Below are 54,973 nucleotides of genomic sequence, written 5' to 3'. Positions count from 1 at the left end.
GCTCGGCAACGCCTTCTTCGTCGGCAGCGAGTTCGCACTCATCGCGTCCCGGCGGACCGTGATCGAGCCGCTCGCGGCGACGTCGAAGCGGGCCCGGTGGGCGCTGTCGGCGATGAACCAGATTCCGCTGATGATCGCCGGGGCGCAGCTCGGCATCACGGTCTGCTCCCTGGGCCTCGGCGCGATCGCCGAGCCGGCGCTGGCGCACCTGCTGGAGACACCGTTCCACGCGTTGGGGCTGCCGGCCGGGGCGGTGCACCCGGTGGCCTTCCTGATCGCCCTCGGCGTGGTGGTCTTCCTGCACACCGTCGTCGGCGAGATGGTGCCGAAGAACATCACGCTCGCCGGGCCGGAGCCGGCGGCGCTCTGGCTGGGCCCGGCGATGCTCGCGTTCTGCACGGCGACCAAGCCGCTGCTGCTGGCGATGAAGTGGGCGGCGCGGCGGGTGCTGGGGCTGTGGCGGGTCGAGGCGACGGACTCGGTCAAGACGGTCTTCACCGCCGAGGAACTGGCGGGGCTGGTGGCGCAGGCCCGCACGGAGGGGCTGCTCGACGCGGAGGAGCACGCCCGGATCACCGGCGCGCTCGCCCTGCACACCCGCACCGCGGCGGACGCCCTGCAACCCTGGTCGACGGTGACCACGGTGGCCGAGGACGTCTCGCCGGCCTCCCTGGAGGTGCTGGCCACCCGCACGGGCCGGTCCCGGTTCCCGGTGGTGCAGCGGGCCACCCGCAAGGTGCTCGGCTTCGTGCACGTCAAGGACGTCCTCGGGTACGCCGGGGCGGACCGCCGCGCCCCGGTGCCCCCCGAGGTGTACCACCCGCTGGCGGTGGTCCCGCCGGACCGTACGCTGGCCGACCTGCTGCTGGCGATGCGCCGCGAGCGGCGGCACATGGTCCTGGTCAGCGACGGTCGCCTGCCGCTGGGCGTGGTGACCCTCGACGATGTATTGACGGCCATCGTCGGCTGAGCCTCGCCCCGCCGGACCACACCCGTTGCGTGCGAACGGTTGTCGGTGCGTGACGGTAGGCGACCCACCTTGATTACCCGAGTGGGCCTCGCCTAATGTGGGGCGCTGACCGCTGTGGGTCGTCTGCCTCGATCTTCCCTCTTGCGAGGCGCCCGGCGGTCGGTTGCGAAGGAGTCGGTGCCGGTGGCAACCATGCCCCCTCATCGCCATGTTCCGGGCCGGTCACCTGCTCGTCCGGGTGGCGCCCGCCGATTTGTACGACGCCTGCTCACCCTGGTCGCGGCGGTCGCCGTGGGCGCCGGAACCCTGACCGCGCCCGCGTACGCCGAGCCCTCGATCGACGAGATCGAGGCGCAGATCGACAAGCAGTGGGAGCAGCTCGAACCCACCATCGAGCAGTACAACAAGGTGCGCGCCCAGCTCAAGGTGAACAAGGAGAAGTCGGCGGACCTGGAGAAGAAGATCGAGCCGCTCGCGCTCGAAACCGAGCTGGCGATGAACCGGGTCGGTGACCTCGCCGCCCGCTACTACATCTCCGGCCCGTCACAGGACCTCGGCGCGCTGCTGGTCAGCACCAAGCCGGGGACGCTCGCCGAGCAGCTCACCATGCTGGACCGGGTAGCCGCGGAGGAGCGCCGTCAGTTGCAGGGCGTGCTCGCCGTCCGGGCCAAGTACGACGGACAGAAGCTGAAGCTGGACACGCTGATCGCCACCCAGGAGAAGCAGAGCAAGGAACTCGCGGCCAAGAAGGCGCAGATCGACGCCGAGATCAAGCGGCTGAAGGCGTCGATGCCGAAGACCGTGGTGTCCGTCGAGGGCTGCCCGACGGTCACCGGCGTGATCACCACGGCGGCTCGGATCGCCATCAGGACCGCCTGCGCGCAGGTCGGCGACCCGTATGTCTTCAACACCGCCGGCCCGAACACGTTCGACTGTTCCGGCCTGACCCAGTACGCCTACAAGGCGGCCGGGATCTCGCTGACCCACTTCACCGGGGCCCAGTGGAAACAGGGCAAGGCGATCCCGCGCTCGCAGGCACTCCCGGGCGACCTGGTGTTCTTCTTCGCCGATCTGCACCATGTCGGCCTCTATCTGGGCAACGACAAGATGGTGCACGCCGCCCGGGTCGGCAAGCCGGTCAACGTGAGCAGCATCAACACCATGCCGGTCGCCGGCTTCCGCCGACCCGGCTGACGCCCCCGCGCGGCTCCGGTGCGGGCGCGCGCAGCCAGGAGTCCCCGGCCCCCGCGAAGGCCGCCCGGACCTGATGCCACGCGAGGCCCCGCACCCGAGCACCGTCCACGACGAAGGCCCCCGGTCACCCGACCGGGGGCCTTCGTCGTGCCGAGGGGCGACCGTCAGCGGGGCGCGCCCAGCGGGGACGGCACCAGGTTCACGTCGGCGCGGTCGACGTACATGATCCGGTGGCCGAACTGGATCTGCACGTACTGCTTCTCACCCCGGATCACCGTCCGGTCACCGGGGGCCGAGCCGTCGAACGTGGTGGCCCGGTAGTACTCGCCGGGCAGCACGTTGCCGACGGAGTACCGCTGGCCGGCGGAGAGGGTGTACTGCAACGGCGAGATCGGCTGGTACGGCACGCCGGCCGGGTATGCCGCCTCCTCCGGGTACGCCCGCCCGTACACCGGGATCGTCGCCTTCCCGGCCTTCGGGGTGGCCACCAGGCCGACGGTCCAGGCCGCCGTGGGCGCGGACGCCGGGTTGTGGAACCACGCCTTCTGCCCGAGGTACCAGATCGCCGTCCAGTCACCATCACGGCCGGCCAGGGCGTACGTCTGCCCGGTCGACGCGCGGGCGCCGTGGTCCGAGACGGCCATCGTGGCCGGCGAGCCGTTCGGACGCAGGGCGATGTCGTTGACCAGCGGCGCGTCGGCGCTCGGCGCGCTGCGCAGCACCACCGCCGAGGAGCCGCGCGAGGGGCAGGGCACGCCCGCCGTCACGCAGCCGGTGAATGCCGGCCGGTTGGTGGCGAAGTCGGGGTCGATCCGCACCATGCCGGTCAGCGGGGTGCCGGTGTTGAGCTCCGGCGCGCGCAGCAGGTCGAAGTAGTGCGACCAGTCCCAGTACGGGCCCGGGTCCCAGTGCATGCCCCGCACGTTCGCCGCGACGGTGCCGGGGACGTTGTCGTGGCCGATGATGTGTTGCCGGTCCAGCGGGACGCCGTGCCGCAGCGCGAGGTACCGGACCAGTTTCGACGAGGTGCGGTACATCGCCTCGGTGTACCAGGTGCCCTGGGCGGCGAAGCCCTCGTGCTCCAGCCCGATCGACTTGGCGTTGACGTACCAGTTGCCGGCGTGCCAGGCGACGTCCTTGGTCTTCACGTGCTGGGCGATGTGCCCGTCGGCCGAGCGCAGCGTGTAGTGCCAGCTCACGTAGGTCGGGTCCTGGACCATGTTGACCGTGCCCGCGTAGCTGCCCTCGGTGTCGTGGATGAGGATGTACTCGACCTTCTGCCGCTTGGGCCGGTCGGACAGGTCGTGGTTGCCGTAGTCGCCGGGGTCGGCACCGAGCGACTGGTAGGGGGCGGGGATCCACTCGCAGGAGATGGTCGACGGGCACTCCAGGCCGTCGGGGCGCGCCGGCAGGCGCAGGCCGAGCCGGTCCAGCCAGGACTTCTGCGGGGTCACCGCCCGGGCGGCGAGGGTCACCCGCTGCCCGTCGTCGGTCACCCGGCTCTCGCCGCCGGCGATGGTGCCGAAGACCTCGTCGGCGAAGGCAGCCGCCGCGTCGGCGCCGTCCGCGCCGGCGTACCGGGCCACCGCGCCGTACCAGGCCGCCGGGTCGGTGCCGGCCCCGACCGGGGCGCCGATCTGCCGCTGGTACGACGCGAGCAGCGCCGCCCCGCCCCGGATGTTCGTCGGCGCGTCGGCGCGCAGGGCAGCCTCGTCGGCCCCGGTCAGGGTGGCGGCGGTGTCCAGGGTCTGCAACGACGCCGCGGTCGGGGCCTCGTCGGCCGAGGGCTGGGCGGCGGCGGGGGCCGGGCGGGAGTCGTCCCCGCGCGGGTCCTCGTCGCCGGAGTCGTGGTGGGTGCCGGTGGGCAGGCCGGTCACGTATTCGGCGTCGGTGAGGTGCATCGGCCCGTACCCACCGCTGGTGCTGGGGGTGCCGGCGTTGGTGTCCCAGCGGGACTGGAGGTAGGAGACGCCGAGCAGGACGCTCTCCGGCACGCCGTACTCGGCGGCGGCGTCAGCGTACTGCTGCTGGCGGTTGGGGGTCTGGCCGGCCGCGGCCGGGGAGGCGGTGGTACCGAGGGGCACAAGGGCCGTGGTGGCGGCCACGGCGGCGGCGAGCAGGATCCGTCTGCTCGACGACACGACAGAACGGGGCATCGAACCTCCTGGTTGGGCGTCGGATGAGGTCACCCTTCCGCCGTCGTCCTCCCACGTCAATAGCTTTCCACCAGGTGTCGCGATGTGAAGGAATCTTCCGCACGGTGGCGTGGTATGGCGTGTCATCGCCCGGCGGGTTGCGGATCGATAACGGGCGTCTCTACTCTGGTCAATCGTCGGCCGGTAGCTGTATCGCCCAGCCGGGCGGTGACGGTCCGACACCGCCGAGTCGCCTCCGGGCGAGCCGGGGACCCAGGTACGCCGGGGTGAATCCGCAGCGCCGCTGCGGTAGGGCGCTCTCCCTTCCCGCCCGAACCCGTCAGCTAACCCGGTAGGCGGTCAAGGAAGAAGGAGAACGGAGCCAGGTGGCACTCCCTGCCCTGCGGCGCCCGTCACGCCGGTCGGCGCACGCCGACCGGATGCCGGTTACGCCGCGCCCACGCTGGTCACGCTTCACCACCGCCCTCGCCGCACTGGCCGGCGCCGCCGTCGTCCTGACCGGCGCCCCGACCTCGGCCCAGGCCGATCCCTCGATCGCCGAGATCGAGCGGCAGATCGACCAGGACTGGAACAAGCTCGAACCGCTCATCGAGCGGCACAACGCCACCCGTCAGGACCTCGCCCTCAAGCGTCGGCAGGCCGACGCCGTCGCCAAGCAGATCGGGCCGCTGCAACGCCGGGTCGACGAGGCGATGGACAAGGTCAGCGGCCTCGCCGTCGAGGCGTATAAGAGTGAGAACCTGTCGGCGGTGAACGCGCTGCTCGGCAGTCGCTCGCCCGGTCAGATGATGGGACAGTTGGAACTGCTCGACCAGTTCGCCGAGCGCCAGCAGCGCGACATCCGGGCGGTCATCGACCTCCGCGACGAGCTCGATGCGAAGAAGAAGCCGTTGGACGAGATGGTCACCCAGCTCGCCCGCACCGAGGCGCAGCTCGCCGCCAAGCGGAAGCAGATCAACGCAGAGATCGACCGGCTCCAGAAGCTGCGGCTCAAGGTGTACGGCACCGGCGGTGGCGGCGCGCTGCGTCCCGCTCCCTGCCCGGCTGCCTACCCCGGCGGCGGTGCGGGGGTCGCGGTGAAGTTCGCGTGTGCCCAGATCGGCAAGCCCTACGTCTGGGGCGCCGAGGGCCCCAACTCGTACGACTGCTCGGGCCTGATGCTCGCGGCCTGGGCCAAGGCCGGCGTGTCGCTGCCGCACAACGCGGCCCAGCAGCGGTCGGTGACCGCGCGGGTGAGCCGCGCCGACCTGCGCCCCGGCGACCTCGTCTTCTACTACGCCGACCTGCACCACGTCGGCATGTACGTCGGCGGCGGCTGGGTGGTGCACGCCTCCCAGGCCGGCCAGCCCGTCAAGATGAAGCGCATCGACGACGGCCAGATCCACAGCTACGGCCGCCCCGACTGAGCGGCGAGGGGCCCGTTCCGCGGGACGGGCCCCTCGACCACGCCCGCGCCGTCAGCGGGTGGGCCAGGTGCGCCAGTTCTGCCAGGAGCGGCTCGGCGTCGGGCCGCGCTGGCCCTGGTACCGCGAGCCGTACACCTTCGACCCGTACGGGTGCTCGGCCGGCGAGGAGAGCCGGAAGATGCAGAGCTGGCCGATCTTCATGCCCGGCCAGAGCGTGATCGGCAGGTTCGCCACGTTGGACAGCTCCAGCGTGACGTGACCGGAGAAGCCCGGGTCGATGAACCCGGCGGTCGAGTGGGTGAGCAGCCCGAGTCGGCCCAGCGAGCTCTTGCCCTCCAGCCGGCCCGCGAGCTGGTCGCCGAGCGAGATCACCTCCAGCGTGGAGGCGAGCACGAACTCGCCCGGGTGCAGCACGTACGGCTCGCCGTCGGGCACCTCGACCGCCGAGGTCAGGTCGTCCTGCTGCACCGACGGGTCGATGTGCGTGTAGAGGTGGTTGTTGAAGACCCGGAAGAGCTTGTCGAGGCGCACGTCGATGCTCGACGGCTGCACCAGGGTGGGCTCGAACGGCTCCAGCGCGAGCGTGCCAGCCTTCAGCTCGCTGACGAGATCGCGGTCGGAGAGCAGCATCGGCACACCATAGCGACCCTGGTCGGCGGGCCTGTCATCGCCTACGGCGACCGGCGCGCCGCGCTCGCCTGTCGAACACGTGTTCGATAGAATGCCCACATGGCTTCCTGGTCCGAATTCGCCGCTGACGAGCCACGACTCGCCGGCGGGATCCGCCTCCTCATGCAGCAGTACGGGCCGGGCTTCGGCTACCTGGCCACCGTCCGCGCCGACGGTGGGCCCCGGGTGCACCCGGTCTCCCCGGTGATCACCGACGACGGGCTCTTCTGCTTCATCGTCGACTCGCCGAAGCGGCGCGACCTCGAACGCGACGGCCGCTACGCGCTGCACTCCTTCCCGCCGGAGGACAGCGACGACGAGGCGTACGTGGCGGGGCACGCGTGGCCGGTGACCGACCAGGCCCGGGTGGCCCGGCTCGCCGAGCTGGGGCGGGCCGCCCCGCAGGTGGACTGGCGGCTGTTCGAGTTCACCGTCGACGTGGCGATGCTCGCCCGCCGCTACCAGGGCGGCGCCGTCTTCCCGGGCGGCGGGCCGGGGCAGCCGGCCGTGCAGGTGTGGCTCGACCCCCGGTCCGCCGGTGACCCGGGTGGCGCCCCGGTGGGCGTACCGGATCAGGGGCCGACCCGGCACGCCTGCGGCGCCCACCGCGCGGCGGCCTGACCCCCGACGACGCCGGTGCCGGCCCCGTCGGAGGACGGGGCCGGCACCGGAGGGTCAGGAACAGGGGTGCGTCAGGCCGCGCGGTACGCGTTCCACGCGGTCAGCATCCGGCTCGCCTGCCCGGCGGTGAACTGGTGCATGCACGAGTCGTAGGTGTAGTCCATGAAGTTGGTGATCGGGTCCTTGCCGGTGGCGGTGCAGGTGTCCCGCCCGGTCGGGCACTCGTACGCCGGCGACGCCTCCGCCGGGGTGTCGCTCACGCTGTCGCCCGAGCCGGAGCAGCCGCCCTGGAAGGTGTGGTACAGGTTCAGCCAGTGGCCGACCTCGTGGGTGCCGGTGTCGCCCTGGTTGTAGTTGGTGGCGGTGCCACCCGGCAGCGACTCGTTCAGGGCGACGACGCCGTCCATCTTGTCGAGGGTGCGCTTCGGGAAGGTCGCCCAGCCGAGCAGGTTGTCGCTCAGCTCGCCGAGGTAGATGTTCAGGGTGTTCTTGCCGCCCTCACGCAGCGAGGTCTTCATCGAGCGCTCGGCCGACGAGCCCGACACGATCGGGTACCACGCCGGGTTGGTGACCCGGTTGATCTTCTGGAGCTGGAAGCCGAAGGCGGTCGCCGCGCCGCCGGTGGCGCCGCTGTAGGCCTGGTTCAGCACGGCGATCTGCGAGGTGATCAGCGAGTCCGGGATGTTGCCGCCGGCCCGGGTGCTGTTCTCCTGGATGACGTGCACGACGACCGGGATGGTCACGGTCGCGAGCGTGCCGGCGCCGGCCCCGGCCCGGAAGTTGGCCCGCTCGCGCAGGGCACCCGCCAGGTCGGCCTCGCGCTCGCGGACCTGGGCGGCGGTCAGCTCGTTGGGTTCGTGCTTGGTCTGCGCGCCCGCCTTGACCCGGGCGTCGGAGTGCACGTCGGCCGGCTCGGCGCACGTCTGACCCGGGGCGGCGGAGAAGGCCGATGCGGCGGGAACGACGCCCACGGCGGCGGTGCTGAGCAGGAGTGCGAGGGTCGTCGACGCGACGCCGGCGGTACGCCGGGTCAGCAGGTTGGCACGGAGTCCCATGGGCCCACCTCTTTCTGGCGGCGCGGCAGGGGGTGTGTCGCGCCGTGGCTGAAACTTGTGGCAGACGTTACAACCGATCGAAGGATTTGAGAACGGCTATATGTTGCCGGTATGAAACTTCTACGGTTCATCGATGGCTCGGGTCATCGCGGGGAGGCGGTGAGGTGGCCATGGACCGGGTTGGGCGGAGTGCGGGCAGCGGCGTCGGCCCGGTGCGGCTGCCGGTCGGCGGCGCGCGACGGGTGCCTGGATGCACCCGGCGCAGCCGTCGGGTACAGTGGTGCCGCCTGCGGGTGTAGTTCAATGGCAGAACATCAGCTTCCCAAGCTGACAGTGCGGGTTCGATTCCCGTCACCCGCTCCACCACGAAGGCCCTGGTCAGGACGCGAGTCCCGGCCAGGGCCTTCGACGTTGCTGACGCTTACCGCGCTTGCCGTGCCCGATTCCGGGTCAGCTGAGCGCGGGGTGGGCTCGGGCATGCGGTGCCCCGCTGCGGTAGGTAGAGCCAGGTATACCGCTCGGGTACCGGCGCCTCGACCGGGGGCGCGGGCTCGTGCACCATCGCGCCCCGAACGGGTGGTTCCTAGGGTTGACCTGTGCGAATTCGAAGAATCACCGCGATTGTCGCCGCCGGTGCACTGACCCTCGGCGGAGTACTGACCACGACTGTCGCGTCGGCCGGGGTTGCCCAACGGCAGTCGGTGAACTGGCACGGCTGCCTTACCGGTCCGGCCGACGAGCTGGGCGCCGCTCTCGACGACGCGGGTGCCCAGTGCGGCGAGGTGACCGTTCCGGTCGACTACAGCCGCCCGCACGGCCCTACGACCACGGTCGCGATGGCGCGGATCAAGGCGACCGATCCGGCCCATCGCCGTGGCGTCCTGATGCTCAACCCGGGAGGCCCTGGAGACAGTGGGATGGGGATGGTGCTTGCCGGCGAGCAGATGCCGGACGTCGCGGCCCGGTACGACCTGATCGGGATGGACCCGCGGTTCGTGGGCCGGAGCAGCCCGATCGAGTGCCGATGGGAGACCAACACGTTCCTGCGTTCCGCCGGCCCGAGCCAGCGCACGTTCAACGAGAGCGCGGCACTGGCCAAGGAGCTCGCCGCCGGGTGTGCGCAGGGCAACCTCGATCTCCTGCCGCACGCGTCCACGCGGAACACCGCCCGGGACATGGATCTCATCCGAGGCGTCCTGGGGGAACGGAAACTGTCCTACCTCGGCTACTCGTACGGCACCTACCTGGGTGCGGTCTACCTGCAGATGTTCGGCTCCCGCGCCGACCGGGTGGTGCTGGACAGCGCCGTGGATCCGGCCATCTTCGGCCCGGCCCTGTTCTCCCGCAACGCGGCGGCGATCCAGGCCGCACTCGAACACTGGGCCGCGTGGGCGGCCGATCACAACGGCGAGTACGGCCTGGGCGCCACCGCCAGCGAGGTGTTGGCCGTGGTCGACCGCATCAACAGCGCCAGCGCTCGCCGTCCGCTCAAGATCGGCACGTACGCGGTGGACTCGCACGTGTTGCCGTACTTCCTCTTCGCCCACCTCTACGACGACCTCGTCGAGGGCTACGCGGATCTCGCCGAGCAACTGCGGGTGCTCGACGCTGCCGCACACGGCGAAGCGACGACGCCCACACCGTCGCTGGAGGCGTTTCTCGCCGGTCTGCTCACCGGCGACGGCTACGCCGCCGATCGAGCAGGGACCCCCGTCCTCTGCGCCGACCGCGCCGCTTCCCGGGATCCGGGCACGTATTTCCGCGACATTCAGGCCCACCGCGCCGACGAGCCCCTGTTCGGGCCGTTGACCCGCAACATCACGCCGTGCGCGTTCTGGCCGGTCCGGCCGGCGGAGGCGGCCACGACGATCCGCAACAACGCGCCGGCGCTGATCGTCGGGGCTGACGGCGACGCGGCCACCCCGTACCCGGGACAGCAGGCGATGCACCAGGCGCTGGCGGGCTCGCGGATGGTGACGCTGCGCGGCCGTTTCGCGCATGCCCAGTATCTCGCCGCGGGGAATGAATGTGTGGACAGCACCGTGAACCGCTACCTGGTCGACGGCGTTCTGCCGACCCGTGACACAGACTGTGTCGCAGGGGCGTGAACGTGGCTGCGAGCGTGTGGCGGGCGATAGCGGGCAATCCGCTCCGCTTTCTCCGGTCGTCGTGGCCGTGGCGGAGCCTGGCCTACGTCGCCAGCACGGTGCCGGTCGCCGGAGCCGCGTGGGTCGCCGTACTGGTGCTGTTGTTGTTCCCGCCGTTGCTTCTGCTCATCGGTATGCCGGTCGGGGCGCTGGAGCGTCACCGGCTCCGCCTCCTGACGTCGGCCCAGGTCCGCAACCCGCACGCGACGGCACCCGGAAGCGGGCTGGCCTGGGCACGGCTGAGGGTGCGGGAGACGGCCACCTGGCGCGAACTCGGCTATTTCGCGTGCCTACAGTCGGTGCTCCTTCTCCTCGACGCGCTCGCCTTGTTCGTCGTCTTCCTCTGCGTCATCCTGCTGGCCCTGCCGCTGTTCGTCGCGACGATGAACCCGGGTCAGTTCCAGATCGATCTGGGCGGCTGGTCGGTCGACACGGTTGGCCAGGCGTGCGCCGTCGCCGCCCTGGCCGGGGTGCCCGCCACGATCGTCACCCTGTACGGGATCAGCGTTCTCGCCGGTGGGCAGGCGGAGTTCGCCAGGTGGCTGCTCGCCCCCACCGGTACCGAGTTGAGCCGTCAGATGGATGAGCTGGCCGAGTCGCGCAACCGGCTGGTGAACGCGTTCGAGGCGGAACGTCGACGCATCGAGCGTGACCTGCACGACGGCGCACAGCAGCACCTGCTGCTGTTGACGATGAATCTGAGCCTGGCCGAGATGGAACTCGCCGGCAAGAACGAACGGACCGGCGAACTCGTCGGCGAGGCCCACCAGCAGGCCCGGATGGCGCTCGCGGCGATCCGGGAGCAGATTCGCGGCATCCATCCGCAGATTCTCACCGACTTCGGGCTGGCCGAGGCGGTACGCGAACTCGCCGAGCGGTGCCCGATTCCGGTCGAGGTCGACCTCGTGATGCCCGGTCGCCCGTCGCCTGCGGTGGAGTCCACCGCCTACTTCGTGGTCTCCGAGGCCCTGACCAACGTGGTTCGGCATGCCGCCGCCACCTGCGTCCGGGTCACCGGAAGGGTGGTGGAGGATCGGCTGGTGCTGACGATCACCGACGACGGGCGGGGTGGTGCCGACCCGTCGCTGGGCACGGGCATCCGGGGGCTGGCCGACCGGGTGGCCGTCATGGATGGCACCCTGGAGATCAGCAGCCCGCGAGGAGGCCCGACCGTGGTGAGGATCGACCTGCCGTGTCGCTGCGGATAGTCCTGGCCGAGGACTCCACCCTCATGCGGGCCGGCCTCGTCAGCCTGCTTGAGGGCCTCGGCCACACGGTCGCGGCGGCGGTCGGCGACGGTGACTCGCTGTTGCGGGCCGCCCTGGAGTGCCGGCCTGACCTGGTCATCACCGATGTCCGCATGCCGCCCGGTTTCACCGATGAGGGGTTGCGCGCCGCGGTGACACTGCGTGCCGGCGATCCGGACGCGGCGGTCCTGGTGCTGTCGCAGTACGCGGCCACCGCGTACGCCGCCGAACTGCTCGGCCCGTCCGGTCAGGCCGGGGTCGGCTACCTGCTCAAGGACCGCATCGGCGAGGTCGCCGACTTCGCCGATGCGGTGTCGCGGGTCGCGTCCGGCGAGACCGTCATCGACCCCGCTGTGGTGCGGCAGTTGCTGAGTCGGCAACGCACCACCAATCCGCTCGACCGGCTGACCCGGCGGGAACGGGAGGTGCTCGGGCAGATGGCCGAGGGCCGCTCCAACCCGTCGATCGCACGCACGCTCGGGGTCAGCGACGCCGCGGTGGCCAAGCACATCGGCAACATCTTCCTGAAACTCGATCTTCCCGTGGAGGACGGCCACCGCCGCGTACTCGCCGTCCTGACCTACCTGCGAAGCTGACCGGCCTGCTGGCGTCGGTGAGCGGACGACGGGGCGCAGCGGTGCCCCCCCCGTCAGGCCGACCACTCGTCGAGGATCGTGTCGAGATCGGCGCGCAACTCGTCGAGGCGGTAGTCGGGGGCCTTGCGTCGCAGCTTCGTCGCCAGCCCGTCGAGCGTGGATGTGAGGTCGACCGCGAAGTCCCGCTTCTGCCGGTCCAGGCCGGCGCGGGCCTCGGCGTCGGTGTAGTGCCGCTCGACGGTGAGCACGACCTCGCCGCGGCGGCGGGTGAGCCGGCCAAGCTCCAGCCGGGGCCGCAGGAACGGCTTGGCGTCCGGGGCGGTGGGCGGGCCGATCTGGTCGTGGAAGTACTCCATGCCGAGCCCCGGACCTCCGTTGGGCAGGCTGAACAGCAGGCGGATCCCGAGGTAGCCGAATCCGGGGCCGTACGGCCTGGCGAGCCGCTCGTCCAGCAGGCCCCGCAGGCGGGCCAGTTCGTCGACGAACTGGCCCGCCTCGATCTGGTAGTTGCCGGACCGGACCAGCCGGACGGGGTTCTTGGCCAGAGGGATGCGCTGCGAGTGCAGGGTGGTCACCGAGGGGTCGACGTTCCCCGGGCCGCCGTCGACGAGGAACGTGTCGCCGCGCCGGGACCAGCCGTGCGCGGTGCCGGCGACGGCCCGGAACCGTACGTCGTGCAGCCGCGTGTAGAAGGAACCGTTGATCCAGCGTTCGGCGAATGCCTCGACGGGCTCCCGGTCGCCCCAGCCGATCAGGGCGAGGGCCTCGCAGACACGCACCAGCGCGTTCCAGTCGGCGGCGCTGCGGTAGTCGCGGAGCCGGTCGAAGTCGGCGAGCAGAGCTGCCCGGTCCCACCCGGTGCAACGCTCACGCAGTTCCTCGACCGTCAGGTCCCCGTACAGGCCGTCCATGATCACGAAGCATAATCGCGCTGGTGCCCTGGTCGGCCGGGGCGGCGCAGGTTGGTCGGCCGGGTCGAACACGACCGGGACGCCGGGGAGTCGAGCACGCTCGCCTACGCTGCGCGGCATGGATCAGAGTCTGCCTCCGAAGCTCACCCGGGATGAGGCCATCGTCCTCGTTGAGCGGATCATGAGTCTCGGCTACGCGGACGACGCTGAGCTCGACGACTTGTTGGATCGACTCGAACGTGGCCTCGTCTGCCCGGACGTCGCTGACATGATCTTTTCGGTCCCCGAGCTGACGGCCGCTGAGGTCGTCGACCGGGCCCTCGCCTACGAGCCGATCGAGATGCGGTCCGGGCCGTGGACGGAGCCGGCGACCAGCTAGGTGACGTCACCGGCGGGTGCGAACTGCTTGTCGACCAGCGCCAGCAGGGCGGCGTGCGTCTGGCGGTCCGCCGCCACGATGAGCCCGCCCGAGCCGGTGTGCGGGGGTTGACCCTGGATGCCGGTCACCACGCATCCCGCTGCCTGGCACAGAGCGATCCCACTGGCGAAGTGCACGCTGTCCCGCAGGTCGCCGTCGGTGACGTAGGCGGCCCGTCGACCGGCGGCGACCCAGGCCACCGCCAGGGTGGTGGAGACGACGCGCGGGCGGAACCACTCGACGAAGCCCGGGTCGGCGAGCAGCCGCGCCGCCTGGAACCGGGGAGCGTTCGGGAACGGTGGATCGAGATTGACATCCACCAACCGGGACTCGGCGGAGGGCGCGAGCCGCTCGTCGACGCCGTCGCGGCGTACGTACGCGTGCGTGCCGTCGGTCCAGAACACCTCGTCCGTGAACGGGTCGGCCGAGGCCGCCACGGTCACCTTCGTATCGGTCCGCAGCGCGACGTTCACCGCGACCAGCATGTTGCGTACGGCGTAGTTGAGCGTGCCGCACAGGGGGTCGACCAGCCACTCGCGGGCGGTGCCGCCGGCACCTGTGCGTCCACTCTCCTCACCCGTCACGGCGTCCTCCGGCCGTGCGGACCGGAGGACACCGAGGATGGCGTTCTCCGCCTCGATGTCGACCGAGGTGGCGAAGTCACCCCCGGACTTCTCGAAGCGGGTCAGGGCGGAGCCGTACCTGGCCCGGACGATGACGGCTCCCGCTCGCGCGGCCTCGATCGCCACGGTCTCGTCGCTGTCCAGCATGCGCGCAGGGTACCGGCCCTCGACGGATTGAGTGTCGCCCGATCCGGTGGGCCGGGCGCTCCGCTGTGTCCTGCCGCGCGGCCGGCGCGTCAGGGACAGCCAGCCGAGGAACCGGGAGTACATGGCGGCCCCGTCGGGGCGACCGCCCAGCCGGTACGCGTCGTCCATCGCCTCGTACATCGACGTGGCCAGGTAGAAGGCGAGCGCAACCGAATGGCCGTAGAACTCGGTGGCCAGGTCAAGTTGGGCCGGCGGGCACGGCCACTGCGCGGCGCAGACCCGGCAGAGCCAGGCCGGGCGCATCGGCAGGTGAGGGCGGCTCACGGTACGTCCTGCCGTGGGGTCATAGTCCCTCATCGACACGGCCGACCACCGTTGCCGCGTCGCTCCCCGCCCCGCGTGCGGAACTCGCCCGCCGCCGGTCGCAGGACCCGCGTCGCGGCGTCGTTACGCGGGAACCGGTGCGGGGGGATCATCGGGCCGATCAACGGCGGGTCGTACGGGACCGGGTCCGGCTGGGCCGGCGACGGTGCGGGCTTCGGATCGGGCTTCGGCTTGCCCTTTTCCAAGCGTTCCCGCCACGGCGGACACGCGGCGTGCCGGCCCCGGCGATTATTGGTGCGGTGACGTCCTTCTCGGTTCGGCACGATGCTCCCGGCGGCGAGGCCATCCTCGAACTGTGGGTGCCCGCCGAGGAGCTGGACGAGTTCAACGACCACATCGTCGGGTCGATCGAGGTCATGCACGAGTTCCGGTAGCCGACAGCTAGCGCTTGTGTCGAAGTCGATCTACCTCGGTGCGGCGCGGGCGGTGGGTGCGGGGTGAGGGCTCGCCGGGGCCCGCCCGCTCCGGGCTGTCAGGTCTGTTCCTTGGCGGGACGAGCCCCGGCGAACTCCTGACACGGTCCTGTCCGTACAGCGGGCACGACCGAGCGCGCTCTTGCGCGCCTGACCGGGTCGGCGGCGGTTCCCGCCCCGGAACTGGGAGATCTTGGAAGCAAGCGGCCCCTCCAGGGGCCGAAATCTTCCAAGATCTACCCGATCTCCGCATCACCACCGTGATCGGGCGCCTGCTGCCAGGAGACGTTGTGTATGCACCCAGGCTTTAGCGGACGAACGTGAACAGACCCCCGGAGACCTCCAACGGGCGGGGCCTGCCGGCGAACCGGTGCACGCCGACGGAGAAGAGCACACCCTCCGGCGCGTGGAACGCCCGCTCCACGAATCCGGCGTCGCACAGCCAGCCACGCAGCGCCGGAGTCAGGTCGGGGGCGCGCCGGGTCCGCGTCCAGATCACCGTGGCACCCGCCGCGCAGAGCTGCGGCAGGGCGGCCACGGTCCGGCGTACGTCATGGTCGTTGACGTTGCCGAACACCCCGGCCAGGAGCACCAGGTCGGCGGGCACCGCCCCCGCGTACGACGAGAGTTGCCCCGCGTCCGCCCGCTCGACGGTGACGTTCGTGAGCCCGGCTCGGCCGGCGGCATTCCGGGCGGTGGCCACATTGCCCGCGTCGTACTCCAGCAGCGTCGCGCGGACCCGGTGCGCGTCGGCCCGCCCGGCGAGCACGCCGACGAGGTCGTGCCCCTGGCCCGCGCAGGCGCTGACCACCGTGAGCATCTCGTCGGGGCGCTCGTCCAGCCACGCGGCGATCTCCCGCCGCACGAGGCGCAGCCGACGCGACAGGGGCGATCCCTCGTCGGCGTAGGGCTCGTGCCACGCCTGCCAGTCGGTCCGGGCCGTCATCCCCCGAGAATAGCGGGGCCGAGGACCACGGCGTCGCGTACCGCCACCCAGAAGCGGCACTCCTTGAGCAGAACGTCCTCGACCCAGCGCATCACCTGCTCGGGACTGCGTTCCTGCGGGGGAGATAAGGCATGGTCGCCGCCCGGGAGCGCAGATGGCTACGCGCGATCACCGCCGCTTCCGCCACGTCCGGGAGCCGGATCTCCGTCCTGACGTCATTACCCACCCCGGTGACTTCAGTGGTGTGTCGCGGATCTGGTGATCCGGTCGAGGGTGGCTTGTCCACGGGCGACTTTGTCGAAAATCTCGTCGGCGGTTTGGTCCGGACGAAGGGCTCGGGTGTCCGGTGTGGGAGCGGCGGGTGTCGTGCAGCACCTCCCCGGAGCCCACGTGCAGCGCGGCAAACAGGTCCAGGGTGCTGTTTCTCTTGTAGTCGTGGGTCATCGTCCCAGTCCGCCCCGGCACCATCGGTAGGGACGGCTGAGTGCGGTCCAGAGCCTGCACCTGGGTATTTTCGTCGAAACAGAACGCCGCTTCGGCAGCCGGCGGGTTCGGCGTTCGAAACACCGTCCGTGGCCCACAACAACGCCTTGACCTGGCGCACCATCATCTCACCCACGCTACAAACAGATCGCTAGTTAGGCGACACCTCCGGGTTTACCCCGTACTCTTGCCGAATGCGACCCCTTCGGTACTCCATCAACGTCACATTGGACGGGTGCTGCGATCATTCCGCAATCCCCGCGGACGAAGAATTGCATCGTCACCACGTCGGAAACCTCAACCAGGCCGATGCACTTCTCTTTGGTCGGGTGACCTACGAAATGATGGAGACAGCGTGGCGGCTGCCGGCGCCGACGGGAGCGAGACCTGAGTGGGTGGAACCCTTCGCCCAGACGATCAACGCGGCAAAGAAGTACGTCGTGTCGAGCACCCTGGAGCAGGTCGATTGGAACGCGGAACTCGTGCGCGGGGAGCTGGGCAAGGCCGTTCAGCAGCTCAAGCGGGAGTCGGGCAAGGGACTGTTCGTGGGAGGTGTGAAGCTCCCGCTGGCGTTGACGGAGCTGGGATTGATCGATGAGTACGAGTTCGTGGTGCAGCCCAGGCTCGCGGGCCACGGGCCGATGTTGTTCGCAGGGCTCTCGAAGCATGTCGACTTGAAGCTCGTGAGCCGGCTGGAGTTCGCCTCGGGGGCGGTGGCGATGCGGTACGAGCCGAGAAGGTAGCCATCGGGCTGGCTGGTCCCGAGCCGGCCGCGTCACGGGCCCTGGTGCGCGGCTCTCGGCCGGCTGCGAGGTCCCGGTAGGCCGTACGCTGGCGATCATGCGGATTGGCATCGTGATCCTCCCCGACCAGCGCTGGTCGGACTCGCAGCGCCGGTGGCGGCAGGCGGAGGAGTGGGGCTTCGACCACGCCTGGACGTACGACCACCTGGGCTGGCGGGACCTGGTCGACGGGCCGTGGTTCGACTCGATGACGACGCTGACCGCCGCCGCGACGGTGACCTCCCGGATCCGGCTCGGCACCCTGGTCGCCTCGCCCAACTTCCGGCACCCGGCGGCGTTCGCCCGGCAGATCACCGCCCTCGACGACGTCTCCGCCGGCCGGTTCCTGCTCGGTCTCGGTGCGGGTGGCATCGGCTTCGACTCGGCCGTGCTGGGCGGCGAGATGCTGCCGCCGCGCCAGCGCGTCGACCGGCTCGCCGAGTTCGCCGAGCTGCTTGACCTGATCCTGCGGGAGGACGGGACGACGTGGCGCGGCGAGTGGTTCGCCGCCGTGGACGCCCGGAACAATCCCGGCTGTGTACAGCGTCCCCGGGTGCCGTTCGTGATGGCCGCCAACGGTCCCCGTTCGATGCGGCTGGTGGCCCGGTTCGGGGAGGGTTGGGTGACCACCGGTACGGGTGGCGACGACCTGGAGGCGTGGTGGGGGACCGTGTCCGACGTCGCCGCCCGGATGGACCGGACGCTGGCCGAAGCCGGCCGTGACCCGGCCACGCTGGACCGCTACCTTTCCCTCGACTCCGCCCCGGTCTTCTCGCTGAGCAGCGCGGACTTTCTCGCCCAGCAGGTCGGGCGGGCCGCCGCGCTGGGCTTCACCGACGTGGTCACGCACTGGCCGCGGGCCAACAGTTGGTACGCGGGCGACGAGGCCGTCCTGGTGGACGCGGCCACCCGCCTGCTGCCCGAGCTGCGCCGCCTCGCCCCGGCTGACCGCTCCGGCTGAACGCCCCGGCTGACCGGCCAACTGCTGGCGCGGCCTCCTGACGTGCTGGGTCTCAGCCGAACCACCTGGGGAACTGGTTCGGGTCGTGCCGCCGTCGGGAAGCCTGACCGTCCCTCAGCAGCAGGTGCGACATGTTCCAGCGACGTAGGGGCGGACAGGTCCCGCCGACGAAACGTCCCGTCCTGCCGAATTGCGGGTGACGATTCCGGTCCTGTCCGCCACCCTGGCGTCCATGAGAGCGGACGAAGCACGGCTCCCCGAGCAGCCTGAGGTGGTCCTGATGTGCGGGATGGCCGGCTCGGGCAAGACGACGTACGCCAAAGACCTCGAGACTGAAGGCTACGTCCGCCTGTCCGTCGACGAGGAGATATGGAATCGCTTCGGTCGCTACGGCGTCGACTACGAGCCCGACCAGTACGAGGAGCACACCGAAGTCGCGAGGCAGGCTCTGCGGGAGCGGTTGCTCTCACTCGTGGCACAGCGTCGCAACGTCGTCATCGACTCCAGCTTCTGGCAACGCTCGCGACGGCAGGCATACAAGGAGCTGATCGAGCAGGCCGGAGGCTGTTGGCGTCTCGTCTACCTCAAGGCCGAGCCGGCGCTGCTCCGGCAGCGCCTCCATACGCGAGCTGAGCGCTTCGACGCCAACGCCGCCTTTCCGATCACCGATGAACTGCTGGACCGCTACCTCCAGAGCTTCGAGCCGCCGTTCGGCGAGGGGGAAGAAGTCATAGTGGTGGCCGCCGACTGATGAGCCGGCACACGTGCTGTCGGCGGCACTCGGAGGACCGCTCCGCGACCCGCTGAGCATCCCGGAGTGTCGGCAGGGCCTCCCGCGCGCCTCAGGTGGCGGTGCCGCCCTCGGTCGAGACGAGCCGGAACCGGATGCAGACGACCTGGGTGTCGTCGGTGACGGGGGTGCCGACCCGGGCCCAGTAGGCGGCGTGTCCGGCCCGCCACTCCTCGATGGACCGGTCGCCCTCCCCTTCCGAGTGGGCGAAGTCCCAGGGGACGTCGGCGAAACGGGCCACCTCGACGCCGGTCACCTCGACGACCCCGATCAGCGCGTCGTGGTCGTCCACGAGGGCCAGCCGCTCGCCGGCCCGCTCCATTTCCTCGCCCTCCTCGGCGTACTCGTCGATCAGGCCGGCGGTCGCCGTCTTGACCCCGGCGAGCACCAGGGCGTTGAGTCGGGCCCGCATCTCGCCGGGCGTGCCGAGGGCGAGGGAGCGCAGTTCACCGATGCGAGGCCACATCCTGCCGAGGCTACGCGGGCCCGCGACCCACCGCCGCCCGATTTCACCGCCGTCGGCCCTCGGCGCTCAGTTGACCTGCCCGGCTTGCACAGGCGCGCTCAGCCAAACCGGGCGGCGTCGAGCAGGCCGCGTACCCGCAGCTCGGTGGCGAGGGCGGGCGGGCAGTCGACGACCACCGCGGACGTGCCGAGGACCTCGGCCCCCCGGGTCGCGCAGATCTCGTACAGGGCGTGGAGCTGGGCGCCGGTGGCCACCCAGTCGTCGACCACCAGCACCCGGTCCCCGGGGCCCAGGTGCCGGTCCCGGACGCCGAGCTCGACCCGGCGGCCCCGGAAGTCGGGCGGGCTCTGCGCCCAGGTGGTCGCCCCGGCGGGCAGCCGCCCGTCCCCGGCCTTGTGCGCCGGCACGAAGCCCACCCCGAGCGCGGTGGCGGCGAGCGGGCCGAGCAACAGCCCGGTGACGGCCGGGGCGAGCACCACGGTCGGCCGGGCGGCCCGGAACGGCGTGACCAGGGCCGTCCCGAGTTCCGCCAGAACGGCCGGGTCCCGCCACCAGCCGGAGACGTCGCTGACCAGGTGGGTGCTCCCCGGGCCGGGATCGATCCACCGGAACAGCTCGACGAGGCGTTCGCTCAGCTCAGCGGGCATGCCGCCCATCCTGCGACATCCCCGCGAGCCGCGCTGTGCCGGCCGGGTCCGGGGCGGGTCGGGTTCGGGGCCGAGCGGGCCACCTCGCCTCGGATGATCGGCTACACGTATGCGAGCAAATACGTGCATAGCACCATGATCACGTTGACTTCGGAAGTGCTTCTCTCGTTACGGTCCGGGCCGGTTTGTTCAGCGACGACGAAAGGACGGGCCCGGTGGCTGGTAGGCACTCCCGTACCCGCATGTTCTCCTCGCCGGCCGGCATCGCGGCCACCGCGGCGGTCGGCGTCGCGCTCGCCGTCGGTGGGACCGTCGGCGCCGTGCAGCTCGCCTCCGGCGAACCGGCGGACTCCGCGCCGGCCCTCGCCGACGCCCTGGTGAGCAGCCCCGCCGTGCCGACCTCCCCCTCGGCGTCGCCGAGCGCGAGCCTGCCGCCCAGCGCCGGCCCTTCGCCCACGGTCACCGCCAGCCCGAAGGCGACCCGGACCCAGGCCGCGTCGAGGAGCAAGGCCCGCACCGCCGCGCCGAAGCCGGCCGCCACGACCAAGAAGCCGGCCCCGACCAGCACCGTCGTCGACAGCGGCTCCTGCGGCGCGTCCTTCTACGACGAGGGCCAGCTCACGGCCAACGGGGAGACCTTCAACCCCGACGAGCTGACCGCCGCGCACAAGACCCTGCCGTTCGACACCAGGGTCCGGGTGACCAACCCGGCGAACGGCAGGTCGGTCACCGTGCGGATCAACGATCGTGGCCCCTTCATCGAGGGCCGCTGCATCGACCTGTCCCGGGCCGCATTCGCCACCATCACCTCCGTCGACGTCGGCGCGCTCACGGTGAAATACGAGGTCCTGGGCTGACGCGGCGGCCCCTGCGGTGGGCGAGGCATCCGTCCCCCGTCGGTCCGGCACTCCGGACCGGCCGGGCAGAACATCCTCGGACGACGGGCCAGGCACATTCACCGGCCCACGTCGATCAGGCATGCTGTCCCTCGTACGCACGCATGCCTTCCAGTCGGGCCGCGGCCCGCTGAGCCCCGGATCCCGCGCCGGCCTCGGCGCGGCCCTTGCCCTGCTCGCGATCATCTCCGGGGTGGAGCTGGCGGACGGGCGCACGGCGCACTACATCGCCCTGATGGTCGCCGCGCCCTCCCTCGCCGCCGCGCTCGCCTCCTGGCGGGTGGTGCTCGGGGTGGGCGCCGTCGCCACCGCGATCGGGTCGACCTTCGCCCTGATGGAGCCGACGACGTCGCTGGTGACCGCGGTCAACGTGGCCGGCATCGCGCTGGCCACCGCCATCGCGGGGGCGGTGGCCGGCGTCCGGGAGCGGCAGGCCGAGCAGATCGCCGAGCTGTCCAAGTTGGCGACGGTGGCCCAGCAGGCGGTGCTGCGTCCGCTCGGCCCGCAGGTGGGCACACTGGCGGTGGCCGGGCGCTACATCTCGTCCACCGCCACCGCCGAGATCGGCGGCGACCTGTACGAGGCGATCGACACCCCGTACGGCGTGCGCATGATCATCGGTGACGTCCGGGGCAAGGGGCTGGACGCCGTCCGGCTGGCCAGCATCGTGCTCGGCTCGTACCGGCACGTGGCGTACGAGCGGGCCGACCTGCGGGCCGTGGTGGCCGACCTGGACCGGGCGGTGGCCCGCAACGTCGGCGACGAGGACTTCGTCACCGCCGCGCTGGTCGAGGAGCGGGGCGGGACGCTCACCATCGTCAACTGCGGCCATCCGGCACCGCTGCTGCTGCGCCGGGGCGCGGTGATCCCCCTCGAACCGCCGGCGCCCGCCCCGCCGCTGGGCTTCATGCCGGTCGTCCGGCCCCGGGTCGAGCGGCTGGAGCCGGGCGACCGCCTGCTGCTGTTCACCGACGGCCTCGGCGAGGCCCGCCGGGACGGCGAGTTCTTCCCGACCGCCGACCGGGCCTGGCGGTTGCTCGGCCACGGCACGGTCGGCGACGGGCTGGCCTCGCTGGAGACCGCCCTGGTCGAGTGGGTGCACGGCCGGCTCGACGACGACATCGCCCTGGTCCTGATGGAGTACGCGGGCCCGAGCAGCGCGGTGACCGCCCCGGTGCCGAGCTGGGAGGTCGGTGCCGCCGAGGGCTGACGGGGCCGGGAGGTCGGTGCCGCCGAGGGCCGTGGAGACGCTCCGTGTCGGGATCGTGCCGTTTCCTGGAGAATGTGGTGTCGCGGTGCGGCTGAGGCCACTGATTCCAGGATTGGGCACGATTTCGTCACTCGGCACCGGGCGGTGGCGGCCCGACGGCCGCTGGCCTGCTGATTCGGCGGCCCGACGAGCGCCGGAACGCGGGTGTGTAATCGCTGTCACTTCAGCGGCCGGCTTGTCGCTGCCTACCGACGAGTAATACAGTCGGGGTTACTGATCGGTAATACCTGTCCGGAAGCGGGGCCAGCGAGCATGACCCACTACAAGAGCAACCTTCGGGACCTCGAGTTCAACCTGTTCGAGGTCTTCGGGGCGGACCGGGCGTTCGGCCAGGAGCCGTACTCGGATCTCGACGTCGACACCGCGCGCAGCTTCCTCGCCGAGGTGGACCGCCTCGCCCGCGAGGATCTGGCCGCCAGCTACACGGACAGTGACCGGAACCCGCCGGTCTTCGACCCGGCCACGCACACCGCACCGCTGCCGGAGTCGTTCAAGAAGTCGTACCAGGCGTTCATGGACTCGGAGTTCTGGCGGCTGGACCTCCCGCCGGCCCTCGGCGGCACCAACGCCCCCCGCGCCCTGTGGTGGTCGCTCGCCGAGTTGGTGCTCGGCGCGAACGCCCCGGTCTGGATGTACTCCTCCGGCCCCTCCTTCGCCCACGTGCTGCACGTCGAGGGCAACGAGGAGCAGCGGAAGTGGGCCAAGCTCTTCATCGACAAGCAGTGGGGCTCCACGATGGTGCTCACCGAGCCGGACGCGGGCTCGGACGTCGGCGCCGGTCGCGCCCGCGCCGTCCAGCAGCCGGACGGCTCGTGGCACATCGAGGGCGTGAAGCGCTTCATCACCTCCGGCGAGCACGACCTGAGCGACAACATCGTGCACTACGTGCTGGCCCGCCCGGTCGGCGTCGAGGGCGCCGGCGGCCCGGGCACCAAGGGGCTGTCGCTGTTCGTCGTCCCGAAGTACCACTTCGACGAGAACACCGGCGAGCTGGGCGAGCGCAACGGCGTCTACGCCACCAACGTCGAGCACAAGATGGGGATCAGGGTCTCCAACACCTGCGAGATGACCTTCGGCGAGCACGGCGTGCCGGCGAAGGGCTGGCTGCTGGGCGACAAGCACGACGGCATCCGGCAGATGTTCATGATCATCGAGTACGCCCGGATGATGGTCGGCACCAAGGCGATCGCCACCCTCTCCACGGGCTACCTCAACGCCCTGGAGTACGCGAAGAACCGGGTGCAGGGCGCCGACCTGATCCAGCAGGCCGACAAGACCGCGCCCCGGGTCACCATCACCCACCACCCGGACGTGCGCCGCTCGCTGATGCTTCAGAAGTCGTACGCCGAGGGCCTGCGTGCCCTGGTCTGCTACACCGCCACCTGGCAGGACCAGGTCGCCATCGCCGAGGCGGCCGGCGACGAGAAGGCGACGAAGACCGCGAAGCGGGTCAACGACCTGCTGCTGCCGCTGGTCAAGGGCGTCGGCTCGGAGCGGGCGTACGAGATGCTCGGCCACGAGTCGCTCCAGACGTTCGGCGGCTCCGGCTTCCTCGAGGACTACCCGCTGGAGCAGTACGTCCGGGACTCGAAGATCGACACCCTGTACGAGGGCACCACGGCGATCCAGAGTCTCGACCTGGTCTTCCGGAAGATCGTCCGGGACAACGGCAAGGCCCTGATGACGGTGGCCGCCGAGATCCAGGAGTTCATCACCTCCGAGGGCGGCAACGGCCAGCTCAAGCAGGAGCGGCAGTCGCTCGGCAAGGCGCTCGCCGAGATCCAGAGCATGCTCGGCGTGCTCACCGGCTGGCTGGGCGAGGCGCAGGCCGGCGACTCCCGGGCGCTCTACAAGGTCGGCCTGAGCAGCCGGCGGTTCCTGCTGGCGATCGGCGACCTGATCGTCGGCTGGCTGCTCCAGCGGCAGGCCGACGTGGCGCTGCGCGCACTGAACGGCGAACTCTCCGCCGCCGACAAGGCGTTCTACGCCGGCAAGGTTGCCGCCGCGAAGTTCTTCGCCCGCGAGGTGCTGCCCCGCCTCGGCGCCGACCGGCGGATCATCGAGAACACCGACCTGGACGTGATGGACCTCCCGGAGGAGTCCTTCTAGCCCTCAATCCCCCCCGGGGCGCCCCGCGCGCCCACCCCCACGCCGGGTCTGCGCCGGCACTTTCACGGAAAGAGGGGCTATCCCCCGCCGGGAGGCCACGAATTCCGTGAAAGTGCCGGCGCTTTCTGGTTCGGAGGGGTTCGGGGCTCTATCGGGGTGTCTGTACCGGGTAGTTGGCGGCGCGGGCGGGTAACCGGGGCGCGGACGTCGTCAGTGAACGCCCAGAGCCACCGCACGTGGGGGTGCAGCGCACATGGGCATTGGTAGCGGAATTTTTCTGATCGCCATCGGCGCGATCCTGACGTTCGCCATCCGGGCGAACGTCTGGTGGGTGGACCTGCGCGCGGTCGGCTGGGTGTTCATCCTGGCCGGGTTGGCCGTACTGCTCACCACGCTCTGGTTCTGGCAGGACCGGCGTAAGCGGGCGCGCACCTTGATCGTGGAGGAGAACCGGCTGTCGCATCCGACCGCGATGATGCCACCTCCGCCCGACCCGCCTCCGCCCACGGCGCCGCCGTCCTGAGTGAGCCCGTGAGCAGGGGCCCCGGTCGCACCGGGGCCCCTGCCACGCGTACCCGCCCCGGGCTCAGCCCCGTGCGGTGTGGCGGGCGGTGATGTCGGCGTGGCGCAGGTCGGCCCAGCGGAACCGGGTGCGGTGCACCACGAGGTCGGCGGTACGCATGCCCTGCTGGTCCGCCCGCTCCGGGTCGAGGAGCGCCGAGAGCAGCGAGACACCCGGGTTGTGGGCGACCAGCAGCACCGTCGTCGCCTCCGGCGGTGCCGACCGGATCAGGGCCAGCAGGTCCAGCGGGCCTGCCTCGTACACGCCGGGCTCGTAGCGCACCGCCGGGGAGGCGCCGGCGGGCCCGGTCTCGTCCGGCGAGCCGGTCATGCCCAGCGCCACCCCGTGCCAGGTGCCCCGGGTGCGTCTCGCGGGCGAACAGAACACCACGTCGGGCAGCAGGCCATGCCGGGCCAGCCAGGCGCCGGCAGCGGCGGCGTCGGCCTGCCCCCGCGCGGTCAGCCGCCGATCGCCGTCCGTGCCGTCGCCCGGCGGTTCCGCCTTGGCGTGCCTCAGCAGCACCAGCGTCCGTTCCGTACCACCGGCGTCCGTCATGGACCCAGCTTGCCCGATTGGCGAGCGGAGTGCCGGGGTATGTCGATGGGTGCCGCAACCTCACGATGGCCGCGGCGGGTAGTAGCGCCAGCTGACAGCCAAGGAGGCGACAAAATGGGCATTGGTGCCAGCATCTTCCTCATCGCACTGGGTGCGATCTTCGCGTTCGCCGTACAGGCCGACCTGGGGTGGCTCAACCTCGGCGTCGTCGGCTGGGTGCTGATGCTCGCCGGGGTCGTCAGCCTGCTCACCACCCTCTACTTCTGGAACCGGGGCCGGCGCACCGTGGTGGCCACCCCGGTGCGGGAGAACCGGGTCGTAACCGACCGGGTCGTACCGGTGCAGGGCGAGCCGGTGGTGCAGGAGTACCGCGAGGTGCGCCGCCCGGGCCGGACGGTCTGACCCAGCCGGCCCGACGACCGCGTGCCGACGGCCGAGGACAGCCTGCCGGCCCGGCCGACCACCGGCCGGCGACCACCCGAGAACCCCGGGGCCCCGCAACGGTGCGGGGCCCTCGGCATGTGCGGGCAGGTACGGCCCCGTGCGGCCTCAGGCGAACAGGGCGAAGTAGATCGCGATGTGGTGGCAGACCGCGGCCACCAGGGTGCAGGCGTGGAAGAACTCGTGGTGGCCGAAGACGGTGGGCCACGGGTTGGGGCGGCGCAGCGCGTAGAAGACTGCGCCGACGCTGTAGATCGCGCCACCGACGGCCAGCAGCACCAGCGCGGTCACCCCGCCGGAGTGCAGGATCTGCGGCAGCATCGCCACCGCAACCCAACCGAGCGCCAGGTAGAGCGGGGCGGAGACCCAGCGTGGGGCGTGCGGCCAGATCAGTTTCACCGCCACCCCGCCCAGCGCGCCGCCCCAGACCAGGGCGAGCATGGTGGTCGCGTGCCGGGCGTCCAGCAACAGGACGCAGAACGGCGTGTACGTGCCGGCGATGAACACGAAGATCATCGAGTGGTCCATCCGGCGCATGATCTGATACCCGCGTTCCGACCACACCCGGCGGTGGTAGAGCGCGCTGGTGCCGAAGAGCCCGCACACGGTCAGGCTGTAGATCAGGCAGCTCACCAGTGGAGCCCAGCCGGGCCGACCGGCCGCGACGGAACAGAGCACGACGCCGCAGACGAGCGCGATGAAGAACGCGTAGGTGTGCAGCCAGCCCCGCATCCGGGGCTTTCCGATGTCGACCGGCTTGAGTCGAAGCGGGGCGGAGGTTGTCACGCCATTAGGTTACGGCACCGTAGGTTACCTGCAAGTAGCGCCCCGGGTCACGAGATTGAGGGGTCGGACGCCCCTGGCCGTCCGCCGAATCGGGAATCATGACGGGATGCGGATCCGACCCGTCGGCACGAACGCACTGCTGCTCGACTGCGACGGCCCCGACCAGGTCGAGGCTTGGCGCGCCGAGCTGTGGCGCCGCCGGGCAGCCGGCGAGCTGACCGCCGTCGAGATCGTCCCGGCGGCCCGTACCGTGCTGCTCGACGGGGTGCCCGATCCGGCCCTGGCCGCCGCACTCGTCGCCGGCTGGACGCCCCGACCCGCCGCCGACGCCGCGCCCACCGAAGAGGTCGAGGTCCCCGTCGGGTACGACGGTGCGGACCTGCCCGCCGTCGCCGCCCACTGGGGGGTGGACGTGCCCGAAGTGGTCGCCCGGCTCACCGGCACCGAGTTCCGGGTCGCCTTCTGCGGGTTCGCGCCCGGGTTCGCGTACCTGACCGGGCTGCCGGCGGAATGGGCCGTACCCCGGCTGCCGACGCCCCGGGCCCGGGTGCCGGCCGGCTCGGTCGCCCTGGCCGGCCCGTACGCCGGGATCTACCCCGGCGCGTCGCCCGGCGGCTGGCTGCTGGTCGGCCGGACCGACCTGCCCCTGTTCGACGTGCGCGCCGACCCGCCGGCCCGGCTCACCCCGGGCACCCGGGTCCGCCTGGTAGCCGGGTGACCGCCCGCCCGGCCGCCCCGGTCGCCGACGATCCGGCGGGCCGGATCGAGGTGCTCCGGGCCGGCGCGCTCACCACCGTGCAGGACCAGGGACGGCCCGGCTGGGCGCACCTCGGCGTGCCCCGGTCCGGGGCGCTCGACCCGGCGGCGCTGCGGCTGGCCAACCGCCTCGTCGGCAACCCGGAGGCCGCCGCCGGCCTGGAGATCACCCTGACCGGCTGCACGCTGCGGCTGACCCGGGCCGGCACGGTCGCGATCACCGGCACGGACGTCGACGTCCGGGTCGGCGACCGGCCCGGCGACGTCGGCCGGCCCCTCGCGGTCCCGGCCGGGGCGGTGGTGCGGGTCGGCCCGGCCCGCACCGGGCTACGGAGCTGGCTCGCGGTGGCCGGCGGGATCGCCGTCGCACCGGTGCTCGGCAGCCGGTCCACCGACACCCTCTCCGGCCTCGGCCCGCCCCCGCTGCGCGACGGCGACACCCTGCCGCTCGGCGCCCCGCCCGGCGACCCCGCGCCGGTGGACGGCACCGTCGGCCGCCCGGCCCCGGTCGAGCTGCTCCTCGGGCTGCGACCCGGCCCGCGGGACGACTGGTTCACCGCTGCCGCGTTCGACCTGCTGTACGGCACGGCGTACACCGTGAGCACGGTGAGCAACCGGGTCGGCGCGCGACTGGTCGGCGCACCGCTGCCCCGCGCGGTGGCCGGGGAACTGCCCAGCGAGGGCATCGTGCTGGGCGCGGTGCAGGTGCCCGCCGACGGCCAGCCGCTGATCTTCCTCGCCGACCACCCGACCACCGGCGGCTACCCGGTCGTCGGGGTGGTGGACGACGCGACCGGACTCGCACAGGCCCGCCCAGGTACTACGGTGAGGTTCCATGGACCTCAACGCTGACCTCGGCGAGGGTTTCGGCATCTGGCGGCTCGGCGACGACGAGGCGCTGCTGGACCTGATCACCTCGGCCAACGTCGCCTGCGGCTTCCACGGCGGCGACCCGTCCACCATGCGCCGGGTCTGCGCCGCCGCCGCCGAACGCGGGGTCACCGTCGGCGCCCAGGTCGGCTACCGCGACCTCGCCGGATTCGGCCGCCGGCACATCGCGTACGCCTTCACCGACCTGCGCGACGAGGTGACCTACCAACTCGGCGCGCTCGACGCGTTCTGCCGGGCGTTCCGCATCCGGGTCCGGTACCTGAAGCCGCACGGCGCGCTCTACCACGCGGCGGCGGCCGACGAGTCGCAGGCCGCCGCGCTGGTCGCCGCGATCAACGACTACGACCACGAGTTGCCGGTGCTCTGCGCGCCCGGCTCGGTGCTCGCCCAACTCGCCACCGGGGCGGGCATCCGGGTGGTCGCCGAGGGCTTCGCCGACCGGGGTTACCTGCCCAACGGCACGCTGGTGCCCCGCACCGCCCTCGGCGCGCTGGTCACCGACCCCGACCGGGTGGCCGAGCGGGCCGTCCGGATGGCCACCGAGCGGACCGTGGTCGCGGTCGACGGCACTGTCGTCCCCTGCCCGGTCGAATCGATCTGCCTGCACGGGGACACCCCGGGCGCGGTGGCGTCCGCCGCCCTGGTGCGGGCCGCGCTCATCGACGCGGGAGTCACCCCCACCCCGTTCGTGTGAACGGCCCCGCCCCGCCGGCCCTGGCCCCGCTCCGCCTGCCCCGCCCCCCGCAGCGTCGGCGGCGGTCAGGCGTCCAGGCCGCGCAGGACCAGCGGGAGCCGGGCCGCGGCGCCCTCGACCACCCGGACCGGCACGCCCCAGTCCTGCCGGGTCAGGTGGCAGGCCGCGTGCTCCACGCCGGCGTCACACGTCGCCGCCTGGGCGGTCACCTGGAGCACCCCGCCGGCCACCGCACCGTCGACCACCAGCCGGCGGGACAGCTCCGTGCCGGTGCCTGCCCCGTCCAGCAGCAGCTCCGGCGGGGACGCCGAGACCACCAACCGGGTCGACGGCCCGTACGTCTCGTCCAGCTTCTGCCCCGGGGCCGGGGTGAAGACGATGTCCAGGGTGACCTCGCCGGCCGTCACGTCCGTCGGCTTCCGCTCGGTGCGGTGCCGGGGGCCGTCGACCGTGCTCGCCCCGGCGGCCGACAGTGCGCCCGGAGCCAGCCGGGTCAGCCGGTGCGCCGCCGACTCGACCACCAGCACCCCGCCGTCGGCGGTCAGCACCACGTCGCTCGGCTCGGCCAGCCCGGCGGCGACCGTGGACACCTGACCGGTCCCCGGGTCGAAGCGGCGGACCGCCCCGTTGTACGTGTCGGCGACCAGCACCGAGCCGTCCGGCAGCGCGCACACGCCCAGCGGGTGCTGGAGCAGCGCCCGCTCGGCCGGCCCGTCGACGTGGCCGAAGTCGAACAGCCCCTGCCCGACGGCGGTGCCCAGGACGCCGTTCTCGACGTACCGGACCGCGCTTGTCTCGCTGTCGGCGATCCACAGCCGCGCGCCGTCGGTCGACACCGACAGGCCGGACGGCTGCGCCATCCACGCCTCGGTCAGGGGGCCGTCGCGCAGCGCCTCGACCGTCGTGCCGGCGTACATCCCGGCGGTGCGTCGGATCGGGTCGAACCACCAGAGCTGGTGGATGCCGGCCATCGCGACGATCACCTTGTCGTCGTACCAGGCCAGGTCCCAGGGGGAGGAGAGGTCGACCGAGAGCGCGTCGTGGGCGTGGTCGTCCACTGTGGAGCGCCACTGCCGGGCGGTGCCGGCGACGGTGACCACCTCGCCGGTGCTCAGCCGTACGCCGCGCAGCAGGTGGTTGACGGTGTCCGCGACGACCAGGTCGTACCCGGCGACCTCGGCCACGTGCTCCGGCAGCCGGCACAACCCCTGCGGCTCGGAGAACGCGGCGGCACCCGCCGGGCCGTCGGCCCGCCCCCGCTCGCCCGAGCCGATCCGGCGGACCAGGGTCTCGCCGTCGGGGGCCAGTTCGACCAGGCAGTGCCGGGCCGAGTCGGAGACCAGCAGGTTCCCGCCGTCGAGCAGGACCGCCTTGCCGGGGAAGCGCAGGGTGGTCTCCGGCTCGGCCGGTGGCACGTACGGGCCGTCGCCCCGGTGCAGGGTGCCCTTGGCCTCGTGGGCGTCGACCAACTCGTCGACCAGCCGCGCCAGCCCTTCGGCGTGACCCTCGCCGGCCATGGTGGCCACCACGTACCCCTCGGGGTCGATCAACGCGAGGGTCGGCCAGGCCCGGGCAGCGTACTGCTGCCACATGTCCAGCTCGGGATCGTCGAGGACGGGGTGGTGCACGCCGTACCGCTCGACGGCGGCGGCGAGGGCGTCCGGGTTCTTCTCGTGCTCGAACTTCGGCGAGTGGACACCGACGACGACCAGCACGTCGGCGTACTTCTCCTCCAGCGGGCGCAGCTCGTCGAGCACGTGCAGGCAGTTGATGCAGCAGAAGGTCCAAAAATCTAACAAGACGCAACGACCTCGAAGGTCCTGCAATGTCAGATTTCGTCCACCTGTGTTGAACCACTGCCGGCCCCGCAGTTCGGGGGCACGTACGCGCGGTGTCGTTCCCATGCCTGTCAGCCTGCCATGCCGCGCTGGCCCGGGCCGTGCTCCGTGACCCGGACGACAGGAAGCCTCGGCTGCGCCGGGTGAACAGCCTCGTCGAGCTTGCTTAGCGGGATGGGGCGCTGGCGTCCAGGACTTCGTCCGCCACGAGCCTCACGCCGGCAGCCAGCGCGGTCTAGCCCAAGTCTTGCCCGCGCGCGCCCCCCGAGAGCGGACCGCAGACAGCCGGGCGGCGGGCAGGGGGTCCCCGGTCACACCCGGCGTACGACGAGGGTGGGGCCACGGTTGTCCGTGGCCCCACCCTCGGGAATCCGCTACTTGGTGGACGGCTTCAGGCAGAGCACCTTGTTCGGCACGTCGCCTTGGAGCATTGCGGACGGCTGGGTCGGGTCGGCGCACTTCTCCTTGGCGTCGACCCTCGACACCACGGTGAAGGTGTCGGCGTCGCCGCAGGTCGCCGCCGTCACGTTGGTGCCAACCCGCTTCACGCAGGAGCCGACCGCCGGCACCTTGTCGTCGCTGAACTTGCCGAGCAGCATGAGCAGGCCGAGCGGGACCGCGAGGATCAGCACGGCGGCCACCAGCACGACGGCCAGCACCCGGCCGTTGCGCACCTTCGGCGGTGGCGCCTCGGTCTTCTGCTCGGGCGCGTCCGGCTTGAACGAGTCGAACCGGCCCTGCTCGGGCTCCACGTCCCAGGACGAACCCGACTGCTGGCCCTGCGTCGGGAAGGCCGGCGGGAAGCCACCCTGATCCGGCTCGCCGAATGGGGCCGGGCCGTGCCCCGGCGCCGCGCCCTGGACGGCCGCGCCGCCGCTGACCGGGGCCGTCGGGCCGCCGAACTGGTCGTGCGGCCGGTCGCCGTCGTGCGGCCGGACGCCGTTCACCGGCCGGTTGCTGGCCGGCGGGTCCATGAAGGACGGCACGCCGGGCGGGAAGACGGGCGGAACTGCCGCTGCCGCGGCGGCCGGCCCGTCGTATCCGTGTTGCCGGTCGGGCTCGTCGAAACGCTGCGGCGCCCGGTCGTCGAACCGCTGCTGCTGGCTGGCCTCGTCGAACCGCCCGTGCGGGCTCGGCTCGTCGAACCGGCTCTGCGGCCCGGGCTCGTCGAACCGCCCGTGCTGGCCGGCCTCGTCGAACCGCCCATGCGGGCTCGGCTCGTCGAACCGGACCTGTGGGCCGTGCTCGTCGAAGTGTCCCTGTGGGCCCGGCTCGTCGAAGCGGTGCGGCGGGTTGGGGTCGGGGTAGAAGCCCTGCCCCTCCGCCTGCTCCGGCTCCTCGACCGGCTCCGGGCGGGTGGGCCGGCCGTACACCCGGGGCTGCGGCGCGGGCGTGTCGCTGGGCCGGCCCTGGTCGGTCGGGGGCGTCACCCGGCTGGTCAGCGGCACGGACGCGCTCGCCGAGACGCTACCGGGCGCGCCGGCTGCGGGCTCCCCGGCCTCCGGCAGGGAGACAGCGGCCCGGGCGGACGCCTGGCCCTCGGGCGACATCCGGGGAGCGGGAACGACCGGGCCGGCGGGAGGTTGGGGCTCCTCGGCGCGGCCCCAGCCGTTGTCGGCCCCCGCCAGTTCCGACTCGTACGCCGACGGCCCGCCCTCGCGGCCTGACGGCTCGATCTCCGGGGTGAACTGGGCCGGCGGCAGGTAGTCGGCCGGCGGGGCGGCGGCCAGGCTGGCACCGGGCACCCGCTGCTCCTGCGGCGGCAGCGGAACGGCGTTGGCCGGCGAGATCCCTGGGGCCGGTGCCGGCTGGTACAGCGGCCGGTCCTCCGACCGTTCCGGCTCCCAGCCGTTGCCGGCCGGCTGCGTTGCCGCGGGCTCCGCCTCGGCGGACCGTCCCCACGCCTCGCCCGGTGCCCACGGCTCGACGTCCGGCACGGCGGGCCGCTCGGTCCGATCCGGGCCGGGCCATTGCTGCTGGTCCTCTGCCGGGGCGCTCCAGGATGGCGGCCCGTCCACGCTGACGGTGGCGGTGGCCCGGGCAGGTGGCACCGATGTTGGCTCGGCAGCCGCCCAGTCCGGGACGGCCGGGCGGTCCTCCTGCTGCTGCGGCACCGACACCGCGCCCCACGCGCCGGGCTTGGCTGTCCCGTCGGCACCGGCCCAGGCGGTCGGCTGGGGCTGGTCGTCGCGCTTGCCTTCCGCAGCAGCCCAGCCGCCGGAGCGGGCGGGGTCGTCCGGCTGCCGGCCGGCGTTCCAGCCGCCGGAGCGGGCGGGGTCGTCCTGAGGGGAGGCGGGCGAGCCGGCGTTCCAGCCGCCGGAGCGGGCCGGGTCGTCCTGCTGTCCGCCGGCGTTCCAGCCGTCGGACGGGTTGGCGTCGGCCTGGGCGGGCCAGGCGTCCTGGGGCGGGGTGGCCTGGCCGGGGACGCGGGCGGCACCCCGGGCGGCCGACTCGGTCTGCCCCCAGGGCGTGGGCGGTTGCTCGGCCTTGCCGGCGAACGCGGGCTGCTCGGCCGGGGCCCAGCCAACTGGGTGAACGGCTCCGTCGTCCGGCTGCCGGCCGGCGTTCCAGCCGCCGGAGCGGGCGGGGTCGTCCTGAGGGGAGGCGGGCGAGCCGGCGTTCCAGCCGCCGGAGCGGGCCGGGTCGTCCTGCTGTCCGCCGGCGTTCCAGCCGCCCGGGCGGGCGGGCTCGTCGTCCTGCTGTCCGGTGGGGTTCCAGCCGTCGGACGGGTTGGCGTCGGCCTGGGCGGGCCAGGCGTCCTGGGGCGGGGTGGCCTGGCCGGGGACGCGGGCGGCACCCCGGGCGGCCGACTCGTTCTGGCCCCACGCGGCGGGCGGCTGCTCGGACTGGGCGGGCCAGGCCGGCGCCGGCTGTTCGGGCTGCGTTCCCCAGGCCGGCTGGGGCTGATCACCGGCGGGGCCGGGCGGCGTGGGCGGCGCGGTGGCGGGCCAGGTGGGGCTGGGCTGATTCTCCTGCTTCCAGTCCGGCATCGGCTGGTCGGCCTGGCCCCAGGAGGGCTGCGACGCGGGGGGCGGTGGCCCCCACACGTCCGGCCGGTGCGGCTCCGGCTGCTGTGCCGGCGCCTGGGCGGCGTCCCACGCGGCGGTGGGCGGCTGGTCGTTCTGCGGCGCGGCGCCCCAGGCCGCCGTCGGCGGCTGGTCACCCTGCGGTGCGGCGCCCCACGCGGCGGTGGGTGGCGGGGCGGCATCCCAGGCCGCGGTGGGCGGCTGGCCACCCTGCGGTGCCGCGCCCCACGCGGCGGTGGGCGGCTGGGCGTTCGGCGGGGCGGCGACGCCCCAGGCAGCCGTGGGCGGCTGGTCGTTCTGCGCCGCCCGGGCGGGAGCTGGCGGATTCGGCCGGGCCGTGGGGGGCGGGGGTGCCCAGCCCAGGTCCGGGCTGGCGACGCCGTACGGCGCGGGCGCGCCGGTGCCCGGCGACACCTCGTCCGGCTCTTGGCCGGGGTGGTGCGGGCCCTCGGACGTCATCGGTGCGCCTCCTCCATCACATGTCGGCCACCGACGCCGGCGGTGCGTCGGCGTCGGTGCCGGTGTCGCCGGCGATACCGGCAGCGGGGACTCCCCGCACCGTATCCGGTGACCGCCCGCGGCACCGGGGAGCACCGGCCGTCACTCCGCGTCGCCGGACCGTGTCGAGCAGCATCTATCGGCGCGACGGGTCCGGACGGTGTGGTTGACGACCGAACTCCACCGTACCGGGCGGTGCTGCGGGGCGGAATCCCGGTGTCAATCGGTCCGAAACGCCGACGACCCGCCCGGGGTGACCGGGCGGGTCGTCGAACTGGAGGAGGAGAGAAAAGTGTGGGGCGTCAGCTCATGTGACGCTGGGCGATGGTGAGAAGCTCGTCACGGACCGCAGGCGAGTTGGCGGAACGCAGCGCGTGCTCGATGGCGCGGGCACGGCGGTTGGCGTCGCGGCGGTTGCGGATTCGCTCGATCATGCTCATCTGGGTCTCTTCTCCTGGCTATTCGGTTGTCATCCCCTGATGTGTCCATTGAAGCGCAAGATGGGCGGGGAATCCATCGATTATTAGGTGAGCTGAGACACCTGCCTAAGGATCGTAGGTCAACGAGGCTTTTGGCCTGGGTTTTCTTCTACCAACGGCGACGGCCGGTGTGCCGGGCGTTCACCCGTGGCACACCGGCCGTCGCTGGTGTCGGCTAACCGTCAGGTCCAGGCGAGCAGCGCCGCCTCCGGGTCGGCCAGGAAGTCCCCGATGTCGCGGAGGAACTTCGATCCGAGCTCACCGTCGATGATCCGGTGGTCGAAGGACAGGCCCAGCGTGGTCACCTGACGCGGACGGACCTTGCCCTTGTGCACCCAGGGCATCTCACGGACCGCGCCGAAGGCCAGGATCGCCGACTCGCCCGGGGGCAGGATCGGCGTGCCGGTGTCCACCCCGAACACCCCGACGTTGGTGATCGTCAGGGTGCCTCCGGACATGGCGGCGGGCGAGGTCCGGCCGGCCTTGGCCGTCTGCACGAGGTCGGTCATCGCGTCCGCCAACTCGCGTAGCGACAGCCGGCCGGCGTCCTTGATGTTCGGCACGATCAGCCCGCGCTCGGTGGCTGCCGCGATGCCCAGGTTGACGTAGTCCTTGACGACGATCTCGTCGCCGGCCCACGTCGAGTTGACCATCGGGTGTCGCCGCACCGCGAGCAGCACCGCCTTGGCCACCAGCAGCAGCGGCGAGACCCGGACATCGCGCCACTCCCGCCGGCCGCGTAGCCGGTCCAGGGCCTTCGTCGCCCGAGTGACGTCGACGGTCATGAACTCCGTCACGTGTGGGGCCGTGAAGGCCGAGCGGGACATGTTCTCGGCGGTGAGCTTACGTACCCCCTTGACGGGGATGCGCTGCTCGCGGTCCGCGCCGAAGCTCGCCGCCGTCGTGGTCGGTGCCGCCGCCGTCAGCGGCTCGGCCGCCGTCGCGGTGCCGCTCGCCGCCTGCCGTACGTCCTCCCGGGTGACCGAGCCCAGTGGACCTGACCCGGTCAGCGCGGCCAGGTCGACGCCAAGGTCCCGGGCGAGCTTGCGTACCGGCGGCTTGGCCAGCACCGGCCCGCCTGCGCGCGTACCCCCGTGGCCGTTGCCGTTCGTCGGCGTGGCGACCACCGGGGCGGCCGGTGCCGGAGCGCGGGTCGCCGGGGCGGCGGTGGCCTGGGCCGGGACGTCGGCCTTGCGCGGCCGGCGCTTGGCCGCCGTGGTGCGCGGGCCGTAGCCGACCAGGACGGCGGTACGGCCGCCCGGGGCGGGGCCGCCGATCAGGCCCGGCTCGACCGCGCCCTCGCTCGGAGCCACCTCGACCGCCGCCAGCGATGCCGCCGACGGGGTGGGCAGGTCCGCCGACGGGGTGCCCGTGGTCGACTCCTCGATCGGGCCGGCGCCCGGGTCGGTGTCGATCGCGATGATCGGCGTGCCGACCTCGATCGTGCTGCCCGCCGGGTGGAAGATCGACCGCACCTGGCCGGCCCACTTCGCCGGGATCTCGACGGCAGCCTTGGCCGTCTCCACCTCGACGATCGGCTGGTTCAGCTCGATCATGTCGCCCACCTTGACCAGCCAGGTGAGGATCTCGCCCTCTGCCAGGCCCTCGCCCAGGTCGGGCAGGTTGAACTCCTTGATCCGCGACACGCCGCTCACCACCCGAAGGCCCGGTCGACGGCGTCGAGCACCCGATCGAGGTCCGGCAGGTACTCCTCCTCCACCCGGGAGGCCGGGTAGGGGGTGTCGAAGCCGGTCACCCGCAGCACCGGGGACTCCAGGGAGTAGAAGCACTCCTCGGTGATCCGGGCGGCGATCTCCGAGCCCAGGCCCAGGTTGCCCGGGGCCTCGTGCACGACCACGCACCGGCCGGTGCGCCGCACCGACTCGTACGCGGCGGTCAGGTCCAGCGGGGAGAGCGTGCGCAGGTCGATGACCTCCAGCTCCCGGCCGTCCTCGGCGGCGGCGGTCGCCGCCTCCACGCAGGTACGCACCATCGGGCCGTACGCCAGCACGGTCGCGTCCGTGCCGGGCCGCGTCACCCGGGCCGAGTGCAGCGGGTACGCCGCCGACAGCGGGGCGTCCAGCTCGACCGGACCCTTCTCCCAGTAGCGCCGCTTGGGCTCCAGGAAGACGATCGGGTCGTCCGAGGCGATCGACTGCTGGATCATCGAGTAGCCGTCCTGCGGGTTGGCGCAGGTGACGACCTTCAGACCGGGGGTGTGCGCGAAGTACGCCTCCGGCGACTCCGAGTGGTGCTCGACCGCGCCGATGCCCCCGCCGTACGGGATGCGGATGACCATCGGGATGCGGAGCCTGCCCTGCGAGCGGTAGTGCATCTTCGCCACCTGCGACACGATCTGGTCGTAAGCGGGGTAGACGAAGCCGTCGAACTGGATCTCGCAGACCGGGCGGAAGCCGCGAATGGCCAGGCCGATCGCGGTGCCGATGATGCCGGACTCGGCCAACGGGGTGTCGATCACCCGCTGGTCGCCGAAGTCCTTCTGGAGCCCGTCGGTGACCCGGAAGACGCCGCCGAGCTTGCCGACGTCCTCGCCCATGATGATGACCTTCGGGTCGTCCTCCAGGGCCCTGCGCAGGCCGGTGTTGATCGCCTTGCCGAGGGTGAGCGTCTCCGTGGCCATCAGTGGGCGCTCCCCTCGAACGACTCCATGTAGCGGCTGAACTGTGCCCGCTGCTCGTCGAGCTCAGGCGACCCGTTGGGGTAGACGTGGTCGAACATCGTCACCGGCTCGGGGTCGGGCATGGCGAGCACCCGCTCGCGCAGGTGCACCGACTCGGCGCGGGCCTGCTCGTCGAGGTCGGCGAAGAAGTCCGCGTCGGCGATCTTCTGCTTCTCCAGGAACGCCTTCATCCGGGCGATCGGGTCCTTGGCCTGCCAGGACTCGACCTCGCTGGCGATCCGGTACCGGGTCGGGTCGTCGGAGGTGGTGTGCGCCCCCATCCGGTAGGTGTACGCCTCGATCAGGCTGGGGCCCTGGCCGAGCCGCGCGTTGTCCAGCGCGTGCCGGGTCACCGCGTACGAGGCGAGCACGTCGTTGCCGTCGACCCGGACGCCGGGGAAGCCGAAGCCGCCGGCCCGTTGGTAGAGCGGCACCCGGGTCTGCCGCTCCAGGGGCTCGGAGATGGCGTACTGGTTGTTCTGGCAGAAGAACACCAGCGGGGAGTTGAAGACGCTGGCCCAGACGAACGCCTCGTTGACGTCGCCCTGGCTGGTGGCGCCGTCGCCGAAGTAGGCGATGACCGCCTCGCCGTCCTCGGTGCCGGTCTTGCCGTCCATGTGGATGCCCATGGCGTACCCGGTCGCGTGCAGGGTCTGTGCCCCGATCACGATCGTGTACATGTTGAACTTGAACTCGTTCGGGTCCCAGCCGCCCTGGTTGACGCCGCGGAACAGGCCGAGCGGCATGATCGGGTCGATGCCCCGGCAGTAGAGGACACCGTGCTCCCGGTAGGTCGGGAAGGCCATGTCCTGGCTGCGCAGCGCCCGGCCGGAGCCGACCTGCGCGGCCTCCTGGCCCAGCAGGCTCGCCCACAGGCCCAGTTCGCCCTGCCGCTGCAACGCGGTGGCCTCGGCGTCGAGCTTGCGGACCAGCACGAGGTCGCGGTAGAGCCCGCGGTACTCCTCGTCGGTGAAGTCGACGCGGTACTCCGTCCCGTCCGGGCCGAACGCCGTCTCGATGCGCTCGCCCTCGGGCGTCAGCAGCTGTACGAGTTCCGGGTTGCCGGAAGCCGCTGACGCGGCCCGCTTGGAACGGGGTGCGGCCCGCCGGCCGCGGGTGGTGACCCCGGGGTCGCCCTTTGCCATCCGTCTCTCCCTGTCATGTCTGCGTCGGCACCGGGGGTGACCCGTCCGCGCAAATCGTGCGCCGGCCCGGCCGGTGCCGGGCTGGTCCTGGCGGCCGCGCCTAGCCCCGGTGGGGGTTGCCGCGCGGCGTGAAGCCGGATCCGTGGGACGAACCCGGTTCGGGAGCGCCGACGCCCAACCGGGCCTGCCGCGGGGTGCGCGGAGGCCGCGGCTGCGTTGCCGTCGTGGTCCATATTCGCAGAGGAGGTGAGGGGCCCCACAGTACGCCCGCCCAGGTTTCCGGTCGCTGTCGGATTAGCGGCCGATCGGGCGATTTGTCGTAGCGGATTCGCGTCCCGGTGGTGGCGGCGGACAAATTGTGTGTCGACACGCTGTGGTGCCTGGTGAACTGACCGTCACTGGTCCAAGCTGATGACGCCGGGGCGCGGCTTTCATAGGCTTATGTCCGCTTATCGCTGCCCTGTCGCCCATGACCATGCCCGACAACGAGGAGTGTGGCGTGTCCCAGTCAGGTGAGGGTCCGGCCGCTCCGCTGCTCGGTCGGCACCGCGCGGCGGGCGGCTACCGCCGGGTCGTCGGCGCGCACCGCGCCCCGGGCTTCGCCGCTCACGGCCGGGGGTACCTCTTCACGGTCGCCCTGCTCGCCGGCACCGCCTCGATGCCGATCCTCGCCGCCGTCAGCGCGGGCTCGGCCACGGTGGGCAGCACGGCGCTGCCGGACAGCAGCACCCCGTTCATTCCCACCCCGTCCGTCGGCCCGGTGGTCGTTCCGCTGCCGGTGACCGGCCGGCCCGCGGTGATCCCGTCCACCCGGCCGGGCATGGTCGTGGCGCCGTCGACCGGCCCGTCCGGCCCGGGTCTGGCGCCGCGGGCCCCGGCCCCGCCGGCCGACCCCGATCGGTCCGGCCCGGACGCGATACACCACCCGCCGCCCCCGGCGCCGATCCCCCCGCCGGCCCCCCGGCCGCCCACGCCGCCCCCCTCACCGAGCCCGACCCCGGCACCGCACCCGACGCCGGTGCCGTCACCGACCGACCCGCCGACGCCGGATCCGACGCCCACGGTGACGCTCTCCGACTCGACGCAGGCCCCTTCCCCACCGGGCGACACCGGGCCCTCGACCAGTTCGGAGCCGACCGCGAGCAGCCTCGGCACGACCGTTGACCCGGCCGCCCGGCCGCGCGACATGCTCTGCGGTCGTGGAGCATGAACCGGATCGGCGGGCAGACGCGCGTCAGCGACTGGAGCGGGGCCAGGCCGGCGCGACCGGGGACGGGGCGCTGAGCGGCCCGGACCTCCCGGCCGAGCCTCCGGTTCCTGCCGAGCCTGCCGAGCCGGCCGAGCCTGCCGAGCCGGGCCTGCGGATCGCCCGGCTGGTCACCGAGCTGACCGCGCCAGCTGTCCTGGCGACCCTGCTGACCGTGGTGGTCGCCTGGCACGGAGCCCGGGGCGGGGTCCACGGGTTGGCCTGGGGGCTGCTCGCCACCGTCTTCGCCAGCGGCATCCCGTTCGCGTACATCCTCGGCGGGGTGCGGCGCGGACGGCTCACCGACCACCACGTCGGCGTACGCGAGCAGCGCCGGCTGCCGCTGCTGTTCGGGCTGGCCTCGGTGGCGGTCGGGTGGGCCCTGCTCGCGGCGTTCGGCGCGCCCCGCCCGCTGCTCGCCCTGGTGGCCGCCGGCGTGGTGGGGCTGGTCGTGGCGGTGGCGGTGAGCCACTGGTGGAAGATGTCGATCCATACGGCGGTGGCCGCCGGGGCGGTGGCCGTCCTGGCGCTCACCTTCGGCGCCCCGCTGCTGGCCGCCGCGCCGCTGCCCGTGCTGGCGGGCTGGTCAAGGGTGCGGCTGCGCGCCCACACGCTCCCGCAGGTGGTGGTCGGCGGCGTTGTCGGCGGGCTGGTCGCCGGGGTCGTCTACGCCAGGCTCGGCTGAGCCGCCCGCCCCGGCCGCTCCCGACCCCGCAGCCCGCGCGGGCCGTCAGGCAGGGCCGGCCACCCCGTCGGGGCGGGCGCCCAGCGGCCGAGCCGCGACGCCGGGCCCGCTCAGGCCCCGTCGTCGGCGAGCCGGTGCCGGTTCGCCTCGATCCAGGCGTCCAGGGCGACCGGGTCGTCCGGGTCCACCCCGTCGGCCATGAGCTGGGCCACGGCCGCGGTGGCCGGGCTGCGCCGCTCCCCTGTCGAGTAGAGCCGGGCGAACTCCGGGATCATCTCCTCGATCGCAGTGTCGGTCCGGGTCGCCGCCGCCTCCGGCAGCCCCTTGCGCCTGGCCGCGTACGCCGCCCAGCCGCGCAGCACCCGGGGGAGCATCGCGGCGTCGTCCATGTCGAGCACGGCCCGCCGGTGCACCCAGTCGAGCAGGAACAGCTCGGCCACCGTGGGGCTCCACCGCAGCGGGTCCGCGTCCGGGAAGCTCGCGGCGTGGTCGAGCAGCAGGCTGAGACAGAAGTGCAGCGAGGCGAGCCCTGCGTCGTCGGACGGGTCCAGATCGAACCGGACCGCCTCGGGCGAGGCGAGAAACGCCCGGACCAGGGCGGTCCGCTCGTCGCCGGACAGCGGCTCGGCGTCCCGGGCGGCACGCGCCGGCGGGGGCAGCAGCGCGAGCCGCGCGCCGGCCAGCGCGCGGTCGGTGGCGAGTGATCCCTCGGCGGGCAGCTCGCCCAGCTCGTCGGTGACCGTCAGGTGCCGGCCGACCTCGCCGTGCAGCCTGGCCGGGTCCTCCTCCCGGAACCAGGTCAACTCGTCGCCGTCGACCATCGCCCGGACCTGGTCGACGATCCGGCCGGCAGGGCCACCGACGAAGATGTCCTTGGCGATGCCGATGTTGTGGTCGACCAGGGCCACCAGCGCGTGCTCCGGGCCGCCGGCCTCGTCGTCATAGGCGAAGGTGGCCAGGTAGGAGGTCTGGTCGCCGTACACATCGCCGTAGCACCAGGTGCCGGTGAGGTGCACCCGGCCGAGCTGCTCGGACCAGGCAGGGGCCTGGGTGCCGGGGTGGACCTTCGTCGCGCCCTCCGCGTCCGGCACCAGGGCTGCGAAGACGGTGCGAATGGTCTTTGCCGCGGCCGTGCGGCGGCGGGTGGTGGCGGCGAGGAAGCCGGAGACGAACTCCCGGACGGCCGCCTCCCGGTCGGTCTCCGCGACCGCGTAGACGCTGCCCAGCAACGCCGCGCCGAGCATCTCGGCATCGAGGGCGGTGTCGAGCCTGGTCACGTCGCGTGCGGCGTGCAGCACCGCGTCGTAGGGGGTCTGAGGCGTGGCCATGCGTCGACCCTACGCCCGCGGGGGAGCCCCGGACAGTGAAGGCTGACCGGGGTTCAGCTGCGCTCGGCGTCCCGCAACGCCTGCCTCGCCTGCCCGTACCGGTCGAGCACCGCCCGGACCGGCGTCACCACGTACTCCCGGCCGACCGCATCGACCGCGGCGGTGAGTCGCTTCTCGGCCCGGTGGCGGGCCCGGCGGGCCGACCACCGCACCACCGGGCGGGTCAGCGCGGCCAGCAGCAGCCCGGCGAGCAGGCCGCCGAGCAGCAACACGGTGGGCAGCGGGGCCTCGCCGACCCGGGGATACTCCAGCGCCGGCAGGCCGAGGGCCCGCAGCGCGTAGCCGAGGGCGAGCCAGCCGAGGCCGGCGACGGCCGCGACCGTGACCAGCCACTGCACCGCGCCGACGAACCGCCACCAGACCGGCCTGCGGTCCATCCCCAGGTCGGTGCCGGCCACCGCGCGGTCCAACGCGTCCGGCAGGTCGCCCAGCCGGGACCGGGCGGCGGTGGTCACCGCGGTCGCCCAGGGGGCCGGCAGGCCCGCGCCGGACCGGTCGGCCACCGCCCGCACGGCCAGCCCCAGCGCCGAGCGCTGGGCGGCGGTCGGATCGGGTACGGAGGTCGCGGTGACCAGGCTCTCCGCCGGGGCCCCCGCGTCCGTGCCGGAGACCGCGCCGGGCAGGTGCAGCCGGCGCAGCGGGTCGGGGCGCAGCCGCCGCCAGCCCCGCACCAGCGGCCAGCCGGTGCTGGCCACGGCCCGGTGCCGGTACGCCCCCTCGACCGCCGCCGCCACCGCCGGCACGCCGGCCGTCCCGGCCAGCGCCCGGCTCAGCGAGTCGACGGTCCCCTCGTCCGGCCCGGCGGCCGGCGTGTCGGCGGCGACCAGCTCGTCCAGCCCGGCGACGACCGTGTCGACGTCCCCGGCGAGGCGCCGCAGCGCGGCCTGCCGACCGGCGACCGTGCGTTCCAGCGTCCCGCGCAGCTCGACGATCCTGGCCGGGTCGATGGCCGTGGTGGCCAGCAGCGGCACCCCGCCCAGCCCGTCGGCGTCGAGCAGCCGGCGCAGGTCGTCCAGCACCCGGGGCAGCTCGGCCGGGGGCAGCCGGTCGGCCTGGTTGAGCACCACCAGCGTCACGTCGCGGTGCCGGTGGAACTCGCGCAGGTAGTTGGTGTGGATCACCCGGTCGGCGTACTTCTGCGGGTCGACGACCCAAACCACCAGGTCGACCAGGCCGAGCAGCCGGTCGACCTCCAGCCGGTGCGACCGCTGCACCGAGTCGAAGTCCGGCAGGTCGAGCAGCACCAGCCCGTGCAGGGCGGACTCGTCGTCGGCGTCGAGCGCGCTCTCCCGGACGAACCGGTGGCGGGGCAGCACGCCGATCCAGTCGAGCAGCCGGTTCGCCCCGTCCAGCGGGCCCCAGACGCAGGCGTGCGCCACGCCGGTGGTGGGGCGGCGCACCCCGACCGGGGAGAGACCCAGCCGGGCGAGCGCGTTGAACAGGCTCGACTTGCCGCTGCCGGTGGCCCCGGCGAGGGCGACGACGGTGTGGTCCCGGGAGAGCGCAAGCCGGGTGCCGGCCCGCTCGACCAGGGTGTGCGCGGGCACGAGCTGGGCGTCCGGGAGCTGGCCGTCCACCGCGTCGAGGAACCGGCGGACCGCGTCCAGGCGGGCGATCAGCGCGTCGGGGTCGACCCGCTGGTCACCCCGGAGCGCCGCGCGCACCCGGTCGGCGATGTTGGTCATCGGGCCTCGGCCTCCGGGGTCGGTGCGGCGGGCAGGACCGGCGCGTCGGCCGTCGCCAGGCCGCTGCGGCGCCGGGCGTCCTCCACCCGGTCGCCCGCGGCGCGCAGCGGGTCGCCGGCGTCCGCCGCCGGGCGGGCCGCCGCGGTGCGGGACAGGAACCGGTCGGCCTCGGCGTCGAGCAGCTCCCGGACCCGCGCCAGCAGGTCGCCCCGGGCCCGATTGGCCAGCGTACGCACGGCCTGGTCGCCGAAGATCGCCTGGAGCACGGCCTGCGCGGCTACGGTGGTGCCGGCCCCGGTGGCCACCTCCAGCCCGGTCGGGATGAACGCGGTCGAGGCGAAAACGGCGATCATCACGGCCAGCCCGGTGGCGTTGACCGCGTACGAGGCGGTGCGGGCCACGAACCGCTTGTCGCCGCCCTCGGCCCGGACCAGCTCCAGCACCCCGCGCTGCCAGTCGCGGACCAGGCGCTCGGCGCGGGCGGGGAAGTCCTCGGCCGGGTGCGCCAGCGGCGGGTCGAGCAGCGCCGCCCCGGCCGGGTGCGCCCGCCACCCGGTGTACGCGTTCTCGGCCGCCTCGGCGGCCACCCCGCGCAGCAGCGTGACGAGCTGGGACTCGATGGCGTTGCGCAGCTCCGCGGCGGGCGCGGGCCGGCCGGTCACCGCGGACACCAGGCGGTCGCGCAGCCGGCCGATCCGGGCCTCCAGGGTGCGGAAGAACTCGCCGGTGCCGACGAACTCCTGCCAGCGGGCGAGCACCTCGCCGCGGAGCAGCCGGCCGTCCTTCAGCCCCTGCTCCACGGTCCGCTCGGCCCCCCGGTACGCGGCCCGCACCCGCTCGTCGAGGGCGTCGGCGGCGGCCACCTGCTCGTCGGCGGCGTCGGCCAGCCCTGCCACCGCGGGGTGCAGGGCGGCCAGCGCCCCGTCCAGGGTCTGCCGGACGACGGCGGACCGCGCCCCGGCGTCGGCGGCCAGCCGGGCGAACCAGGTGCTCAGCGGGGCGGTGACCTGGTCCGGCAGCAGGCCCTGGCCGTCCACCCACGTCTCGGGCAGGACGAACAGCGGCGCCGCGCCGAGGCCCTGGTCGGCGAGCATCTCGGCCAAATGGGCGGCCACCTCGTCGGTCGCCTCCGTCGGCACCCGGTCGAGCACCATCGCGATCACCACGCCCCGGGCCCGCGCGGTGTGCAGCAGCTCCCAGGGGACCGCGTCGGCGTACCGGGCGGCGGTGGTGACGAAGAGCCAGAGGTCGGCGGCGGCGAGGAGTTGCCCGGCCAGCGCCCGGTTGGCGTCGACCACCGAGTCGATGTCGGGGGCGTCGAGGAAGGCCAGCCCGGCGGGGAGCGCCGGGGCGGTGACCAGGTGCAGGGTTCCTGGGTCCTCGCTCGGCTCGTTGGTGCGGGTGAGGCCCGGCAGCAGCTCGCCCTGGCGGAACCAGCCGGAGTCTGCCGGGTTGCACACCAGCACCGGCGAGCGGGTGGTCGGCCGGAGCACTCCGGCGGCGCTGACCCGGGCCTGGACCAGGCTGTTGACCAGGGTCGACTTGCCGGCCCCGGTGGAGCCGCCGACGACCACCAGCAGCGGCGCGTCGAGCCGGGCCATCCGGGGCAGGAGATAGTCGTCGAGCTGCGCGGTGAGGCTCGCGCCGATCTGGCGGGCGGACCCGGCCGAGGGCAGGGCGAGCGGGAACCGGGCCGCGCCGATCGCGGCCCGCAGGCCGGTGAGCGCGGCGGGCAGGCCGTCTCCGGTGGGGCCGGACGGGTCCTTGCCGGCGTCCTCGGTGCCGGTACGGGCGGCGACGGCGGGCGAACCGGAGCGGGCGGCGGGGTCCCCGTGCGTCGTCACCGCTAAAGCGTGCCCGACCGGCGCAAGGGAAGACAACCGGGCTCCCCGTAACGTGAGGTTGCGTCGGGTCGGCTCAACCCGATTTGACGATCGCCGTGGGCGTGGCACTATTGAGTCAAGTTCACTCAACTTGTGGCGAGTGCGCGGCGGGTTTGATCCCGCCACCTGCCCCAACGTAAGAAGCGAGGAAGCGAAGATGGCACGTGCGGTCGGTATCGACCTCGGCACGACGAACTCCTGCGTCAGCGTTCTCGAGGGCGGTGAGCCAGCCGTCATCGCCAACGCTGAGGGCTCGCGGACGACCCCGTCGATCGTCGCGTTCGCCCGCAACGGCGAGGTGCTCGTCGGTGAGGTCGCCAAGCGCCAGGCGGTGACGAACCCGGACCGGACCATCCGGTCGGTCAAGCGGGAGGTCGGCACCAACTGGACCGTCGACATCGACGGCAAGAAGTACACCCCGCAGGAGATCTCGGCCCGGACGCTGATGAAGCTCAAGCGGGACGCCGAGGCGTACCTGGGCGAGCAGATCAGCGACGCTGTGATCACCGTCCCGGCCTACTTCAACGACAGCCAGCGCCAGGCCACCAAGGAGGCCGGCGAGATCGCCGGCTTCAACGTGCTGCGGATCGTCAACGAGCCGACCGCCGCCGCCCTGGCGTACGGGCTGGACAAGGGCTCCAAGGAGCAGACCGTCCTGGTCTTCGACCTCGGCGGCGGCACCTTCGACGTCTCGCTGCTGGAGCTGGCCGAGGGCGTCGTCGAGGTCAAGTCCACCAGCGGTGACAACCAGCTCGGTGGCGACGACTGGGACCAGCGGATCATCGACCACCTGGTGAAGACCTTCCGGGGCGAGCACGGCATCGACCTGGCCCAGGACAAGATGGCCCTCCAGCGGCTCCGCGAGGCGGCCGAGAAGGCCAAGATCGAGCTGTCGGCGGCCACCACCAGCAACATCAACCTGCCGTACATCACCGCCGGCGCGGCGGGCCCGCTGCACCTGGACGTGACGCTCAGCCGCGCCGAGTTCCAGCGGATGACGCAGGACCTGCTGGACCGCTGCAAGGGCCCGTTCGAGCAGGCCGTGAAGGACGCCGGCATCAAGGTCGCCGACGTCGAGCACGTGATCCTCGTCGGCGGCTCGACCCGGATGCCGGCCGTGACCGACCTGGTCAAGCAGCTCACCGGCCGCGACCCGAACAAGGGCGTCAACCCGGACGAGGTCGTCGCCGTCGGCGCCGCACTCCAGGCGGGCGTGCTCAAGGGCGAGGTCAAGGACGTCCTGCTGCTCGACGTGACCCCGCTGAGCCTGGGCATCGAGACCAAGGGCGGCATCTTCACCAAGCTCATCGAGCGCAACACCACCATCCCGAGCAAGCGCTCCGAGGTCTTCACCACGGCCGACGACAACCAGCCGTCGGTGCTGATCCAGGTGTTCCAGGGCGAGCGGGAGATCGCGGCCTACAACAAGAAGCTCGGCACCTTCGAGCTGACCGGCCTCCCGCCCGCGCCGCGCGGCGTGCCGCAGGTCGAGGTCACGTTCGACATCGACGCCAACGGCATCGTGAACGTGCACGCGAAGGACCTGGGCACCGGCAAGGAACAGAAGATGATGATCACCGGCGGTTCCTCGCTGCCGAAGGACGACATCGAGCGGATGCGCCGGGACGCCGAGGAGCACGCCGACGACGACAAGCGTCGTCGCGAGGAGGCGGAGACCCGCAACCTCGCCGAGGCGCTCCAGTGGCAGACCGAGAAGTTCCTCGCCGAGAGCGGTGACAAGCTGCCGGGCGAGAACCGGGAGCAGCTCACGGAGGCCCTCGGCGAGCTGCGCGGCGCGCTCGGCGGCCAGGACATCGAGAAGATCAAGGCGGCCCACGAGCGGCTCGCGCAGGTCTCCCAGCAGGCCGGCTCGCTGCTGTACGCGTCTCAGCAGGCCGATCAGGCCGAGCCGGGCCAGCAGCCGGGTGCGGCGGGCGCGGCGGGCGCGGGTGCCGGGGCGACCGGCGGCGCGCAGGCCGGCGGTGCCGACGACGTGGTCGACGCGGAGATCGTGGACGAGGACAAGAAGTGACGATCCGCCTCGGACACGTACTCACGGCAGAGGGATGAGGTAACCCATGACGGAGAAGCCACGAGCCGCCGACCCGGGCTCCACCGGGTCGGCGCCGGGTGGCTCCGCGACCGCCGGGCAGTCCGCCGGCGAGCAGCCGCGGGTCGTCATCCGTGACAACCGCAAAATCAACACGTCGGAGGAGCCCGCCGCCACCGACGCCGGGGCGGACGTCCCGGCGGAGGGGCTGGTCGCCGACGCCGAGGTCGTGGTCGACGAGATCGAGGTCGAGGCCGCCTCCGTGGACGGGCCGCCCGTGGTCGACGCCCCGGCGCAGCCGGTGGAGAGCGGCACCCCGGCCACCGGCGCGCCGCCCGGCGCGGAGGTGGAGGGGCTGCGGGCCGAGCTCGACGAGCGGACCCGGGACCTCCAGCGGGTGACGGCGGAGTACGCCAACTACCGCAAGCGGGTGGACCGGGACCGCAGCCTGGTCCAGGAGCAGGCGACCGGCTCGGTGCTCGCCGCGCTGCTGCCGATCCTGGACGACCTGGACCGGGCCCGCGAGCACGGTGATCTGGTGGGCCCGTTCGGTTCGGTGGCCGAGCAGCTCACCACCGCGCTGGGCAGGTTCGGCCTGAACGTGTTCGGCGAGCAGGGCGACCCGTTCGACCCGACCCGACACGAGGCGGTTGCCCACCAAACCTCCGCCGACGTGACCGAACCGACCTGCGTACAGGTCATGCGCCGGGGCTATCAGCTCGGCGAACGGCTGCTGCGGCCGGCCATGGTCGCGGTCGCCGACCCGGAGTAGTGCCGACCCGCGCCGTCCCGCCCGCCCGTACCGGGCGGGCGGGACGTCCGGGATACGTCCCGCGGAAGGGGGTGGACCGGTGAGTTCCAAGGACTGGATCGAGAAGGACTACTACGCCACGCTGGGCGTGCAGAAGTCCGCCTCCCCGGACGAGATCAAGAAGTCGTACCGGAAGCTGGCCCGGGAGTCGCACCCGGACCACAACCCCGGCGACCCGCAGGCCGAGGAGCGGTTCAAGGCAGCCTCCGAGGCGTACGCGGTGCTCGGCGACGAGGCCAAGCGCCGCGAGTACGACGAGATGCGCTCGCTGTTCGGCTCGGGTGCCTTTCGGCGTAACGCCCGGGGAGCGGGCGGGCCCGGTGGGCAGCCGTTCGACGTCTCGGACATGTTCGGCGGCGCGGCCGGCGGCGGTGACCGTCGCTTCGGCGGGGCCGGCTTCCAGGACCTGTTCAGTTCGATCTTCTCGGGCGGCGGGGCAGCCGGTGGCCCGTCCCGTCCTCGTGGCCCCGCCAAGGGCCGGGACATCGAGACCGAGGTGGCGCTCGACTTCGACGACGCGGTCCGCGGGGTGACCCTCCCGCTGACCCTGCGCGCGCCCGGGATCTGCGACACCTGCCACGGCAGCGGGGCGAAGCCCGGCACCCAGCCGGTGACCTGCCAGGTCTGCCACGGTGCCGGGGTGACCACCCGGAACCAGGGGTCGTTCAGCCTGTCCGAGCCGTGCCGCAACTGCCAGGGCGTGGGCACGGTCGTTGAGGAGAAGTGCCCGGAGTGCCACGGCACCGGCGGGGTCACCAAGACCCGCACGCTGAACGTCCGCTTCCCCGCCGGGGTGGCCGACGGGCAGCGGATCCGGCTGGCCGGGCGCGGCGAGCCGGGCGAGCGTGGTGGCCCGGCCGGCGACCTGTTCGTGCACGTGAAGGTCCGACCGGACGAGCTGTTCGGGCGTACCGGGGACGACCTGACGCTGACCGTGCAGATCACCTTCCCGGAGGCCGTGTTCGGCACGGACCTGCGGGTCCCCACGCTCGACGGCACGGTGACCCTGCGGGTGCCGCCGGGCACGCCAAGCGGCCGGGTGCTGCGGGCCCGGGGCAAGGGCGTGGTGCGCAGGGACGGTCAGGCCGGCGACCTGCTGGTCACGCTCGACGTGGTGGTACCGGCACGGGTGTCCGACGAGGCACGGGCGGCGCTGGAGGCGTTCGCCGAGCAGTCCCCGCCGGCCGCCCGGGAACATCTCGACGCCCGGGTGCGTCGGTTCAGTTAAGCCTGCTGGAGTGCGTACGGAGGTGAGCGGGGATGGTGGGAGAGTTCACCGGCTCGGATGACCCTGCCTACGAGGCCAAGGTCCTGATGATCTCGGTGGCAGCGCGGATGGCGGGGATGCATCCGCAAACGCTGCGCCAGTACGACCGGCTCGGCCTGGTGCAGGCCGGCCGGGCGGCCGGCGGCGGGCGCCGCTACAGCGTCCGGGACGTGGTGCTGCTGCGCGAGGTGCAGCGGCTCAGCCAGGACGAGGGGGTGAACCTGGCCGGGGTCAAGCGGATCATCGGCCTGGAGAATCTGGTGGAGCAGGCGCAGCAGCGGATCGCCCGGCTGGAGGCGGAGCTCGACGCCGCGTACCGCCGGGTGGCCGAGCTGGAGTCGTTGGCCCGGTTTCCCGGTCGGGATCTGGTGCCGACCACCCGCACGTCCACCGCCCTGGTGGTCTGGCGCCCGCGCCGCGACCGCTGACTGTCCGCCACAGCCGCACCGCTCCACAGCTCCGGACCGCTCCATCGGCCCGGTCCGCTTCCCGGTATCCCGGCGCGGACCGGGCCGTTCCGTTAACCTGTGAATCAGGGCCTATACGTTCAATCCGGGCCATAAGCACCGCTGGAAACCACCGCACCGGCGAGGGGGGACCATGTCGGAACCGGCCAAGAAGGTGGCGCAGCAGGCGGAGGCGCGGCTCGACCGGATCGCGAAGTCCGCCCGGGAGCAGTTCAACAAGATTACCGAGAGCCGGTTCACCGACAGGATCAAGGACGGCCGGTTCGCCGACCAGGTCGACCACGGCGTCGACCAGGGGCGGGCCGACGTGCGGCGCGACCAGCAGCGCGAAGGGCGCGGTGGATCGGCCGCCTGACGGCCGGTGCGCCGACGTGCGGGCCGGGTTCCACGGGGGAACCCGGCCCGTTCGCGTGCCCGGGATGCGGGCCGGTCAGCCGATGCGGCGGTTCTCCCGGACCAGACCGCCCTCGCACCAGTCCCGGTAGGCGAAGAGGTCCGGGCGGGCCAGCAGCACCCGGCTGTTGTGCGCCCAGTTGTGCATCAGCTCGTCGCCGGCCCGTTCCGCCTGCTCGACCAGCTTGCGGAAGCGCCGCTTGGGATGGGCGCGGAAGTTCGTCCGGATGCCGTCGGCGGCGTAGATGTAGAGGCAGTGCAGCGCGAACCGGCGGGCCGGGCAGGCCGGGTCCATCGCCAGCTCGAAGAGCGTCTGCACGAGGTGGTCCCCGGCGACCAGCAGGTCCCAGTCCTGGGGCATCGAGGTCAGCGGCACGGAGTCCGGTTGGTAGGCCCACGCCCGCAGCTCCGAGGGAGAGGGGTCGACGGGATTCGTGAAGCCGCGGAACGTCGACTCCTGCACGCTCACCGGCCAACCTTCCGCTTGCGTACGCGGGGGGACCGGCCCGCCGCGGACTGGCTGCTGGGGCGAACGGTAGCCGGGGTCGCCGACCAGCGGAAGGGCTCCGCGGCACGAATTCGACAACCGATGGAACGGGCCGGGTCGGCCGTACGGCCGACCCGGCCCGTACCCGTGCCGGGGTCGCGGATCAGTCGGCGCTGACCAGCGGCTCGGTGCGCTGGCGGAGGGCCCGCTGCCGCAGCCACACCTTGAACCAGGCGAAGTCGGGCAGCCGGGCCAGCATCGGCCCGGTCACCACGGTGATCAGCACGTACGCCGTGGCCAGCGCGGCCAGCTTCGGTTCGACGCTGCCGGCGGCGACGGCGAGTCCTGCGATGACGATGGAGAACTCGCCGCGTGGCACCAGGGCCAGTCCGGCCCGCCACCGTCCGGGCTCCTTGATCCCCACCCGCCGGGCGGCCAGGTACCCGGTCAGGGTCTTGGTGGCCATCGTCACCACGGCCAGCGCGAGCGCCGGTAGCAGCACGGGCGGGATGTCCCGCGGGTCGGTGACCAGCCCGAAGAAGACGAAGAAGACGGCGGCGAACAGGTCCCGCAGCGGGGAGAGCATCTCGGTGGCGTGGTGGGCCACCGGCCCGGACAGCGCGATGCCGACGAGGAACGCGCCGACCGCCGCCGACACCTGAAGCTTGGCCGCGATGCCGGCGACCAGCAGGGTCAGCCCGAGCACACCGAGCAGCAGCGCCTCCGGGTCCTTCGCCGACAGGGCCGTGGAGATCAGGTGGCCGTACCGGATCGCCACCACGAGCACCAGCACGACGGTGCCGACCGCGACGCTGAGCGCGATGCCGCCGCCGAGCAGACCGCTGCCGGCCAGCACTGCGGTGAGCAGCGGCAGGTAGAGCGCCATCGCCAGGTCCTCGATGACCAGCACCGAGAGGATCACCGGCGTCTCCCGGTTACCGAGCCGGCCCAGGTCGGCCAGCACCTTGGCGATCACGCCGGACGAGGAGACCCAGGTGATGCCGCCGAGCACGATGGCGGCCACCCAGTCCCAGCCGAGCATGAAGGCGAAGGCCGCGCCGGGCAGCGCGTTGAGCACGCCGTCGATCAGCCCGGCGGGCGCCGCCGAGCGCAGGTTGCCGACCAGTTCGCCGGCCGAGTACTCCAGGCCGAGCATGACCAGCAGCAGGATCACGCCGATCTCCGCGCCGACGGCGAAGAACTCCTCGCTGGCGTTCAGCGGCAGCACACCGCCGTGCCCGAAGAGGAGCCCGGCGAGCAGGTAGAGGGGAATGGGTGAGAGGCCGATCCGCCGGCCGAGCCGCCCCAGCAGCCCAAGCAGGAAGAGCAGCGCACCGACCTCGATGAGCAGCGTTGTGGTCTCGTGCATCCGCGCCTCAGCCGTCCGGATCGTTGTCGGCGAGGATGGCTGTCACGCCGTCGAGCCCCTTGCGGGTCCCGACCACGACCACCACGTCACCGGCCTCGAAGCGGAAGGTCGGGTCCGGCGAGACGATCACCTCGCCGTGGCGCAGCACCGCAACGATGGAGGCGCTGGTCCGGGTGCGCGCCTTGGTGTCGCCGAGCCGCCTGTTGACGTACTTCGAGCCGGCCGGGATGGCGACCTGCTCGGTGAGCAGCCCGGCGGCCTGCTCGCGGAGTCCGGAGAGTTGACCGAGCATCAGCGACGCGCCGAGGATGTCTGCCAATGCCTCCGCCTCGTCGTCGGTCAGAGGTATGTCGGCCTGGCAGGAGTCGGGATCGTCCGGGTCATATAGGACAAGGTCACGGCGGCCATTGCGGTGGGAAACCACGCCGAGCCGGCGGCCGGATTCCGTCACCAGATCGTGACGCATTCCGATTCCAGGGAGGGCAGTCTGTTCGACACGTACTCGCACGCGGGCAAGGCTACCGGCTGAGGGGAGGGTCGATGAATGGTCGGCTCCTCCGATGGGCGGTCGCTGTGCTGCTCGTACCGCTGATGGCGGGCTGTTCGATCGGTCCGGTCCGTCGCCCACCCCCGGACCGGACGGTCCCTCCGCCCGGTCCGGCGACCACCGCGCCGGCGTCGTCCCCCACGACCTCCGACGTCGAGGTACGCGAGGTCCGGGTCGCCGTCGGCCGGCGGTACGATCCGCCGTACGTCGAGTTCGTCACCGCCGAGCAGGGATATGCCCTCTTCGCGAGCTGCGGAGGCGAGCCCCCGGACCGGAACTGCCCGGCGCTGTTCTACACGACGGTGGACGGTGGGCGTTCCTGGCAGCAGCGGCGACATCCCCGTCCGGTCGCCGGCAGCCAGCAGTTGTACGCCGTCCCCGGCGTGTTGGCGCTCCACTTCGAGCCCCGCGACTGGTACACCTCGACCGACGGCGGCGTCACCTTCGCGCACGCCATCGGGGAGCGGGCCCCCGCCGCCTGGCAGGCCGCCCAGGGCCGGTTCCAGCTCGACGAGGCCACCGGCCGGGCGGTTCGCTGGCAGGGGCGGCGGATGACAAACCTGCCCGCCCAGCCGCCGGTGCCCGGCCTGCACGGTCTCGTCGAGACCCGTGGCCTGCTGGTGGCGGCCGGCGTCGACGGCGGGAGGCCGTACGCCGCGGTTTCCCCCGACGGTGGGCGGAGCTGGCAGCGGACGGCGGTGCCGGCCCCCGACGGCGAGGTCGGGATGCTGCGCCCGGTGGCCGGGCCGGACGGCGAGGCGCGGCTGATCGGCTGGCCACCGGACCGGACGAGGTTCCCCACCTTCTGGCGATACCTGGGCCGGTGGTTGCCCGTGCCCGCCGAGGGGCATCCGGCGCGGGCGCTCTCGGTGGTGCCCCTGACCACCGGCCGGTTCGCCGTCAGCGGCCCGGACGGCGTGGGCGTGGTCGCCGACGGCCGGTACGACCGGCTCGACTGGCCGGTCGGCCCCGAGCACCACCTGACCCTGCTGGACGACGGCACGGTGCTGGGCCGCACCTCCGACGAGGTACTGCTGGCCTCGGGGCCGGTCGGCAGCCGCCACTGGGTGCGGGTGGTGCTGGAACCCGCCTGAGCGGCCGGCTCGTGCGGATGGCGGCTGCCCGTACCGGTTGTGCCGCGCCGGGGAGGGCCCCTGTTTCACCGCCTGTGGAGCTGCCCCGTCTGCGCTACCAACCGCACCTACTGCTTCTCCGCCACGAAGACGCCCACCCCTTCGAGTGTCTCGGTCAGCCCGGTCGCTCGGAGGATCATCATGGCCTTCCCGACCACCGTGTCCGACACGCCGTACTCCTTGCAGAGTTGCGACCGACTCGGCAGCTTCGCGCCGGGAGGCCAGTCACCTGATTCGATCTTGCTGCGTAGCTCGTCTGCGAGCACCTGGTACTGCTGCTTGGGCATACACACTCCCCGGATGGCATGCCCATTCGATCACGGCACCACCTCCAACCTCAAGCAATTGGGGGTTTGGTCGTTGACCTACAACCGGTACCGATTGTAGGTTGCTGTTGAACGCCCCCGGATGGCACTGAGGGCGCTCGACGAGGCGGGACGGCACTCCCCGGTTGACCGTCCCGACCTCCCCGTGGTCCTGCTCTCCTGCGGCTTGGTGGCTGTTGAGAGCAGGGCCGGGCGGTCGGTCGGCCATGTCGACCGACCGCCCCTCCCGGCATCGCACACCGAGTCGTCGAGGAAAGGACAGCCTGTGGTGCGTGCACTTCTGCGATCCCTGCTCAGCCGCCGGCACGCCGGGCCGTACTCGGCAGCCCACCGGCCCGTCGGTGCTGCCCGGCCCGTCGGGCACGGTCCGCGCAACCGGCCGCCGGCCGGCGCGTACCGCTCGTGCCTTCCCCTGCGGCCCTGGCAGGTGCGGAGCCGGACCTTCACGCCGCGCCGGAGCGGCGCGGACCCGGTGGAGGTGGCCGAGTTCCTCGACCGGGTCGCCGCCGACCTGGCCGCCGCCTACGCGGCGCTGGCGCGCAGCCGCGAGGAGGTCGCCCGGATCAAGGCGGCGCTGC

General features: G+C 72.7%; 51 protein-coding genes, 1 tRNA gene, 2 pseudogenes and 1 riboswitch (2 of these 55 running past the window's edge). Of the genes and pseudogenes, 29 read left to right on the top strand and 25 right to left on the bottom strand.

Annotation, left to right across the window (positions count from 1 at the left end):
* Positions 1-970 carry the 3' portion of a hemolysin family protein gene (locus tag ACH4T9_RS23150; protein ID WP_396671771.1) on the top strand. Its footprint begins 32 nt before the window's first position, so the window shows 970 of its 1,002 coding nt (coding positions 33-1,002); its start codon lies off the left edge, out of view; the stop codon is at positions 968-970.
* A 177-nt stretch (positions 971-1,147) separates the two neighbouring features.
* Positions 1,148-2,164: an NlpC/P60 family protein gene (locus ACH4T9_RS23145; RefSeq protein WP_396671770.1), complete on the top strand. Its 1,017-nt coding sequence runs from the start codon at positions 1,148-1,150 to the stop codon at positions 2,162-2,164.
* Positions 2,165-2,328: 164 nt separating this feature from the next.
* Here ACH4T9_RS23145 and ACH4T9_RS23140 read toward each other — a convergent pair whose 3' ends face one another.
* On the bottom strand, positions 2,329-4,320 hold the full coding sequence (locus ACH4T9_RS23140; protein WP_396671769.1) for an N-acetylmuramoyl-L-alanine amidase: 1,992 nt from the start codon (positions 4,318-4,320) through the stop codon (positions 2,329-2,331).
* Between the two features lie 212 nt (positions 4,321-4,532).
* A riboswitch (cyclic di-AMP (ydaO/yuaA leader) is annotated at positions 4,533-4,673 on the top strand.
* A 12-nt stretch (positions 4,674-4,685) separates the two neighbouring features.
* Between ACH4T9_RS23140 and ACH4T9_RS23135 the strand changes: the two genes are divergently transcribed.
* Positions 4,686-5,726 (top strand): NlpC/P60 family protein, encoded by a 1,041-nt coding sequence (locus ACH4T9_RS23135; protein ID WP_396671768.1) that lies wholly within the window; start codon positions 4,686-4,688, stop codon positions 5,724-5,726.
* 51 nt (positions 5,727-5,777) lie between these two features.
* On the opposite strand, the gene dcd is transcribed toward ACH4T9_RS23135, so the two are convergent.
* Entirely contained in the window at positions 5,778-6,356 is a 579-nt protein-coding gene (dcd, locus tag ACH4T9_RS23130) for a dCTP deaminase (RefSeq protein WP_161688788.1), read from the bottom strand.
* A 99-nt stretch (positions 6,357-6,455) separates the two neighbouring features.
* Here dcd and ACH4T9_RS23125 point away from each other — a divergent pair, with 99 nt between their 5' ends.
* On the top strand, positions 6,456-7,016 hold the full coding sequence (locus ACH4T9_RS23125) for a pyridoxamine 5'-phosphate oxidase family protein (RefSeq protein ID WP_396671767.1): 561 nt from the start codon (positions 6,456-6,458) through the stop codon (positions 7,014-7,016).
* A 71-nt stretch (positions 7,017-7,087) separates the two neighbouring features.
* Here the strand turns inward: ACH4T9_RS23125 and ACH4T9_RS23120 are convergent, their stop codons facing one another.
* Positions 7,088-8,071, bottom strand: coding sequence for a zinc metalloprotease (locus ACH4T9_RS23120; RefSeq protein ID WP_396671766.1), 984 nt, complete (start codon positions 8,069-8,071; stop codon positions 7,088-7,090).
* A 289-nt stretch (positions 8,072-8,360) separates the two neighbouring features.
* Here ACH4T9_RS23120 and ACH4T9_RS23115 point away from each other — a divergent pair.
* From ACH4T9_RS23115 to ACH4T9_RS23100, 4 genes are all read left to right on the top strand, one after another.
* Positions 8,361-8,434: transfer RNA gene (locus ACH4T9_RS23115), tRNA-Gly, on the top strand.
* Between the two features lie 233 nt (positions 8,435-8,667).
* On the top strand, positions 8,668-10,179 hold the full coding sequence (locus tag ACH4T9_RS23110; RefSeq protein ID WP_396671765.1) for an alpha/beta hydrolase: 1,512 nt from the start codon (positions 8,668-8,670) through the stop codon (positions 10,177-10,179).
* A 2-nt stretch (positions 10,180-10,181) separates the two neighbouring features.
* A complete protein-coding gene (locus ACH4T9_RS23105; protein ID WP_396671764.1) occupies positions 10,182-11,426 on the top strand; it encodes a sensor histidine kinase in 1,245 nt (414 codons plus the stop codon).
* The gene (locus ACH4T9_RS23100; RefSeq protein WP_396672067.1) at positions 11,423-12,061 is read left to right on the top strand and encodes a response regulator; all 639 of its coding nucleotides are present in this window, start codon (positions 11,423-11,425) and stop codon (positions 12,059-12,061) included. The genes ACH4T9_RS23105 and ACH4T9_RS23100 overlap by 4 nt, the downstream gene beginning before the upstream one ends.
* A 53-nt stretch (positions 12,062-12,114) precedes the next feature.
* Here ACH4T9_RS23100 and ACH4T9_RS23095 read toward each other — a convergent pair whose 3' ends face one another.
* A complete protein-coding gene (locus ACH4T9_RS23095) occupies positions 12,115-12,972 on the bottom strand; it encodes a hypothetical protein (RefSeq protein WP_396671763.1) in 858 nt (285 codons plus the stop codon).
* A gap of 118 nt (positions 12,973-13,090) precedes the next feature.
* On the opposite strand from ACH4T9_RS23095, the gene ACH4T9_RS23090 reads away from it, so the two are divergent.
* Complete coding sequence (locus tag ACH4T9_RS23090; protein ID WP_350880389.1) at positions 13,091-13,351, top strand: e9imm peptide; 261 nt, start codon at positions 13,091-13,093, stop codon at positions 13,349-13,351.
* Here the strand turns inward: ACH4T9_RS23090 and ACH4T9_RS23085 are convergent.
* Positions 13,348-14,160 (bottom strand): inositol monophosphatase family protein, encoded by an 813-nt coding sequence (locus ACH4T9_RS23085; protein WP_396672066.1) that lies wholly within the window; start codon positions 14,158-14,160, stop codon positions 13,348-13,350. The genes ACH4T9_RS23090 and ACH4T9_RS23085 overlap by 4 nt on opposite strands.
* 614 nt (positions 14,161-14,774) lie before the next feature.
* Between ACH4T9_RS23085 and ACH4T9_RS23080 the strand changes: the two are divergent.
* Positions 14,775-14,918, top strand: a pseudogene (locus ACH4T9_RS23080) (ADP-ribosylation/crystallin J1); the annotation flags it as partial.
* 346 nt (positions 14,919-15,264) lie between these two features.
* Here the strand turns inward: ACH4T9_RS23080 and ACH4T9_RS23075 are convergent.
* Positions 15,265-15,903: a class I SAM-dependent methyltransferase gene (locus ACH4T9_RS23075; RefSeq protein WP_396671762.1), complete on the bottom strand. Its 639-nt coding sequence runs from the start codon at positions 15,901-15,903 to the stop codon at positions 15,265-15,267.
* Positions 15,904-16,272: 369 nt separating this feature from the next.
* Positions 16,273-16,455: pseudogene (locus tag ACH4T9_RS23070) on the bottom strand (IS630 family transposase); the annotation flags it as partial.
* Between the two features lie 125 nt (positions 16,456-16,580).
* Between ACH4T9_RS23070 and ACH4T9_RS23065 the strand changes: the two are divergent.
* The 3 genes from ACH4T9_RS23065 to ACH4T9_RS23055 all read left to right on the top strand — a co-directional run bounded on the left by ACH4T9_RS23065 (position 16,581) and on the right by ACH4T9_RS23055 (position 18,880).
* Entirely contained in the window at positions 16,581-17,129 is a 549-nt protein-coding gene (locus tag ACH4T9_RS23065) for a dihydrofolate reductase family protein (protein ID WP_396671761.1), read from the top strand.
* A gap of 97 nt (positions 17,130-17,226) precedes the next feature.
* Positions 17,227-18,129, top strand: coding sequence for an LLM class flavin-dependent oxidoreductase (locus tag ACH4T9_RS23060; protein WP_396671760.1), 903 nt, complete (start codon positions 17,227-17,229; stop codon positions 18,127-18,129).
* A gap of 232 nt (positions 18,130-18,361) precedes the next feature.
* Positions 18,362-18,880 carry an AAA family ATPase gene (locus ACH4T9_RS23055; protein WP_396671759.1) on the top strand — a complete coding sequence of 173 codons (519 nt, stop codon included), beginning with the start codon at positions 18,362-18,364 and terminating at the stop codon, positions 18,878-18,880.
* A 91-nt stretch (positions 18,881-18,971) separates the two neighbouring features.
* Here the strand turns inward: ACH4T9_RS23055 and ACH4T9_RS23050 are convergent, their stop codons facing one another.
* The gene (locus ACH4T9_RS23050) at positions 18,972-19,385 is read right to left on the bottom strand and encodes an ASCH domain-containing protein (protein WP_396671758.1); all 414 of its coding nucleotides are present in this window, start codon (positions 19,383-19,385) and stop codon (positions 18,972-18,974) included.
* 98 nt (positions 19,386-19,483) lie between these two features.
* Positions 19,484-20,032 carry a phosphoribosyltransferase family protein gene (locus ACH4T9_RS23045; protein WP_396671757.1) on the bottom strand — a complete coding sequence of 183 codons (549 nt, stop codon included), beginning with the start codon at positions 20,030-20,032 and terminating at the stop codon, positions 19,484-19,486.
* Positions 20,033-20,247: 215 nt separating this feature from the next.
* Here ACH4T9_RS23045 and ACH4T9_RS23040 point away from each other — a divergent pair, with 215 nt between their 5' ends.
* From ACH4T9_RS23040 to ACH4T9_RS23025, 4 genes are all read left to right on the top strand, one after another.
* A complete protein-coding gene (locus ACH4T9_RS23040; protein ID WP_396671756.1) occupies positions 20,248-20,889 on the top strand; it encodes a septal ring lytic transglycosylase RlpA family protein in 642 nt (213 codons plus the stop codon).
* A gap of 121 nt (positions 20,890-21,010) precedes the next feature.
* Positions 21,011-22,138, top strand: coding sequence for a PP2C family protein-serine/threonine phosphatase (locus ACH4T9_RS23035; RefSeq protein ID WP_396671755.1), 1,128 nt, complete (start codon positions 21,011-21,013; stop codon positions 22,136-22,138).
* A gap of 312 nt (positions 22,139-22,450) precedes the next feature.
* Positions 22,451-24,307, top strand: coding sequence for an acyl-CoA dehydrogenase (locus tag ACH4T9_RS23030; protein WP_396671754.1), 1,857 nt, complete (start codon positions 22,451-22,453; stop codon positions 24,305-24,307).
* A 253-nt stretch (positions 24,308-24,560) separates the two neighbouring features.
* On the top strand, positions 24,561-24,830 hold the full coding sequence (locus ACH4T9_RS23025; RefSeq protein WP_043961115.1) for a DUF6458 family protein: 270 nt from the start codon (positions 24,561-24,563) through the stop codon (positions 24,828-24,830).
* A gap of 63 nt (positions 24,831-24,893) precedes the next feature.
* Here ACH4T9_RS23025 and ACH4T9_RS23020 read toward each other — a convergent pair whose 3' ends face one another.
* Positions 24,894-25,424: a SixA phosphatase family protein gene (locus ACH4T9_RS23020; protein ID WP_396671753.1), complete on the bottom strand. Its 531-nt coding sequence runs from the start codon at positions 25,422-25,424 to the stop codon at positions 24,894-24,896.
* A gap of 114 nt (positions 25,425-25,538) precedes the next feature.
* Between ACH4T9_RS23020 and ACH4T9_RS23015 the strand changes: the two genes are divergently transcribed.
* Positions 25,539-25,826 (top strand): DUF6458 family protein, encoded by a 288-nt coding sequence (locus ACH4T9_RS23015; protein ID WP_396671752.1) that lies wholly within the window; start codon positions 25,539-25,541, stop codon positions 25,824-25,826.
* A 147-nt stretch (positions 25,827-25,973) separates the two neighbouring features.
* Here ACH4T9_RS23015 and ACH4T9_RS23010 read toward each other — a convergent pair whose 3' ends face one another.
* The gene (locus tag ACH4T9_RS23010) at positions 25,974-26,651 is read right to left on the bottom strand and encodes a hemolysin III family protein (protein WP_396671751.1); all 678 of its coding nucleotides are present in this window, start codon (positions 26,649-26,651) and stop codon (positions 25,974-25,976) included.
* Positions 26,652-26,757: 106 nt separating this feature from the next.
* Here ACH4T9_RS23010 and ACH4T9_RS23005 point away from each other — a divergent pair, with 106 nt between their 5' ends.
* From ACH4T9_RS23005 to ACH4T9_RS22995, 3 genes are read left to right on the top strand one after another with little or no spacing between them, the layout of a single operon-like run.
* Positions 26,758-27,369: an allophanate hydrolase subunit 1 gene (locus ACH4T9_RS23005; RefSeq protein ID WP_396671750.1), complete on the top strand. Its 612-nt coding sequence runs from the start codon at positions 26,758-26,760 to the stop codon at positions 27,367-27,369.
* Positions 27,366-28,259 carry a biotin-dependent carboxyltransferase family protein gene (locus ACH4T9_RS23000; RefSeq protein ID WP_396671749.1) on the top strand — a complete coding sequence of 298 codons (894 nt, stop codon included), beginning with the start codon at positions 27,366-27,368 and terminating at the stop codon, positions 28,257-28,259. Before ACH4T9_RS23005 ends, ACH4T9_RS23000 begins: the two co-directional genes overlap by 4 nt.
* Positions 28,243-28,992: a LamB/YcsF family protein gene (locus ACH4T9_RS22995; RefSeq protein ID WP_396671748.1), complete on the top strand. Its 750-nt coding sequence runs from the start codon at positions 28,243-28,245 to the stop codon at positions 28,990-28,992. The genes ACH4T9_RS23000 and ACH4T9_RS22995 overlap by 17 nt, the downstream gene beginning before the upstream one ends.
* A 65-nt stretch (positions 28,993-29,057) precedes the next feature.
* On the opposite strand, the gene ACH4T9_RS22990 is transcribed toward ACH4T9_RS22995, so the two are convergent.
* The 7 genes from ACH4T9_RS22990 to ACH4T9_RS22960 form a co-directional block, all read right to left on the bottom strand.
* Positions 29,058-30,896, bottom strand: coding sequence for an NHL domain-containing thioredoxin family protein (locus tag ACH4T9_RS22990; RefSeq protein WP_396671747.1), 1,839 nt, complete (start codon positions 30,894-30,896; stop codon positions 29,058-29,060).
* A gap of 308 nt (positions 30,897-31,204) precedes the next feature.
* Positions 31,205-34,315, bottom strand: a complete 3,111-nt coding sequence (locus ACH4T9_RS22985; protein ID WP_396686856.1) for a hypothetical protein — start codon at positions 34,313-34,315, stop codon at positions 31,205-31,207.
* 341 nt (positions 34,316-34,656) lie between these two features.
* Positions 34,657-34,794 (bottom strand): hypothetical protein, encoded by a 138-nt coding sequence (locus ACH4T9_RS22980; protein ID WP_387026307.1) that lies wholly within the window; start codon positions 34,792-34,794, stop codon positions 34,657-34,659.
* A 221-nt stretch (positions 34,795-35,015) separates the two neighbouring features.
* Positions 35,016-36,488: a dihydrolipoamide acetyltransferase family protein gene (locus ACH4T9_RS22975; RefSeq protein ID WP_396671746.1), complete on the bottom strand. Its 1,473-nt coding sequence runs from the start codon at positions 36,486-36,488 to the stop codon at positions 35,016-35,018.
* A complete protein-coding gene (locus ACH4T9_RS22970) occupies positions 36,485-37,474 on the bottom strand; it encodes an alpha-ketoacid dehydrogenase subunit beta (protein ID WP_396671745.1) in 990 nt (329 codons plus the stop codon). The genes ACH4T9_RS22975 and ACH4T9_RS22970 overlap by 4 nt, the downstream gene beginning before the upstream one ends.
* Positions 37,474-38,658 (bottom strand): pyruvate dehydrogenase (acetyl-transferring) E1 component subunit alpha, encoded by a 1,185-nt coding sequence (gene pdhA, locus ACH4T9_RS22965; protein ID WP_396671744.1) that lies wholly within the window; start codon positions 38,656-38,658, stop codon positions 37,474-37,476. Before pdhA ends, ACH4T9_RS22970 begins: the two co-directional genes overlap by 1 nt.
* 606 nt (positions 38,659-39,264) lie before the next feature.
* Entirely contained in the window at positions 39,265-39,813 is a 549-nt protein-coding gene (locus ACH4T9_RS22960; RefSeq protein ID WP_396671743.1) for a hypothetical protein, read from the bottom strand.
* Positions 39,814-39,857: 44 nt separating this feature from the next.
* On the opposite strand from ACH4T9_RS22960, the gene ACH4T9_RS22955 reads away from it, so the two are divergent.
* Entirely contained in the window at positions 39,858-40,589 is a 732-nt protein-coding gene (locus ACH4T9_RS22955; protein WP_396671742.1) for a phosphoesterase PA-phosphatase, read from the top strand.
* A gap of 110 nt (positions 40,590-40,699) precedes the next feature.
* Here the strand turns inward: ACH4T9_RS22955 and ACH4T9_RS22950 are convergent, their stop codons facing one another.
* From ACH4T9_RS22950 to ACH4T9_RS22940, 3 genes are read right to left on the bottom strand one after another with little or no spacing between them, the layout of a single operon-like run.
* Entirely contained in the window at positions 40,700-41,917 is a 1,218-nt protein-coding gene (locus ACH4T9_RS22950) for a hypothetical protein (RefSeq protein WP_396671741.1), read from the bottom strand.
* Between the two features lie 53 nt (positions 41,918-41,970).
* Complete coding sequence (locus ACH4T9_RS22945; RefSeq protein WP_396671740.1) at positions 41,971-43,662, bottom strand: GTPase; 1,692 nt, start codon at positions 43,660-43,662, stop codon at positions 41,971-41,973.
* Positions 43,659-45,506 (bottom strand): ABC transporter, encoded by a 1,848-nt coding sequence (locus tag ACH4T9_RS22940; protein ID WP_396671739.1) that lies wholly within the window; start codon positions 45,504-45,506, stop codon positions 43,659-43,661. The genes ACH4T9_RS22945 and ACH4T9_RS22940 overlap by 4 nt, the downstream gene beginning before the upstream one ends.
* A gap of 196 nt (positions 45,507-45,702) precedes the next feature.
* Here ACH4T9_RS22940 and dnaK point away from each other — a divergent pair, with 196 nt between their 5' ends.
* The 5 genes from dnaK to ACH4T9_RS22915 all read left to right on the top strand — a co-directional run bounded on the left by dnaK (position 45,703) and on the right by ACH4T9_RS22915 (position 50,495).
* A complete protein-coding gene (dnaK, locus tag ACH4T9_RS22935; RefSeq protein ID WP_396671738.1) occupies positions 45,703-47,577 on the top strand; it encodes a molecular chaperone DnaK in 1,875 nt (624 codons plus the stop codon).
* A 46-nt stretch (positions 47,578-47,623) separates the two neighbouring features.
* Positions 47,624-48,367, top strand: a complete 744-nt coding sequence (gene grpE / locus ACH4T9_RS22930) for a nucleotide exchange factor GrpE (protein ID WP_396671737.1) — start codon at positions 47,624-47,626, stop codon at positions 48,365-48,367.
* Positions 48,368-48,446: 79 nt separating this feature from the next.
* Positions 48,447-49,634, top strand: a complete 1,188-nt coding sequence (gene dnaJ, locus ACH4T9_RS22925) for a molecular chaperone DnaJ (protein WP_396671736.1) — start codon at positions 48,447-48,449, stop codon at positions 49,632-49,634.
* Positions 49,635-49,666: 32 nt separating this feature from the next.
* The gene (locus ACH4T9_RS22920) at positions 49,667-50,101 is read left to right on the top strand and encodes a heat shock protein transcriptional repressor HspR (RefSeq protein ID WP_396671735.1); all 435 of its coding nucleotides are present in this window, start codon (positions 49,667-49,669) and stop codon (positions 50,099-50,101) included.
* Positions 50,102-50,273: 172 nt separating this feature from the next.
* Positions 50,274-50,495, top strand: a complete 222-nt coding sequence (locus ACH4T9_RS22915) for a hypothetical protein (protein WP_396671734.1) — start codon at positions 50,274-50,276, stop codon at positions 50,493-50,495.
* Positions 50,496-50,570: 75 nt separating this feature from the next.
* Here ACH4T9_RS22915 and ACH4T9_RS22910 read toward each other — a convergent pair whose 3' ends face one another.
* The 3 genes from ACH4T9_RS22910 to ACH4T9_RS22900 all read right to left on the bottom strand — a co-directional run bounded on the left by ACH4T9_RS22910 (position 50,571) and on the right by ACH4T9_RS22900 (position 52,897).
* On the bottom strand, positions 50,571-51,002 hold the full coding sequence (locus ACH4T9_RS22910; protein ID WP_396671733.1) for a hypothetical protein: 432 nt from the start codon (positions 51,000-51,002) through the stop codon (positions 50,571-50,573).
* A gap of 181 nt (positions 51,003-51,183) precedes the next feature.
* The gene (locus tag ACH4T9_RS22905) at positions 51,184-52,389 is read right to left on the bottom strand and encodes a cation:proton antiporter (protein ID WP_396671732.1); all 1,206 of its coding nucleotides are present in this window, start codon (positions 52,387-52,389) and stop codon (positions 51,184-51,186) included.
* A gap of 7 nt (positions 52,390-52,396) precedes the next feature.
* On the bottom strand, positions 52,397-52,897 hold the full coding sequence (locus ACH4T9_RS22900) for a cation:proton antiporter regulatory subunit (protein ID WP_396671731.1): 501 nt from the start codon (positions 52,895-52,897) through the stop codon (positions 52,397-52,399).
* Between the two features lie 32 nt (positions 52,898-52,929).
* Here ACH4T9_RS22900 and ACH4T9_RS22895 point away from each other — a divergent pair, with 32 nt between their 5' ends.
* Positions 52,930-54,030: a hypothetical protein gene (locus ACH4T9_RS22895; protein ID WP_396671730.1), complete on the top strand. Its 1,101-nt coding sequence runs from the start codon at positions 52,930-52,932 to the stop codon at positions 54,028-54,030.
* A 107-nt stretch (positions 54,031-54,137) separates the two neighbouring features.
* Here the strand turns inward: ACH4T9_RS22895 and ACH4T9_RS22890 are convergent, their stop codons facing one another.
* A complete protein-coding gene (locus tag ACH4T9_RS22890; RefSeq protein ID WP_350880456.1) occupies positions 54,138-54,356 on the bottom strand; it encodes a winged helix-turn-helix domain-containing protein in 219 nt (72 codons plus the stop codon).
* 307 nt (positions 54,357-54,663) lie between these two features.
* Between ACH4T9_RS22890 and ACH4T9_RS22885 the strand changes: the two genes are divergently transcribed.
* On the top strand, positions 54,664-54,973 hold the 5' portion of the coding sequence (locus ACH4T9_RS22885) for a DivIVA domain-containing protein (RefSeq protein ID WP_396671729.1). 59 nt of this gene lie beyond the right edge of the window; 310 of the gene's 369 nt are visible here — the first part of the coding sequence; the start codon lies at positions 54,664-54,666; its stop codon lies off the right edge, out of view.

Source organism: Micromonospora sp. NPDC020750, from assembly GCF_044334565.1.
GTDB lineage: Bacteria > Actinomycetota > Actinomycetes > Mycobacteriales > Micromonosporaceae > Micromonospora.
Note: the sequence above shows the minus strand (reverse complement) of the source record. Positions and strands in the feature narration are given on the sequence as shown.

Coding starts and splice junctions, on each gene's coding strand:
- ACH4T9_RS23030 (WP_396671754.1), top strand. CDS start 22,451: ATGACCCACTACAAGAGCAACCTTCGGGACCTCGAGTTCAACCTGTTC.
- ACH4T9_RS23060 (WP_396671760.1), top strand. CDS start 17,227: ATGCGGATTGGCATCGTGATCCTCCCCGACCAGCGCTGGTCGGACTCG.
- ACH4T9_RS22945 (WP_396671740.1), bottom strand. CDS start 43,662: ATGACCAACATCGCCGACCGGGTGCGCGCGGCGCTCCGGGGTGACCAG.
- ACH4T9_RS22970 (WP_396671745.1), bottom strand. CDS start 37,474: ATGGCCACGGAGACGCTCACCCTCGGCAAGGCGATCAACACCGGCCTG.
- ACH4T9_RS23055 (WP_396671759.1), top strand. CDS start 18,362: ATGAGAGCGGACGAAGCACGGCTCCCCGAGCAGCCTGAGGTGGTCCTG.
- ACH4T9_RS23020 (WP_396671753.1), bottom strand. CDS start 25,424: ATGACGGACGCCGGTGGTACGGAACGGACGCTGGTGCTGCTGAGGCAC.
- ACH4T9_RS23065 (WP_396671761.1), top strand. CDS start 16,581: ATGCGACCCCTTCGGTACTCCATCAACGTCACATTGGACGGGTGCTGC.
- ACH4T9_RS23050 (WP_396671758.1), bottom strand. CDS start 19,385: ATGTGGCCTCGCATCGGTGAACTGCGCTCCCTCGCCCTCGGCACGCCC.
- ACH4T9_RS22895 (WP_396671730.1), top strand. CDS start 52,930: ATGAATGGTCGGCTCCTCCGATGGGCGGTCGCTGTGCTGCTCGTACCG.
- grpE (WP_396671737.1), top strand. CDS start 47,624: ATGACGGAGAAGCCACGAGCCGCCGACCCGGGCTCCACCGGGTCGGCG.
- dnaK (WP_396671738.1), top strand. CDS start 45,703: ATGGCACGTGCGGTCGGTATCGACCTCGGCACGACGAACTCCTGCGTC.
- ACH4T9_RS23015 (WP_396671752.1), top strand. CDS start 25,539: ATGGGCATTGGTGCCAGCATCTTCCTCATCGCACTGGGTGCGATCTTC.
- dcd (WP_161688788.1), bottom strand. CDS start 6,356: ATGCTGCTCTCCGACCGCGATCTCGTCAGCGAGCTGAAGGCTGGCACG.
- ACH4T9_RS22915 (WP_396671734.1), top strand. CDS start 50,274: ATGTCGGAACCGGCCAAGAAGGTGGCGCAGCAGGCGGAGGCGCGGCTC.
- ACH4T9_RS23075 (WP_396671762.1), bottom strand. CDS start 15,903: ATGACGGCCCGGACCGACTGGCAGGCGTGGCACGAGCCCTACGCCGAC.
- ACH4T9_RS23025 (WP_043961115.1), top strand. CDS start 24,561: ATGGGCATTGGTAGCGGAATTTTTCTGATCGCCATCGGCGCGATCCTG.
- pdhA (WP_396671744.1), bottom strand. CDS start 38,658: ATGGCAAAGGGCGACCCCGGGGTCACCACCCGCGGCCGGCGGGCCGCA.
- ACH4T9_RS23140 (WP_396671769.1), bottom strand. CDS start 4,320: ATGCCCCGTTCTGTCGTGTCGTCGAGCAGACGGATCCTGCTCGCCGCC.
- ACH4T9_RS23005 (WP_396671750.1), top strand. CDS start 26,758: ATGCGGATCCGACCCGTCGGCACGAACGCACTGCTGCTCGACTGCGAC.
- ACH4T9_RS22890 (WP_350880456.1), bottom strand. CDS start 54,356: ATGCCCAAGCAGCAGTACCAGGTGCTCGCAGACGAGCTACGCAGCAAG.
- ACH4T9_RS23085 (WP_396672066.1), bottom strand. CDS start 14,160: ATGCTGGACAGCGACGAGACCGTGGCGATCGAGGCCGCGCGAGCGGGA.
- ACH4T9_RS22990 (WP_396671747.1), bottom strand. CDS start 30,896: ATGGGAACGACACCGCGCGTACGTGCCCCCGAACTGCGGGGCCGGCAG.
- ACH4T9_RS22995 (WP_396671748.1), top strand. CDS start 28,243: ATGGACCTCAACGCTGACCTCGGCGAGGGTTTCGGCATCTGGCGGCTC.
- ACH4T9_RS23120 (WP_396671766.1), bottom strand. CDS start 8,071: ATGGGACTCCGTGCCAACCTGCTGACCCGGCGTACCGCCGGCGTCGCG.
- ACH4T9_RS23095 (WP_396671763.1), bottom strand. CDS start 12,972: ATGGACGGCCTGTACGGGGACCTGACGGTCGAGGAACTGCGTGAGCGT.
- ACH4T9_RS22985 (WP_396686856.1), bottom strand. CDS start 34,315: ATGACGTCCGAGGGCCCGCACCACCCCGGCCAAGAGCCGGACGAGGTG.
- ACH4T9_RS22950 (WP_396671741.1), bottom strand. CDS start 41,917: ATGGCCACGCCTCAGACCCCCTACGACGCGGTGCTGCACGCCGCACGC.
- ACH4T9_RS22980 (WP_387026307.1), bottom strand. CDS start 34,794: ATGAGCATGATCGAGCGAATCCGCAACCGCCGCGACGCCAACCGCCGT.
- ACH4T9_RS23090 (WP_350880389.1), top strand. CDS start 13,091: ATGGATCAGAGTCTGCCTCCGAAGCTCACCCGGGATGAGGCCATCGTC.
- ACH4T9_RS23125 (WP_396671767.1), top strand. CDS start 6,456: ATGGCTTCCTGGTCCGAATTCGCCGCTGACGAGCCACGACTCGCCGGC.
- ACH4T9_RS22920 (WP_396671735.1), top strand. CDS start 49,667: ATGGTGGGAGAGTTCACCGGCTCGGATGACCCTGCCTACGAGGCCAAG.
- ACH4T9_RS23035 (WP_396671755.1), top strand. CDS start 21,011: ATGCTGTCCCTCGTACGCACGCATGCCTTCCAGTCGGGCCGCGGCCCG.
- ACH4T9_RS22905 (WP_396671732.1), bottom strand. CDS start 52,389: ATGCACGAGACCACAACGCTGCTCATCGAGGTCGGTGCGCTGCTCTTC.
- ACH4T9_RS23045 (WP_396671757.1), bottom strand. CDS start 20,032: ATGCCCGCTGAGCTGAGCGAACGCCTCGTCGAGCTGTTCCGGTGGATC.